The sequence below is a fragment of the Bacillus sp. JHAA genome (assembly GCF_036961585.1).
In the GTDB taxonomy this organism is placed as follows: domain Bacteria; phylum Bacillota; class Bacilli; order Bacillales; family Bacillaceae; genus Bacillus; species Bacillus velezensis.
Window position 1 is genome coordinate 172,505 of sequence record NZ_JBAMDE010000004.1, and the last position, 57,671, is coordinate 230,175.

The 57,671-nt window shown below is 49.6% G+C and carries 39 protein-coding genes (2 of these 39 running past the window's edge); 25 read left to right on the plus strand and 14 right to left on the minus strand.

Annotation, left to right across the window (positions count from 1 at the left end; all coding sequences use genetic code 11):
* The 4 genes from V7728_RS11025 to V7728_RS11040 all read left to right on the plus strand — a co-directional run.
* On the plus strand, positions 1–771 hold the 3' portion of the coding sequence (locus tag V7728_RS11025) for a zinc-dependent alcohol dehydrogenase (protein ID WP_099566385.1). The gene continues 366 nt to the left of window position 1, outside the view; the window shows 771 of its 1,137 coding nt (coding positions 367–1,137); the start codon falls outside the window, past its left edge; it ends in the stop codon at positions 769–771.
* A 14-nt stretch (positions 772–785) separates the two neighbouring features.
* Entirely contained in the window at positions 786–1,220 is a 435-nt protein-coding gene (locus V7728_RS11030; RefSeq protein ID WP_007409358.1) for an RDD family protein, read from the plus strand.
* 117 nt (positions 1,221–1,337) lie between these two features.
* The gene (locus V7728_RS11035) at positions 1,338–1,616 is read left to right on the plus strand and encodes a YckD family protein (RefSeq protein ID WP_372691166.1); all 279 of its coding nucleotides are present in this window, start codon (positions 1,338–1,340) and stop codon (positions 1,614–1,616) included.
* Between the two features lie 103 nt (positions 1,617–1,719).
* Positions 1,720–3,156: a glycoside hydrolase family 1 protein gene (locus V7728_RS11040; RefSeq protein WP_099566386.1), complete on the plus strand. Its 1,437-nt coding sequence runs from the start codon at positions 1,720–1,722 to the stop codon at positions 3,154–3,156.
* A 40-nt stretch (positions 3,157–3,196) separates the two neighbouring features.
* Here V7728_RS11040 and comJ read toward each other — a convergent pair whose 3' ends face one another.
* The 4 genes from comJ to hxlA all read right to left on the minus strand — a co-directional run bounded on the left by comJ (position 3,197) and on the right by hxlA (position 5,600).
* Entirely contained in the window at positions 3,197–3,595 is a 399-nt protein-coding gene (comJ, locus tag V7728_RS11045) for a competence protein ComJ (RefSeq protein WP_039252825.1), read from the minus strand.
* A gap of 21 nt (positions 3,596–3,616) precedes the next feature.
* Positions 3,617–4,054 carry a NucA/NucB deoxyribonuclease domain-containing protein gene (locus V7728_RS11050; RefSeq protein ID WP_003156588.1) on the minus strand — a complete coding sequence of 146 codons (438 nt, stop codon included), beginning with the start codon at positions 4,052–4,054 and terminating at the stop codon, positions 3,617–3,619.
* Between the two features lie 356 nt (positions 4,055–4,410).
* On the minus strand, positions 4,411–4,968 hold the full coding sequence (gene hxlB / locus V7728_RS11055) for a 6-phospho-3-hexuloisomerase (protein WP_007409354.1): 558 nt from the start codon (positions 4,966–4,968) through the stop codon (positions 4,411–4,413).
* A complete protein-coding gene (gene hxlA, locus V7728_RS11060; protein ID WP_015239130.1) occupies positions 4,965–5,600 on the minus strand; it encodes a 3-hexulose-6-phosphate synthase in 636 nt (211 codons plus the stop codon). The genes hxlB and hxlA overlap by 4 nt, the downstream gene beginning before the upstream one ends.
* A 231-nt stretch (positions 5,601–5,831) precedes the next feature.
* On the opposite strand from hxlA, the gene V7728_RS11065 reads away from it, so the two are divergent.
* The 6 genes from V7728_RS11065 to V7728_RS11100 all read left to right on the plus strand — a co-directional run bounded on the left by V7728_RS11065 (position 5,832) and on the right by V7728_RS11100 (position 34,376).
* The gene (locus tag V7728_RS11065; RefSeq protein ID WP_007409352.1) at positions 5,832–6,194 is read left to right on the plus strand and encodes a winged helix-turn-helix transcriptional regulator; all 363 of its coding nucleotides are present in this window, start codon (positions 5,832–5,834) and stop codon (positions 6,192–6,194) included.
* Positions 6,195–6,785: 591 nt separating this feature from the next.
* Positions 6,786–17,540, plus strand: a complete 10,755-nt coding sequence (gene srfAA / locus V7728_RS11070) for a surfactin non-ribosomal peptide synthetase SrfAA (protein ID WP_099566387.1) — start codon at positions 6,786–6,788, stop codon at positions 17,538–17,540.
* A 21-nt stretch (positions 17,541–17,561) separates the two neighbouring features.
* Positions 17,562–28,322, plus strand: a complete 10,761-nt coding sequence (gene srfAB / locus V7728_RS11085; RefSeq protein WP_099566388.1) for a surfactin non-ribosomal peptide synthetase SrfAB — start codon at positions 17,562–17,564, stop codon at positions 28,320–28,322.
* 34 nt (positions 28,323–28,356) lie between these two features.
* On the plus strand, positions 28,357–32,193 hold the full coding sequence (gene srfAC / locus V7728_RS11090; protein WP_099566389.1) for a surfactin non-ribosomal peptide synthetase SrfAC: 3,837 nt from the start codon (positions 28,357–28,359) through the stop codon (positions 32,191–32,193).
* 19 nt (positions 32,194–32,212) lie between these two features.
* Complete coding sequence (gene srfAD, locus V7728_RS11095) at positions 32,213–32,944, plus strand: surfactin biosynthesis thioesterase SrfAD (protein WP_012116775.1); 732 nt, start codon at positions 32,213–32,215, stop codon at positions 32,942–32,944.
* 121 nt (positions 32,945–33,065) lie between these two features.
* Positions 33,066–34,376, plus strand: a complete 1,311-nt coding sequence (locus V7728_RS11100; RefSeq protein ID WP_052827033.1) for an aminotransferase class I/II-fold pyridoxal phosphate-dependent enzyme — start codon at positions 33,066–33,068, stop codon at positions 34,374–34,376.
* Between the two features lie 34 nt (positions 34,377–34,410).
* Here V7728_RS11100 and V7728_RS11105 read toward each other — a convergent pair whose 3' ends face one another.
* Both V7728_RS11105 and V7728_RS11110 read right to left on the minus strand, forming a co-directional pair.
* Positions 34,411–34,806 carry a YcxB family protein gene (locus tag V7728_RS11105; protein WP_335371365.1) on the minus strand — a complete coding sequence of 132 codons (396 nt, stop codon included), beginning with the start codon at positions 34,804–34,806 and terminating at the stop codon, positions 34,411–34,413.
* Between the two features lie 139 nt (positions 34,807–34,945).
* Positions 34,946–35,908 (minus strand): DMT family transporter, encoded by a 963-nt coding sequence (locus tag V7728_RS11110; RefSeq protein ID WP_079891480.1) that lies wholly within the window; start codon positions 35,906–35,908, stop codon positions 34,946–34,948.
* A 118-nt stretch (positions 35,909–36,026) separates the two neighbouring features.
* Between V7728_RS11110 and V7728_RS11115 the strand changes: the two genes are divergently transcribed.
* A complete protein-coding gene (locus V7728_RS11115) occupies positions 36,027–37,337 on the plus strand; it encodes an aminotransferase-like domain-containing protein (RefSeq protein WP_099566390.1) in 1,311 nt (436 codons plus the stop codon).
* Here the strand turns inward: V7728_RS11115 and V7728_RS11120 are convergent.
* The 6 genes from V7728_RS11120 to V7728_RS11145 form a co-directional block, all read right to left on the minus strand.
* A complete protein-coding gene (locus V7728_RS11120) occupies positions 37,332–38,006 on the minus strand; it encodes a 4'-phosphopantetheinyl transferase family protein (RefSeq protein ID WP_099566391.1) in 675 nt (224 codons plus the stop codon). The two genes, V7728_RS11115 and V7728_RS11120, sit on opposite strands and share 6 nt — an antisense overlap.
* 98 nt (positions 38,007–38,104) lie before the next feature.
* On the minus strand, positions 38,105–38,716 hold the full coding sequence (locus tag V7728_RS11125) for a YczE/YyaS/YitT family protein (protein ID WP_023356699.1): 612 nt from the start codon (positions 38,714–38,716) through the stop codon (positions 38,105–38,107).
* Between the two features lie 117 nt (positions 38,717–38,833).
* A complete protein-coding gene (gene tcyC, locus V7728_RS11130; protein ID WP_012116781.1) occupies positions 38,834–39,577 on the minus strand; it encodes a cystine ABC transporter ATP-binding protein TcyC in 744 nt (247 codons plus the stop codon).
* Positions 39,578–39,589: 12 nt separating this feature from the next.
* Positions 39,590–40,294 (minus strand): amino acid ABC transporter permease, encoded by a 705-nt coding sequence (locus tag V7728_RS11135; protein WP_003156375.1) that lies wholly within the window; start codon positions 40,292–40,294, stop codon positions 39,590–39,592.
* Positions 40,281–41,078 (minus strand): cystine ABC transporter substrate-binding lipoprotein TcyA, encoded by a 798-nt coding sequence (gene tcyA, locus V7728_RS11140; RefSeq protein WP_003156373.1) that lies wholly within the window; start codon positions 41,076–41,078, stop codon positions 40,281–40,283. The genes V7728_RS11135 and tcyA overlap by 14 nt, the downstream gene beginning before the upstream one ends.
* Positions 41,079–41,206: 128 nt before the next feature.
* Positions 41,207–42,079, minus strand: a complete 873-nt coding sequence (locus V7728_RS11145) for a LysR family transcriptional regulator (RefSeq protein ID WP_072588787.1) — start codon at positions 42,077–42,079, stop codon at positions 41,207–41,209.
* A gap of 91 nt (positions 42,080–42,170) precedes the next feature.
* Here V7728_RS11145 and V7728_RS11150 point away from each other — a divergent pair, with 91 nt between their 5' ends.
* From V7728_RS11150 to V7728_RS11165, 4 genes are read left to right on the plus strand one after another with little or no spacing between them, the layout of a single operon-like run.
* A complete protein-coding gene (locus V7728_RS11150; RefSeq protein ID WP_088005476.1) occupies positions 42,171–42,785 on the plus strand; it encodes a non-oxidative hydroxyarylic acid decarboxylases subunit B in 615 nt (204 codons plus the stop codon).
* A 2-nt stretch (positions 42,786–42,787) separates the two neighbouring features.
* Positions 42,788–44,209, plus strand: a complete 1,422-nt coding sequence (gene bsdC / locus V7728_RS11155; RefSeq protein WP_082998962.1) for a phenolic acid decarboxylase BsdC — start codon at positions 42,788–42,790, stop codon at positions 44,207–44,209.
* Positions 44,210–44,226: 17 nt separating this feature from the next.
* Positions 44,227–44,454 carry a non-oxidative hydroxyarylic acid decarboxylases subunit D gene (locus V7728_RS11160; RefSeq protein ID WP_007410250.1) on the plus strand — a complete coding sequence of 76 codons (228 nt, stop codon included), beginning with the start codon at positions 44,227–44,229 and terminating at the stop codon, positions 44,452–44,454.
* Positions 44,454–44,915, plus strand: coding sequence for a hypothetical protein (locus V7728_RS11165; protein ID WP_082998963.1), 462 nt, complete (start codon positions 44,454–44,456; stop codon positions 44,913–44,915). Before V7728_RS11160 ends, V7728_RS11165 begins: the two co-directional genes overlap by 1 nt.
* Before the next feature lie 48 nt (positions 44,916–44,963).
* Here the strand turns inward: V7728_RS11165 and V7728_RS11170 are convergent, their stop codons facing one another.
* Positions 44,964–46,442 carry a peptide MFS transporter gene (locus V7728_RS11170; RefSeq protein ID WP_012116786.1) on the minus strand — a complete coding sequence of 493 codons (1,479 nt, stop codon included), beginning with the start codon at positions 46,440–46,442 and terminating at the stop codon, positions 44,964–44,966.
* Positions 46,443–46,720: 278 nt separating this feature from the next.
* Here V7728_RS11170 and V7728_RS11175 point away from each other — a divergent pair, with 278 nt between their 5' ends.
* A complete protein-coding gene (locus V7728_RS11175) occupies positions 46,721–48,466 on the plus strand; it encodes a right-handed parallel beta-helix repeat-containing protein (protein ID WP_082998964.1) in 1,746 nt (581 codons plus the stop codon).
* 92 nt (positions 48,467–48,558) lie between these two features.
* Here the strand turns inward: V7728_RS11175 and V7728_RS11180 are convergent, their stop codons facing one another.
* The gene (locus tag V7728_RS11180; RefSeq protein WP_007410254.1) at positions 48,559–48,780 is read right to left on the minus strand and encodes a hypothetical protein; all 222 of its coding nucleotides are present in this window, start codon (positions 48,778–48,780) and stop codon (positions 48,559–48,561) included.
* 121 nt (positions 48,781–48,901) lie between these two features.
* Here V7728_RS11180 and gerKA point away from each other — a divergent pair, with 121 nt between their 5' ends.
* The 9 genes from gerKA to V7728_RS11225 all read left to right on the plus strand — a co-directional run.
* The gene (gene gerKA / locus V7728_RS11185) at positions 48,902–50,542 is read left to right on the plus strand and encodes a spore germination protein GerKA (RefSeq protein WP_039252803.1); all 1,641 of its coding nucleotides are present in this window, start codon (positions 48,902–48,904) and stop codon (positions 50,540–50,542) included.
* Positions 50,529–51,755, plus strand: coding sequence for a Ger(x)C family spore germination protein (locus V7728_RS11190; protein ID WP_059366577.1), 1,227 nt, complete (start codon positions 50,529–50,531; stop codon positions 51,753–51,755). The genes gerKA and V7728_RS11190 overlap by 14 nt, the downstream gene beginning before the upstream one ends.
* A gap of 24 nt (positions 51,756–51,779) precedes the next feature.
* Positions 51,780–52,898: a GerAB/ArcD/ProY family transporter gene (locus V7728_RS11195; RefSeq protein WP_059366578.1), complete on the plus strand. Its 1,119-nt coding sequence runs from the start codon at positions 51,780–51,782 to the stop codon at positions 52,896–52,898.
* 169 nt (positions 52,899–53,067) lie between these two features.
* Positions 53,068–54,393 carry an LLM class flavin-dependent oxidoreductase gene (locus V7728_RS11200; protein ID WP_029326230.1) on the plus strand — a complete coding sequence of 442 codons (1,326 nt, stop codon included), beginning with the start codon at positions 53,068–53,070 and terminating at the stop codon, positions 54,391–54,393.
* A 13-nt stretch (positions 54,394–54,406) separates the two neighbouring features.
* Positions 54,407–54,898: a GNAT family N-acetyltransferase gene (locus tag V7728_RS11205; protein WP_003156352.1), complete on the plus strand. Its 492-nt coding sequence runs from the start codon at positions 54,407–54,409 to the stop codon at positions 54,896–54,898.
* Positions 54,899–54,926: 28 nt separating this feature from the next.
* Entirely contained in the window at positions 54,927–55,718 is a 792-nt protein-coding gene (locus V7728_RS11210) for an amino acid ABC transporter substrate-binding protein (RefSeq protein ID WP_020955317.1), read from the plus strand.
* A 22-nt stretch (positions 55,719–55,740) separates the two neighbouring features.
* Entirely contained in the window at positions 55,741–56,415 is a 675-nt protein-coding gene (locus V7728_RS11215; protein ID WP_007410261.1) for an amino acid ABC transporter permease, read from the plus strand.
* Between the two features lie 13 nt (positions 56,416–56,428).
* On the plus strand, positions 56,429–57,178 hold the full coding sequence (locus tag V7728_RS11220) for an amino acid ABC transporter ATP-binding protein (protein WP_003156349.1): 750 nt from the start codon (positions 56,429–56,431) through the stop codon (positions 57,176–57,178).
* Positions 57,179–57,195: 17 nt separating this feature from the next.
* Positions 57,196–57,671, plus strand: partial view of a M20 peptidase aminoacylase family protein gene (locus V7728_RS11225; protein WP_007410263.1) — the 5' end (the start) only. The gene runs 676 nt beyond the window's last position; the window shows 476 of its 1,152 coding nt (coding positions 1–476); it begins with the start codon at positions 57,196–57,198; its stop codon lies beyond the right edge, outside the window.

Here is a 57,671-nt window from a genome sequence, read left to right on the forward strand (position 1 = left end):
TTTAACGGTAATTATCCCGGCGGGCAGGCTGAATATTTACGTGTTCCTTATGCTGATTTCTCTTCTTTTCTGGTTCCGGCAGACAGTGAGCTTGAAGATGAGCAGGTGCTGCTTCTGTCAGATGTCATGCCGACCGCCTTTTGGAGCGTCCAGCACAGCGGAGTGAAAAAAGGAGATACAGTCGTTATTCTGGGATCAGGTCCGATCGGTTTAATGGCGCAAAAATTCGCGTGGAAAAAAGGAGCTAAACGGGTTATCGCAGTTGATCAAGTCCCGCACCGCCTTGAACATGCGAGACGCATAAACGGAGCAGAGACCTTCAATTTTTCAGAACATGATGAGATCGGGAAACTGCTGCATGAACATACGTCAGGGGGCGCGGATGTAGTGATTGATTGTGTCGGAATGGACGGCACGCCGCTTTCAAAAGAAAAAGCAGAGCAAAAACCGAATCAGTTCGGAACGATCAGTCCGATTCTTACAGCATCAGAAGCCGTTAAGAAGTTCGGAACCGTGCAGCTCACGGGCGCATACATTTCTGAAGCGGACGGCTTTCCGCTCGGTGATTTTTTCACACGCAACGTTTCTTTGAAAATGGGCCAGGCACCCGTTATTCATCTGATGCCGATGCTGTATCAAATGATCGAACAAAATGAAATTGATCCGACGGATATCATTACACACAAAATGAGTCTTGCGGAAGCTCCTGCTGCATATGATATATTTGACAAAAAAGAAGATGGCAACATTAAAGTGATTTTAAAGCCATAGCGAGGAGAAACACGATGAATATTTACAGACCGGCGGGATTTTGGATCAGATTGGGAGCCGTGGTACTCGACTATTTAATTACTTCAGTGCCTTTGGCGATTATTTTTATGCTGGCAACAGGAAAAGATCCGAATGAGAGCACAATGATCAGCATCATTTTGACTCTTTATGCTATTTTGCTCCCTGTATACTGGAACGGTTATGTTATCGGCAAAAAGATCTGCGGTATCCGCATCGTCAAAAAAGACGGCACTCAGGTAGGCTTTCTCACTATGATTTTGAGAGTGCTTGTGGGCGGCCTGATATATGGCGTGACGTTTGGAATCGGCGTGATCGTGAGCGCATTCATGGTCGGAATGAGAGAAGACAGACGGTCAATCCACGATTTTGTAGCGGGAACGTATGTCACATACGCGCTGCCGGACGAATCGATTGAAAAGAGCGAATAATTTCGCTCTTTTTTTTGCATAAAAAATGGATGAGGGAGCAACATATAACAAACGTTAAAGGAGGAAAGAGTCATGAAAAAAGCTGCATTGTCTTTAGCTGCGTTTTTCATTACAGCAATGGTTTTCACAATGCCGGTAAACGCCGCCGGAACAAAAATGCCTTCAACAATGTCACTCACGGAACAGCAGAAAAAAGAAATTGAATCACTTGAAAAAGAAGTGCTCGAAAAACGAAAACATGTTATATCCAAATATGTTGAGTACGGGGTCCTGCCGAAAGAAAAAGCAGAACATATTAAACAGCATATGGACAGGCGCTTTAACATGATGAAACAAAATGGGTTTGTCCCGAAGCCTCCGCCTCATAAATTGGAAAAGCGGCATCATCATTCTTAAGCATCCGGCAAGCCGGATGCTTTTTTGTTTTTATCGGGATTGCTCTGAAACGCGTTTCATAACGTATGATATCAATATCATACGCATCAGGAGGATGAAACACATGATACATAAAAAACAGGGCCTGTTCCCTGATACATTTCTATGGGGGTCAGCCTCGGCTGCCTATCAGGTTGAAGGAGCCTGGAATAAAGACGGTAAAGGACCTTCAGTATGGGACTTATTCACGAAAATACCGGGTAAAACGTTTAAAGGCTCAAATGGCGATACAGCAGTCGGCCATTATGAGCGTTATAAAGAAGATATCGCCTTGATGGCAGAAATGGGTTTGAAAGCTTACCGCTTTTCTGTCAGCTGGCCGAGAATTTTTCCGAATGGCAGAGGGGAAATCAACGAATCAGGGATCGCATTTTACGAAGACCTGATCGATGAATTGATTTCTAACGATATTGAGCCGGTGCTGACTCTTTATCATTGGGACTTGCCTCAGGCGCTGATGGATGAATACGGCGGCTTTGAATCAAGAAAAATTATTGATGATTTTAATGATTACTGCATTGCGTTATACAAAAGATTTGCCGGCAAGGTGAAATACTGGGTCACGTTAAACGAGCAGAATTATAATTTTCATAACGGGTTTATTACAGCTGCACATCCGCCCGGCGTAAAGGACAGAAAACGATTTTATGAAGCGAATCATATCGCATTTTTAGCTAATGCCAAAGCGATTGAATCCTTCAGACAATATGTTCCTGACGGCATGATCGGCCCGAGCTTCGCTTATTCACCGGCTTATCCGCTTACAAGTCATCCTGAAGACATAACTGCATTTGAAAACGCAGAGGAATTTATGAATCATTGGTGGCTTGATATGTATTGCCGGGGGACTTATCCGCAAATTCCTTTCAATTATTTAAAGGAAAAGGGCTGGGCGCCCGCCATTGAAGCCGGGGATATGGAATTGCTTGCAAAAGGCAAGCCGGATTTTATCGGTGTTAATTATTATCAGACGATTACGTACGAAAGAAATCCTCTTGACGGTGTATCGGAGGGGAAAATGAACACGACTGGTCAGAAAGGGACAAACCAGGATACCGGTATACCGGGTCTGTTTAAAACGAAAAAGAATTCGAACCTCGTGACGAGTAATTGGGATTGGACGATTGACCCGATAGGTCTGCGCATCGGCCTCCGGCGTATAACGAGCCGCTATGAGCTGCCGGTTTTTATAACAGAAAACGGGCTGGGGGAATTCGATAAAATAGAAGAAGACGGCTCAATTCAGGATGACTACAGAATTGACTATTTACGCTCCCATCTTGAACAGTGCAGAGAGGCCATTAGTGACGGAGTTCATCTCATCGGCTACTGCAGCTGGTCATTCACGGATCTGTTAAGCTGGCTGAACGGCTATCAAAAACGCTACGGTTTTGTCTATATCAATCGAGATGAAGAAGATGAAAAGGATTTGAAACGGATCAGGAAAAAAAGTTTTTATTGGTACCAGAATGTAATTGAAACAAACGGTAAAAGTTTATAAAAGTTCCCTGAGAGAAATAAGATTCTCTCAGGGCTTTCTTTTACATTGAGGCTGCATCAATAATATACGTATCCGCATGAAGATCGGATATTTCGGCAGGCACTGAATAACAGGTAAGGCTGTATCGGCCTTTCGGAATATGAAAGAAAAGCCGCTTTGACATCACGCTTTCAATCTCAATTCCATCTTTTACAGCCTCAAAGGGAACAGTCGCTTTTTTCTCATAGGATGGTACCGGTTCACTTGTGTTAAGCCTGAGGACGATAAATGCCCTCGTATTTCTCCTTGCTTCAAATGAAACAGCTCCGTCAGCTTCCGCATATCCTTTTTCAATGGCTTCATCGGTCCAATCGATAACAGGCGGTTCTGAATCTTTTTGGAAGATTGTAAATTGATGATAAGAAATGGCCAGTTCTTGCGGTTTCCATGATTTATTCAATGCGCTGTTCCTCCTGTTTTTTTACTTGATTTTAAATAATACTCTCGTTCCGTCGGGATCATTGGTAAGCTGGTGTCCGACCCAAGAGCCGGCTCCGCGGTTGTCTGCCGGAGAAATATATTCTACGGAGGCGTTATTTCCGCCCTGTTTACAAACCGCCATCGGCCATTCATCCCTATCGTATCCCGTTTTGACAGGCACATGTTTAAGAGATTGCTCACGCCGCTTATGTACTCCGTCTCTGTCAATGGTGCATATGCTGGAATGTCCTTCTTTTATCGCGTCCTTAATATGCTTTGCTGTTTCCGGATATCGATCGGACGGAAATAAGATTACTTTGTCGTAATCACTCTTCTGAACGGTCTGCTCGTTATCTGAGAAAAGATCACCCTTGATCAGGGCCGCGACTGCTCCGGCAATGATGATAAGAACAAGCAGCAGTGCTTTTAATGTTTTCAAGAGTATCAATCACCTCCAGTTTTAATTGCTGTAAAGCTGGTCCAAGAATAAAGCAGAATCGGCCGGCTGTAAAGCTGTTAAAATATATTTCTCAGCCGCAATTCAGCTGAATATCTGTAAAACCATCCGCACAAATCAACTTTATTCATTAAAAATTCGATCAGAAAGTGTTTTTTGCCGTTTCCCTATTCAGAAATGAATGGTTGCGGCCGTATCGTCAATTGACTTATTATAGCGATAAGCTCACCGGCAGGATATTTTCGTTGCGAGTGTCCGACCCGAAAACCTTGGCCTGCATGACCGGGCGCAACAAGACGATAAAAAGACGGCCATCTGATAAGAAGGCCGTCAGCAAATCATTCCAGATTCGCATGCTTTGTAAACATGTCTGCTGAATTCAATTCTTTTTTCTCCATGATTTTTAGAATAACCGCATCGTAAAACAGCAGAAGAGTTTGTTCGAATAAAGAACCCATCGGCTGAATCGTCTTTCTGTCTCCGCCGGTCTCTTCCTTAGGAGAGCCGGGAATCGTTATTGTAAGATCCGCAAGTTTGCCGAGACTTGAGTCGGGGTTAATCGTTAATGCAGTGATGATGCCGTTAAGGCTTTTGGCTTTTTCAGCCGTATGAAGCAGACTTTTTGTTTCGCCTGAGCCTGAGCCGATGATGACGAGACCGCCTTCTTGGAGGGGAGGGGTAAGCGTCTCACCGACGATGTAAGCGTTCAGACCGATGTGCATCATCCTCATGGCGAACGCTTTAGCCATAAAGCCGGAACGTCCCGCTCCGGACGTGAAGATTTGATCTGCCGATAAAATCTGATCCGCAAGCTTGTCAGCTTCACTGTCGGATATTAATGCTGCGGTGCGGGATATTTCATTTAGTATTTCATGTAAGTATTCAGTCGTTTTCATGATCCTTGTGTAATCAGCTGTTTCATTTTAGCAGCAGCATCCGCTTTATTGTCAGCTCCCGTAATGCCTCCGCCGACAATGATTAAATCTGGGTTTTGTTTGATGGCTTCAGGAAGCGTATCAAGTTTAATGCCTCCGGCAATTGCGGTTTTAGCGCTCTTGACCGCTTTTTTAATCGCCGTCAGCTCCTCGAATGAATTTTTTCCTTCTGCTTGAAGATCATAACCCGTGTGAACACAAATATAATCAACACCGAGTTGGTCAATTTCTTTTGCCCGTGTTTCAAGGTTTTTTACGTTAATCATGTCGACGAGGATTTTTTTCTGCTGTTTTTTTGCTTCGGCAACCGCCCCTTTGATCGTTGAGTCGTCTGTCGCTCCTAAAACGGTGATGATGTCGGCTCCCGCTTCTGCCGCTTTCATAATCTCGTAACCGCCTGCATCCATGATTTTAAGATCGGCAAGCACTTTCAAGTGAGGAAAGGCTGTTTTCATTTCCTGCACGGCTTTCAGTCCTTCATTAATGACAACGGGAGTGCCGATTTCCACAACATCTATATATGGTTCGACCTCTTTCACAAGTTCAATTGCTTCCGGGATATTCACTAAGTCTAATGCCAGCTGTAATTCCACTTTATATCCACTCCTCTTTTTTATGTATTTTCATTCTATAGAGTGCCCCGCATGTTGAGAAGTACGCACTTTGAAGTCTAATAGTTACTTTGAGGATACTGTCCCCGCAGGCAATGCGCTTTGTTTCAGCAAAACTGCGTGGTAGTATAAACTGATGAAAGTTGTGTGAAAAAGTAAGCGTGTATGAATAGATGATGACCGTACAAAAAGTAAGAGGAAGGAGCATTGTCCGTGAGCCGAATGGATGAGAAAACGTTTAATTGCGAAAAGGAATTGACGCTTGCCGTGATAGGCGGGAAGTGGAAAATGCTGATTATGTGGCACTTGGGAAAAGAAGGGACGAAGCGGTTTAATGAGCTGAAAGCTTTAATTCCGGATATTACGCACAAAATTCTTGTGAATCAGCTCAGGGAGCTGGAGCAGGATCTGATCGTTCACAGGGAAGTTTACCCTGTCGTCCCTCCGAAAGTGGAGTATTCTTTAACGGCGCAAGGAGAAAGCCTTATGCCGATTCTGGACGCCATGTATAAGTGGGGAAAAGATTATATGGAATTAATCAACATTGATAAAACTGCAATAAAGGAATCTTTTTGAAGTGCTCTATGTAAAATAGAGTGCTTTTTTTGCGGTTTAATGAAATCATATTGCGAACATTCGGACCGTCTGTTTCGGTTCTTGCGCTGTTTTTTCCGGGTCAGCTTACGTACGTAAATTTTTTTCATTCTGCCATAACTGGATATTCGACAGGTTTTCATTATAGTTTAAAGATTTTTAATTTTACGTAAATAATATTTTTGAAAATAAATTGCGGGATGCCGCAAAATACCCTCTGGATTTGTCGGAATTTTTTTCGGTGTGCCGCATGAAACTTTTCACCCATTTTTCGGTGATAAAAACAATATTTTCATATAAAGTGAACGTAAGTAGATATATAGAAATACATGCAGAAATAGGTAAACCTTTCGTGCTTACAATCAATGGCTTTTTGTCTTGATTTCTCATAAATTTGATGCCGCATTTCGGACTGCGCGGGTGAACGGATGACGGATTTCGGCGGTGATTGAATCGGGATCGTTTTTGGAGGTAAGTGGTTCTTTTGGCTTGAGAATGAGTTAGGGACATAGAGGGAGGCTGTTTCTAAGGGAGAATTGACATCTTTATCTTAAAAAGGGGAGGCGCACACATATGGAAATAACTTTTTATCCTTTAACAAATGCTCAAAAACGTATCTGGTATACAGAAAAATTCTATCCGAACACAAGTATTTCAAATCTTGCCGGGTTCGGGAAACTCATTTCTGAAGACCGCGTACAGGCTCATTACGTTGAGAAAGCGATACAGGAATTCGTTCGGCGGTATGAGTCGATGAGAATCCGTCTGCGGCTTGATGATGAGGGGGAGCCCGTTCAATATGTGAGCGAATACCGTCCGCTCTCTATCGGGCACACAGATATCAGGCAAGCCGGCTGCTCTGCGGACGAGCTGTCCAAATGGGGGCGTGAAGAAGCTGGCAAGCCTCTGGCGTTATATGATCAGGATTTATTCCGTTTTTCCGTGCACACGATCAGTGAAAATGAGGTCTGGTTTTACGCTAATGTGCATCACATTATTTCAGACGGGATTTCCATGACGATTCTGGGCAATGCGATTACTGATATTTATTTGGAGCTTTCAGGCGGGACAAGTGAGGAACAGACGGAGATTCCTTCTTTTATCGAGCACGTGCTGACAGAGCAGGAATATGTGCAATCGAAGCGGTTTAAAAAGGATCGGGATTTTTGGAACGGGCAGTTTGAGACCGTGCCGGAGCTTGTGTCCCTGAAACGGAGCCAGGCAGATGCGGGTCTTGGTGCGAAACGGTTTTCTCAAGAAATTCCTCACGACTTATATGGCCGCATTCATTCATTCTGCGAGGAGCATAAAGTCAGCGTACTATCTCTGTTCCAGTCAGCTCTGATCACTTATCTCTACAAAGTGACCGGCCGGGATGACGTTGTCACGGGTACGTTTATGGGAAACCGGACGAATGCGAAAGAAAAGCAGATGCTCGGGATGTTCGTATCTACGGTGCCTGTGCGGACAAGCGTTGACGGAGGACAGTCGTTCTTGGAATTCGTTAAAGGCCGGATGAAGGATCTGATGAAAATTCTCCGCCACCAAAAGTATCCGTATAACCTGCTTGTCAATGATTTGCGCGCTTCGAAAAGTTCGCTGAGCAGATTGTTTACGGTGGCTCTGGAGTACCAGGTGATGCAGTGGCAGAAAAAAGAGAATCTGTCCTTCCTGACAGACCCTATTTTCAGCGGAAGCGGTACAAATGATATTTCAATTCATGTGAAGGAACGATGGGACACCGGGAAATTGACAATTGATTTTGACTATCGCAGCGACATTTTCAAGGGGGAAGAGATTGAATCTGTTTCTGAACGTTTGATCACGCTGATAGAAGATGCGATTTCATCTCCTGATCGCATAATTGATGAACTTACTCTTCTTTCTGAATCCGAGAAAGAGCGGCTGTTGAAACGGGCCTCCGGCAATCCGGTGAATTACCGCGGAGAGATGACGATACCGGGGCTGTTTGAAGAGAAAGTGAAGTCACTGTCTGACAAACCCGCGGTTGTGTATGAAGGCCGAACATTGTCCTATCGCACATTGCATGAACAGTCAGGCCGTATCGCCGGACGCCTTCTTCAAGCCGGGATATCAGCCGATTCTCCTGTCGCGGTGCTGCTTGGCCGTTCTGAGCGTGTCATTGCCGCAATATTGGGAATTTTGAAAGCGGGCGGCGCCTATGTGCCGATAGATCCTGACTTTCCGGCGGATCGGATTCAGTACATTTTGGAGGACAGCGGAGCGAAGGCTGTTCTGACGGAGGCCGGAATACAGGCGCCCGCAGCGGATGCCGAACGGATTGATTTTGACGAGGCTGTTCAGTATGAGACGGCTGCGGACGGTGTCAGCACACAATCAGACCGGCTGGCTTACATCATCTACACATCAGGTACAACGGGGCGGCCGAAAGGCGTGATGATTGAGCACCGGCAAGTTCATCATCTGGTGCAATCACTGCAGCAGGAGATTTATCAATGCGGTGAGCAGACATTAAGAATGGCGCTTTTGGCTCCGTTTCATTTTGATGCGTCCGTCAAACAGATTTTTGCCTCGCTTCTTTTGGGACAGACGCTTTATATCGTGCCGAAAACGACTGTAACGAATGGCTCGGCACTGCTGGACTATTATCGTCAAAACCGGATTGAAGCCACTGACGGAACGCCTGCGCATCTGCAGATGATGGTTGCGGCGGGAGATGTCAGCGGAATTGAATTGCGCCACATGCTCATTGGGGGAGAGGGCCTGTCCGCCGCTGTTGCTGAACAGCTGATGGCGCTCTTTCATCAATCGGGCAGGACGCCGCGTCTGACGAATGTCTACGGGCCGACAGAAACGTGCGTAGATGCGTCCGTGCATCAGGTGTCAGCGGATAACGGAATGAATCAACAGGCGGCGTACGTTCCGATCGGAAAACCGCTCGGCAACGCCCGTCTGTATATATTGGATAAGCACCAGCGGCTTCAGCCCGACGGCACGGCCGGTGAGCTGTATATCGCGGGTGACGGTGTAGGCCGCGGCTATTTAAATCTTCCGGATTTGACCGCAGAGAAGTTTTTGCAGGACCCGTTTAACGGAAGCGGCCGCATGTACCGCACGGGTGATATGGCGCGTTGGCTGCCGGACGGGACGATCGAATATATCGGCCGTGAAGATGATCAGGTGAAAGTCCGCGGCTACCGCATTGAGCTGGGAGAAATTGAAACGGTGCTCAGAAAAGCTCCGGGCGCGGCGCAGGCCGTCGTGCTGGCACGGCCGGATCAGCAGGGCAGCTTAGATGTCTGCGCATATATCGTTCAGGAAAAAGGAACCGAGTTTCACCCTGCCGAGTACAGGGAGTATGTGTCCAAGCACCTTCCTGATTACATGGTGCCCGCTTACTTTACAAAAACGGACGAAATTCCGCTCACGCCGAGCGGAAAGGCGGACCGCAAAAAGCTGTTTGCGCTTGATGTGCAGGCTGTCAGCTCATCTGAATATGCCGCGCCGAGAAATGAAACGGAGGAAACACTTGCCGTCATCTGGCAGGAAGTTCTCGGAATGGACAAGGCGGGCATTTATGATCATTTCTTCGAGTCAGGCGGTCATTCATTAAAGGCAATGACGCTTCTGACGAAAATTCATAAGCAAATGGGCGTTGAAATTCCGCTGCAATATTTGTTTGAGCATCCGACGATTGCGGCGCTTGCCGATTATGCGGAAAACCGAAACGAAGGACCGGCATTCAGTGCAATTGAGCCGGCTGAGAAGCAGGCGAGCTATCCGCTTTCGCTCGCTCAGCAGCGGACTTATATCGCAAGCCAATTTGAAGACGCGGGAGTCGGATATAACATGCCGGCTGCGGCCATGATTGAGGGCGCTTTAGACCGTGAAAAGCTTGAGCGTGCATTTTCTGCCTTAATCAGCAGGCATGAAGCGCTCAGAACATCGTTTCAATCAGAGGACGGCACGCCGAGACAAGTGATTGGCGAGCATGTTCCGTTTCATATTGAAATGATCGAAGCGCGCGGAAGAACGAATGAACAGGTCATGAAGGACTTTGTGCGCCGTTTTGATTTATCTGAGGCGCCGCTGTTCAGAATCGGCCTGCAAACGCTCGGTCACAATCGCCATATGCTGCTGTTTGATATGCATCACCTGATTTCTGACGGGGTGTCTATTTCCATCATGCTGAAGGAACTGGCTGACATCTACGGCGGAAATCAGCTGCCTGAATTGCGCATTCAATATAAAGATTATGCCGTATGGCAGGCGGAACGGGCGAAAGCAGGCTACAAGAAGGAGCGGGCGTACTGGAAAGAAGTCTTCAGCGGCGAACTGCCGGTGCTTCAGCTGCTCCCTGATTATCCGCGGCCGCAGGTGCAAAGCTTTGAAGGTGACCGCGTGTCCGCCAAGCTGCCGAAAATGCTGCGGGAACGGCTGCAGAAGCTTGCCGAGAAAAACGGAGCCACCCTTTACATGGTGCTGTTATCAGCATACTATACGCTGCTTTCTAAGTATTCGGGACAGGAAGACATCATCGTGGGAACACCGTCAGCGGGAAGAAATCACTCCGATACCGAGGGGCTTATCGGGATGTTTGTCAACACGCTTGCGCTGCGAAGCTCCGTGAAGCAGGATCAGACATTTGCCGGCTTGTTAGGTCATGTGCGCAAGCAGGTGCTGGATGCGTTTTCTCATCAGGATTATCCGTTTGAGTGGCTGACCGAGGAGCTGAACGTGCCCCGGGACATGAGCAGGCATCCGATATTTGACACGATGTTCAGTCTGCAAAATGCTTCGGACGGAATTGCGGAGATCGGTAATCTGACGCTGTCTCTTCATGAAACAAACTTCAATATCGCCAAATTCGACCTGACCATGCAGGCTCGGGAAACAGCGGAAGGCATTGCGCTTGATTTGGATTATTGCACGAAGCTGTTTAAGCGCTCAACTGCGGATCGCATGCTTGCGCACTATGTCCGTCTGCTGGAGAGCGCGGCAGCTCAGCCGGATGCGAAAATCAGCGAATATGATCTGCTTTCTGAACGGGAGGCTTTGAATCAATTACAGCGGTTCAACCCGGAACGCACGGTATACCCGAAAGATCAAACGATCGTGCAGATCTTTGAAGAACAAGCCCGAAAGAACCCTGACCGGACGGCTCTACAGTTCGAAGGGGAAACCCTGTCGTATCAGCAGCTGAATGAACGCGCCAACAGGCTTGCGCGGCATATTCTTTCGGTCGGAGGCGGCGGAAAAACCGCGGCTGTTCTGTGTGAACGGTCAATGGATATGATTGTTTCCATTATGGCTGTGTTAAAAGCGGGGTCCGCCTATGTGCCGATTGATCCTGAGCATCCGGTTCAGCGGATTCAGCATTTCTTCTGCGACAGCGGGGCGAATGTGCTCCTGACTCAGCAAAGCCTCAAGCCGCTTGCGGAAAAGGCCGGTTTTCAAGGCGTCATTGTGCTTGCTGATGATGAGGCGAGCTATGAAAAGGACTCTCGCAATCCAGCATTGCCGTTTGATTCCAAAACGATTGCCAATCTCACTTATACATCAGGCACGACGGGAACGCCGAAAGGAAACATCGTCACACATGCCAACATTTTGCGGACGGTAAAAAACACGAACTATTTGACTGTTTCTGAAGAGGACACAGTGCTCGGTCTGTCAAACTACGTTTTTGACGCTTTTATGTTTGATATGTTCGGTTCGCTGTTAAACGGTGCAAAGCTTGTGATCGTCCCGAAAGATACGGTGCTGGATATGTCACGCCTGTCCCGTGTGATCAAACGGGAGAACGTCAGCATTCTGATGATTACGACGGCCCTGTTCCACCTGCTTGTTGATATGGAGCCGTCCTGTCTGACGACGCTTCGGAAAATCATGTTCGGGGGCGAAAGAGCGTCTGTAGAACATGTCAAAAAGGCGCTTGCGGCAGTCGGAAAAGGAAGACTGCTTCATATGTACGGCCCGTCGGAAAGCACGGTGTTTGCGACATACCATCCGGTGGATGTCATTGAAGAGGATACGCTCTCCGTTCCGATCGGGAAACCGGTCAGCAATACGGAAGTCTTTATCATGAACTCAGCCGGACGCATTCAGCCGGCGGGTATCGCGGGAGAGCTGTGCGTCAGCGGGGAAGGACTCGTAGAAGGCTACTACAACCGTCCTGAACTGACGGAAGAAAAATTTGTAAAGCATCCGTTTAAGGAAGGTGAACGGATGTATAAAACGGGCGACTTGGCCAGATGGCTTCCGAATGGCGATATCGAGTTTATCGGACGTATCGACCATCAGGTGAAAATCCGCGGTCAGCGGATTGAGCTTGGCGAAATTGAGCATCAGCTCCAAAGTCATGACCAGATTCAGGAATGTATTGTGCTCGCTGTAGATCAGGGTGCGGGTGACAAACTTCTTTGCGCGTATGTTGTCGGCCTCAGGGAAATCTCTTCCCGGGAGCTGAGGGAGCATACGGCGAAGGATCTTCCGGCTTATATGATTCCGTCCGTCTTTATTCAATTGGATGAACTGCCTCTTACAGGGAACGGAAAAATCGACAGGCGGGCGCTGCCGATGCCGGATGTGACCGCAGCGAATGCCGTGTCATATACGGCGCCGCGCAATGAAACAGAACAAAAACTGGCGGATATTTGGGCTGAGGTGCTGCAAATGGAGCGGGTCGGCGTCCATGACCAGTTCTTTGAGATCGGGGGCCACTCGTTAGCGGGGATGAAACTGCTGGCCCTTATCCAGAAGACATTCGGCGTGCAGCTTACCTTAAAGGATCTGTTCACTTCTCCGACGGCTGCGGGGCTGGCGCAGCTGATTGAAGGGACTGAGCGGAAGGCGGCTGAGAGCATCGCACCGGCGGCCGAGCGGGAAACGTATCCGGTTTCTTCACCGCAGAAGCGGATGTTCGTGCTTCAGCAGCTGGAAGGCGCTGAAACAAGCTATAACATGCCGTCTGTGCTCCGCTTAAAAGGAAAGCTTGATGCAGAAAAGCTGAAATCCGTCATGAAACAGCTGACAGAACGCCATGAAGCCTTCAGAACGACATTTGACATAAAGGATGGGGAAACGGTTCAGCGCATATGGACGGAAGCTGATATCGACATGGAATATTATGAAGCCTCTGAAGAAGATGCTGAACGGATTATTCAGAGCTTTATCCGGCCGTTCCGCCTGGATCAGCTTCCTCTCGTCAGAACGGGACTGGTCAAGCTGGCTGAACATGACCACCTGCTGCTGTTTGACATGCACCATATCATTTCGGACGGCGCTTCAGTCGGCGTGCTGATAGATGAACTGTCCCGCTTGTATGGCGGCGAAACGCTTGAGCCGCTGCGGATTCATTATAAAGACTATGCGGTATGGCAGCAGAAATTTATTCAATCAGAGCAGTACCGCAAGCAGGAGGAGCATTGGCTTCGGGAGCTTGACGGCGAGCTTCCGGTATTGACGCTGCCGGCTGATTACAGCCGTCCGGCCGTGCAAACCTTTGAAGGAGACAAGCTGGTCTTTTCTCTGACTGAGGAACAGACGTCGGCTCTTCGCAGTCTTGCGAAACAAACGGATTCTACCATGTACATGGTGCTGCTGGCGACATACAGCGCCTTTCTATCAAAACTGAGCGGACAGCATGACATCATTGTCGGCTCGCCGGTTGCGGGACGGTCACATGCGGATCTCGCAAACGTCATCGGTGTTTTTGTGAATACACTCGCGCTTCGTACGTATCCGGAAGCGGACAAAACGTTCACGGACTATCTTAAAGAAGTAAAACAAACCGCTTTACATGCATTTGACGCGCAGGATTATCCGCTTGAAGACCTTCTGCAAAAGGTTGAGGTGCAGCGTGATACGAGCAGAAATCCGCTGTTTGATGCGGTATTCTCGATGCAAAATGCAAATGCGGAAGATCTGGTCATGGAAGGAATTGAGCTGAAGCACCATCCGTTTGACAGAAAAACAGCCAAGTTTGACCTGACAATGACGGCTGAGGACACAGACGAAGCTTTAACGTTTGTGCTTGAATATAACACCGCGCTGTTTAAACCGGAAACGGCAGAGACATGGAAGCATTACTGGCTTCAACTGTTAGAAGCCGCAGCGGAAAATCCGGCTGCGAAGCTTTCTGAGCTTTCATTGGTGAATAAAACAGAAAAACAAGCTCTCCTCAACGCATGGAAGGGAAAAACACTTTCTGTGCCGCGGGACAAAACGGTTCACCGTCTCTTTGAAGATACGGCCGCCCGCTACGCGAACCGGCCGGCCGCGGCATACAACGGCGCGAAATGGACGTACGGCGAGCTGAACGCAAGGGCGAACCGGATCGCGCGCATTCTCATGGACTGCGGCGTCACGGCTGACGAACGTGTCGGCATTTTGACGAAACCGTCCTTGGAAATGGCCGCGGGCGTACTCGGCGTCCTGAAAGCAGGCGCGGCATTTGTGCCGATTGATCCCGACTACCCGGAAGAGCGCATCAGCTACATTCTGCAGGACAGCGGCGCCAAGCTTCTTCTCACACAGGAAGCGCTGGGCGTGCCGGAAAGCTACAAAGGAGAAACGATTCTGCTTGACGGCGGACGCTCCATTCTGAGCCTGCCGCTTGATGAAAACGATGAAGCGAACCCGCAGACGGAAACAACGGCGGATCATCTCGCTTATATGATTTACACGTCAGGAACGACCGGACAGCCGAAGGGTGTCATGGTCGAACACCATGCGCTGGTGAACCTGTGCTTCTGGCATCACGACGCATTCGCCATGACGGCGGATGATAAAAGCGCCAAATACGCGGGCTTCGGTTTTGACGCCTCCATCTGGGAGATGTTCCCGACATGGACCATCGGCGCGGAGCTTCATGTCATTGACGAAGCGATCCGGCTGGATATCACCCGCTTAAATCACTATTTCGAAGAGCACGGCGTGACCATCACCTTCCTGCCGACGCAGCTGGCCGAACAATTTATGGAGCTGGAAAATACCTCTCTCCGCATGCTTCTCGTCGGCGGCGACAAGCTGAAGCGGGCGGTGAAACAGCCGTACACGATCGTCAACAACTACGGCCCGACGGAAAACACCGTCGTCGCGACAAGCGGCGTCATCAATCCGGAGGAAGGATCGCTTTCGATCGGACGGGCGATTGCCAATACGAGAGTTTATATTCTCGGCGACGGCGATCAGGTGCAGCCGGAAGGCATTGCCGGTGAATTGTGTGTGGCCGGCCGCGGTCTGGCGCGCGGATACCTGAACCGTGAAGAAGAAACGGCGAAGCGGTTTACCGCAGATCCGTTCGTGCCGGGCGAGCGCATGTACCGGACCGGCGACCTCGTCAAATGGAACGCGCAGTGCGGCATCGAATACATCGGCCGTATTGACCAGCAGGTCAAAGTGCGGGGCTACCGGATCGAGCTTTCAGAAATCGAAGTCCGCCTCGCCCAGCTTGCGGACGTTCATGACGCAGCGGTGACGGCCGTGGAAGACAAAGCGGGCAATACCGCGCTTTGCGCCTATGTCGCGCCTCAGCAGGACGATATCGAAACGCTCAAATCCGCGCTGAAAGACACGCTGCCTGACTACATGGTGCCGGCTTTCTGGGTGGAGATGGACGAGCTTCCGGTCACCGCGAACGGAAAGATTGACAAAAAAGCCCTGCCGGAACCGGATATTGAAGCGGGAAGCGCCGCGTACAAAGCGCCGGAAACGGAGATGGAGACGCTGCTTTCCGACATTTGGCAGGAAGTGCTCGGTCTTGACCAGATCGGCGTAAGCGATAATTTCTTCACACTCGGCGGGGACTCGATCAAAGGCATCCAAATGGCGAGCCGTCTGAACCAGCACGGCTACAAGCTGGAGATGAAAGACCTCTTCCAGCATCCGACCATCGAAGAGCTCGTCTCCTACGTGGAGCGGACGGAAGGCAAGCAGGCCGACCAAGGCCCTGTCGAAGGCGAAGCGGACTTAACGCCGATCCAGCGCTGGTTCTTTGAACGAAACTTTACCGACAAACATCACTGGAACCAATCCGTCATGCTTCACGCGAAAGACGGCTTTGATCCGGAGATAACAGAAAAAACATTACATGTCCTGACGGTTCACCATGATGCGCTCCGGATGATTTATCGTGAACAAAAACCGTATTACAGAGGGCTTGAGGATGCGTCTGTTGAACTGAACGTCTTTGAGCTGAACGGACCTGCTGAAGACCATGAGGACCGTATCGAAAGGGAAGCAGACCGTCTTCAAAGCAGTATTTCACTGGAAACAGGACATCTCTTGAAAGCCGGGCTCTTCCGGGCTGAAGATGGAGACCACCTTCTTCTCGCAATCCATCACTTAGTCGTGGATGGTGTATCTTGGCGGATTTTACTGGAGGACTTTACGTCCGTTTATACGCAGCTGAAGCAAGGCAATGAACCCGCGCTGCCGCCGAAAACACATTCATTCGCCGAATTTGCCGAGAGAATCAAAGAATACGCAAATACGAAGGCGTTTCTGAAAGAAGCGGATTACTGGAGAGAGCTTGAGGAAAAAGAGGTATGCACTCAGCTTCCGAAAGACAGGCAGTCTGGTGATCAGCGCATGAGACATACGAGAACGGTCAGCTTCTCTCTGACGCCTGAACAAACTGAACAGCTGACGACAAACGTACATGAAGCCTATCACACCGAAATGAACGACATCCTGCTCACGGCGCTCGGACTGGCGCTGAAAGAGTGGACGGGTGAAGACACGATCGGCGTTCATTTGGAAGGCCACGGGCGCGAAGACATTCTTGACGGCCTGAATATCACCCGGACGGTCGGATGGTTTACGAGCATGTATCCGATGATCCTTGAGATGAAGCACGCCGACGATCTTTCATATCAGCTGAAACAAATGAAAGAAGACATCAGACACATCCCGAACAAAGGAGTCGGCTACGGCATTCTGCGTTATGTAACGGCGCCTGAGCATAAAGAGAATCTTTCATTTGAGATTGATCCGGATATCAGCTTTAACTACTTAGGCCAGTTTAATGAGATGTCGGATTCCGGCTTATTTACAAGATCCGGGATGCCGTCAGGACAATCGCTGAGCCCTGACACAGAGAAGCCGAATGCGCTTGATATTGTCGGATTTATAGAAAATGGGCAGATGACGATGACGTTTGCCTATCATTCTCTCGAATTTCATGAAAAAACCATTCAATCGTTCAGTGACAGTTTTAAAGGGCACCTCTTGAAAATCATAGATCACTGCCTGGCCCAAGACGGACCTGAGCTTACGCCTAGCGATCTTGGCGATGATGATCTGACGCTTGATGAACTTGATAAATTAATGGAAATTCTCTAACAGAAAAGACAGAGGTGACATATGAGCAAAAAATCGATTCAAAAGGTGTATGCACTCACACCGATGCAGGAGGGAATGCTGTATCATGCGCTGCTTGATCCGCATTCTTCCTCCTACTTCACACAATTAGAGCTTAGGATTCACGGAAGCTTTCAGCTGGAGCTTTTTGAAAAAAGCGTCAATGAGCTGATCCGGACATATGACATTTTGCGTACGGTATTCGTGCACCAGCAGCTTCAAAAACCGCGCCAAGTCGTATTGGCGGAGCGGAAGACGAAGGTGCACTATGAAGATATCAGTCAATTAGATGAATCGCGCCAAACCGAATATATTGAACGCTATAAACGCGGCGTGCAGCAGCAGGGCTTTCATCTGGCGAAAGATATTCTCTTTAAAGCGGCGGTGTTCAGACTCAGTGAGAAGGAGCTGTATCTCGTCTGGAGCAATCATCATATCGTCATGGACGGCTGGAGTATGGGCGTTTTGATGAAAAGCCTGTTCCAAAACTATGAAGCGCTTCGTGCCGGCCGGCCCGCCGGGGGAAGCCAGGGCAAACCTTACTCTGACTATATCAAATGGCTCGGAGGCCGGGATTATGAGGAGGCGGAACAATATTGGAGCAGCCGCCTGGCGGATTTCGAACAGCCGAGCCTGCTCCCGGGCCGTCTGGCAGCAGAAAAGAAAGACTACCAAAATGAAGAATATTCTTTTGTCTGGGATGAAGAGCTGGTCGCGCAGATTCAGCAGACCGCCAACCGGCATCAAGTCACGGGGCCTAACCTGTTTCAGGCCGTTTGGGGTGCGGTGCTCAGCAAATACAACTATACAGACGATGTGGTGTTCGGCACCGTCGTATCAGGCCGTCCTTCAGAAATCAACGGCATAGAAACGATGGCGGGGCTGTTCATCAATACAATTCCCGTCAGAATCAAGATTGACAAAGATGCAGCCTTTTCGGACGTGATGGCGGCAGTTCAGAAAAACGCCGTGGAAGCCGAGCGCTATGATTATGTGCCGCTCTATGACATTCAAAAGCGCTCCGCCCTGGACGGCAGCCTCTTAAATCATTTGGTCGCGTTTGAAAACTATCCGCTGGACAAAGAGCTGGAAAACGGGGGCATGGAGGAAAGACTCGGCTTTTCCATTAAAGTTGAACATGCTTTTGAGCAGACGAGCTTTGATTTCAATCTCATCGTGTATCCGGGAAAAACGTGGACTGTCAAAATCAAATACAACGGAGCGGCTTTCGCTCATGATGCCATCGAACGAACGGCGCACCATCTGACCCGCATGATGAAAGCCGCGGTCGGAACGCCTGACGCGCCCGTGCGGGAACTCGGCCTTGTTTCAGGCGAAGAAGAGCGGCAGATTGTTGAGATATTCAATGATACGAAAACGGTGCTTCCGGAAGAGGAGGCCGTTCACCGTTTGTTTGAAGCACAGGCAAACCGGACGCCTGCAAGCATCGCGATAAAAGAAGCGGGACGCGAATGGACCTACCGTGAAGTGAACGAAGCGGCCAACCGCCTGGCGAGACACCTTGTGAAGAGCGGGCTGGAAAAAGGCCGGACCGCTGCTATTATGAACGACCGGTCTGCGGAAACCGTTGTCGGAATGCTTGCCGTCCTAAAAGCAGGCGGCGCATATGTGCCGATTGATCCGTCTTTTCCGGAGGACCGTCTCCGCTTTATGGCGGAAGACAGCTCGATTCGGCTCGTGCTGACAGTTCAGGACTATCAAGAACAAGCGGGTGCATTGCAAGTCCCGGTCGTCATGCTGGATGAAAGCGCGGATGAAACGGTAAGCGGAACAGACTTGAATCTTCCGGCCGGTGGCAACGACTTGGCGTATATCATGTATACATCCGGATCGACCGGCAAACCGAAAGGCGTCATGATTGAACACAGAAATATCATCAGGCTCGTCAAACATTCGAATTACGTGCCGGTTCATGAAGAAGACCGGATGGCGCAAACGGGAGCCGTCAGCTTTGATGCCGGAACCTTCGAAGTCTTCGGCGCATTGCTGAACGGAGCGTCATTGCACCCGGTGAAAAAAGAGACGCTGCTTGACGCCGGACAATTCGCCCAATTTCTGAAAGAGCAGCGGATCACGACCATGTGGCTGACGTCTCCGCTGTTTAATCAGCTTGCCCAAAAGGATGCCGGCATGTTTAACACGCTCCGGCACCTCATCATCGGCGGTGATGCGCTTGTGCCGCATATTGTCAGCAAAGTGAGAAAGGCATCACCGGAGCTGTCGCTTTGGAACGGATACGGGCCGACGGAGAATACGACGTTTTCGACGAGTTTTCTCATTGATCAGGATTATGACGGTTCGGTCCCGATCGGGAAGCCGATCGGAAATTCCACTGCGTACATTATGGATGAAAACCGCAACCTCCAGCCGATCGGCGCGCCCGGTGAGCTGTGCGTCGGCGGAAGCGGAGTGGCAAGAGGCTATGTGAACCTGCCTGAATTAACGGAGAAGCAGTTTGTCCGCGATCCGTTCAGACCGGATGAAATGATATACCGGACGGGGGATTTGGCGAAGTGGCTTCCGGACGGCACGATCGAGTTTCTCGGCAGAATTGACAACCAAGTAAAGGTCCGCGGTTTCAGAATCGAGCTCGGCGAAATCGAGGCGAAAATCAGCCAGGCGGAGAATGTGACGGAATCTGCGGCTGTGATCCGGAAAAATAAAGCGGATGAAAATGAAATCTGCGCTTACTTTACGGCAGACCAAGCTCTTTCGCCGGAAGACCTGCGCAAAACGCTTTCGGAATCACTTCCGGAATATATGATTCCCGCGCACTTCATCCAGATGAATCAGTTTCCGCTGACGGCGAACGGAAAAATTGATAAAAAAGCGCTACCTGAGCCTCAGGCTGAAGCCGTTCAAAAAGAATACGTAGCGCCGAAAACGGAAGCGGAGCAGAAACTCGCTGACATTTGGGAAGGCATTCTCGGTGTAAAAGCGGGTGTGACTGACAATTTCTTCACGATTGGCGGACATTCTTTAAAAGCCATGATGATGACCGCTAAAATCCAGGAGCACTTTCAAAAAGAAGTACCGATTAAAGTGTTATTTGAAAAGCCGACCATTCAGGAGCTTGCGCATTATTTGCAGCATGAGAGCGAGGAGGAGCAGCAGTTTGAACCGATCCGACAAGCGCCTTATCAGAAGCATTATCCTGTTTCCTCAGCACAGCGCAGGATGTATATCCTTAATCAGCTCGGACAGGCCAGCACGAGCTACAACGTCCCTGCTGTACTTTTGCTGGAAGGGTCAGTAGACAAAAAGCGTCTTGAGGAGGCCATGCAGGCTTTAATCAACCGTCATGAGACCTTGCGTACGTCGTTTGACATGGCAGATGGAGAAGTCGTGCAGACCATTCACAAAAATGTGTCGTTTGAGCTTGAAACCGCCGAGGGCCGGGAAGAAGATGCAGAAGAGCTGACAAAAGCCTTTATCAGGCCGTTTGCGCTCAACCGCGCGCCGCTTGTCCGTTCGAAGCTGATCCGGCTTGAAGAAGACCGGCATCTTCTGCTGATTGACATGCACCACATTATTACGGACGGAAGCTCAATGGGCATTTTCATCGGTGATCTTGCGAAGCTTTATCAAGGCACGGAGCTTGCGCTGCCAAAGATTCATTATAAGGATTTTTCAGTCTGGCAGCGTGAAAAAGCAAATCTCGACCAGCACGAAGCCTACTGGCTTGATACGTTCAAAGGCGATCTGCCGGTGCTGGATCTGCCGCTTGATTTCCCGCGTCCTGCCGAGCGCAGTTTTGAAGGGGAACGCGTCATCTTCGGGCTTGATAAACAGGTGACGGCGCAGATTAAGAAGCTGCTGGCTGATACAGATACGACGATGTACATGTTCTTGTTAGCCGCTTTTCAAGTGCTGCTGTCCAAATATTCGGGGCAGGAAGACATCATAGTCGGGTCTCCGGCGGCCGGAAGACAGCATCCTGATCTCCAAGACGTGCCGGGCATGTTTGTCAACACAGTTGCGCTTCGGTCGCATCCTGCCGGCAAAAAAACGTTCAAACAATTTCTGGATGAGGTGAAAACAGCGAGCCTTCAAGCTTTTGAGCATCAAAGCTATCCGCTTGAAGAATTAATTGAAAAACTGCCGTTAACGAGGGACACAAGCCGGAGTCCGCTGTTCAGCGTGTTATTTAATATGCAGAACATGGAGATCCCGGCTCTGCGGCTCGGAGATTTGGAGATTTCTTCTTACTCCATGCATCATCATGTCGCTAAATTTGATCTTTCCTTAGAAGCGGCTGAACGCGGAGAAGAGGTCGGATTGAGCTTTGATTACGCGAAAGCCTTATTTGCGGATGAAACCATCCGCCGCTGGAGCGCTCATTTTGTCAATCTGATTAAAGCCTGCGCTGACAATCCGGATATTCAGCTGGCCGACGCAAGCCTGCTGTCCGCTCCTGAACGGGAAGCGCTCCTTTCTGATGAAAAACGTACGGAAGCGGATCTGCCTGAGGGCACTTTTGTTTCGCTGTTTGAACGGCAAGCGCAAAAAACGCCTGATCTCACGGCGGTTGCGGGCGGAATAAGTCTGACATATCGTGAGCTTGATGAACGCTCGAACCGGTTTGCCCGCCACCTTCAGGCTTGCGGAACGGGCAGTGAGGACATCGTAGCCATTATGATGGATCGTTCGGCCGACTTGATTACCGCGATTCTCGGCGTCATGAAAGCCGGAGCGGCATTTCTCCCGATTGATCCGGAGACTCCTGAAGAGAGAATCCGCTACTCTCTTGAAGACAGCGGAACGAAGCTTCTGGTCGTCAATGAAAGAAACATGACCGCGGCCGCCGTTTATAAAGGAAAAACGGTCGTAATGGAAGACGGAGAATGGCAGAACGAAAGCGCCGGCCGGCTTGAAACGGAGCCCGGCGCCGACCAGCTTGCATATATCATTTATACCTCGGGAACAACGGGCAAACCGAAAGGCGTCCAGCTGGAGCACCGCAATCTAATCAATTATGTCACATGGTTCAGCCGTGAAGCCGGTTTGACCGAAGCTGACAAATCTGTGCTGCTGTCTTCTTACGCATTTGATCTCGGCTATACGGCCATATTCCCGATTCTTCAGGCGGGCGGCGAGCTGCACATTGTGCCGAAAGAGACGTACACCGCGCCTGATCAGCTTGGTGAGTATATACAGAAAAACGGCATTACGTATATGAAACTGACGCCGTCATTGTTCCATATGATCGTCAATACAGCCCGTTTTACGTCAGAACGCCGTTTCAGCCCGCTTCGTTTAGTGGTGCTCGGCGGAGAAAAGATCATCACGTCCGATGTCCGCAAGTTTCATGACGTATACGCCCATACCGACTTCATCAATCACTACGGGCCGACGGAAACGACGATCGGCGCCATTGCCGGACGGATCAATATGGAGCGCCTTGATCAATATGAACAGCGTCCCGTCATCGGCCGCCCGATCGCAAATACCGGCGCGCTTGTATTGGACGGAGCAATGCAGCTCGTTCCTCCGGGCGCAAGCGGCGAGCTTTATATTGCCGGGAAGGGGCTTGCAAGGGGATATCTTCACCGTCCGCAGCTGACGGCGGAGAAATTTCTCTCAAATCCTTTTTCACCGGACAGCCTGATGTACAAAACGGGAGATGTCGTCCGCAGGCTTCCTGACGGGCCGATTGAATTTATTGGCCGTGCGGATGATCAGGTGAAAATCCGGGGCTACCGCATTGAATTAAAAGAGGTTGAAACTGTGCTGTTAAGCGTAAACGGCATTCAGGAGGCGGTCGTTCTCGCAGTCAGCGAAGGCGGGCTGCCGGAACTGTGCGCGTATTATAAAGCCGACAGCGAGCTGAAAGGCTCTGAGCTTCGCAAACGGCTTTCCGAAACACTGCCGTCTCATATGCTTCCGGCTTATTTCATGCAAGTAGACCGCATTCCGCTCACAGCCAACGGAAAAACCGATAAAAACGCCCTTCCGAAACCGGGCGTCAGCCAAACGGCGCAAACAGTTTCAGCCTTGCCGGAAACGGAATTGGAGGAAAAGCTGTGCCGCATTTGGAAACAGACACTCGGTACGGATACGCTCGGCATCGACGATAATTTCTTCGATTACGGCGGGCACTCTTTAAAAGGCATGATGCTCCTCGCCAATATTCAGGCTGAACTGGACAAAACGGTTCCGTTAAAAGCGCTGTTCGAACAGCCGACTGTCCGCCTGCTTGCCGCATATATCGAAAAATCAGCGGTATCTGAGGGATATCGGATGATCTCACCGGCCGACAGTGCAGACGCGTACCCGTTATCATCCGCCCAAAAACGGATGTACGTCCTGAACCAGCTTGACCGGGAGACAATCAGTTATAATATGCCGTCCGTTCTTCTGATGGAAGGAGAAGTCAATATTTCAAGGCTTCAGGAAGCGCTCAATCAGATGATCAATCGCCACGAGTCTTTGCGGACGTCCTTTATCGATCAAAACGGCCGCCCGATGCAGCAGATCGCAGAACAGGCTGACATCGACCTGCACATCTTTGAAGCAGCAGACGAGGAGAAAGCGGATCTTATCATTCAGGCATTCATTAAGCCGTTCGATCTGAGTGCGGCTCCGCTCATTCGGGCCGCTCTTGTCAGACTGAATGAAAAGAAACACCTGCTGCTGCTGGATATGCATCATATTATTGCCGACGGCGTGTCCAGAAGCATGCTGGTCAAAGAGCTCGCTCATCTTTACAAAGGCGGAAGCCTGCCGTCGCCGAACCTGCACTATAAAGACTTCGCCGTCTGGCAGAATGAACCCGAGCAGGCCGAACGGATGAAAGACCATGAGCGTTATTGGCTCTCCGCATTTTCCGGCGAGCTTCCTGAATTGAATCTGCCGACCGATTTCCCCCGTCCGCCGGTTCAAAGTTTTAAAGGACAATCCGTCCGTTTCAGAGCGGGGCGTGAAACGGAAAAAGCGGTGCGTGAATTAATGGAATCATCGGGAGCGACTCTTCATATGGTGCTTCACGCCGCGTTCCATGTCTTTTTGAGCAAAATCACGGGGCAGCGCGATATCATTATCGGCTCGGTGACCGCCGGAAGAACGAGCGCCGAAGTTCAGGAAATGCCGGGGATGTTTGTCAATACGCTTGCGCTTCGCAATGAAACGCGAAAAGAGCAGACCTTCGCCGGGTTGCTCGAACGGGTGAAACAAACCAATCTCGACGCGCTGGCGCATCAGGATTATCCGTTTGAAGATCTGATCGGAAAGCTTGACCTGCCGAGAGATATGAGCCGTAACCCATTGTTCCAGGTGATGGTGACGACAGAAGATCCGGATAAAGAAACACTGGAACTGGAGAACCTGCGCATCACTCCGTATGAGTCAAACCAAGGCACGGCGAAATTCGATCTGACACTCGGCGGCTTTACGGATCAAGAAGGTCTCGGCCTTCAGTTTGAATATGCGACTGATCTGTTTAAAAAAGAAACAATTGAAAAGTGGAGCGCCGGGTTCCTGCGGATTCTGAAGCAAGCGGCAGAAAGTCCGGACAGAAAGCTGCCTGAGATTTCACTGATCAGCGATGCTGAAAAACAAGCCCTCCTCAACGCATGGAAAGGAAAAACAATTTCTGTGCCGCGGGACAAAACGGTTCACCGTCTCTTTGAAGAAACGGCCGCCCGCTACGCGAACCGGCCGGCCGCGGCATACAACGGCGCGAAATGGACGTACGGCGAGCTGAACGCAAGGGCGAACCGGATCGCGCGCATTCTCATGGACTGCGGCGTCACGGCTGACGAACGTGTCGGCATTTTGACGAAACCGTCCTTGGAAATGGCCGCGGGCGTACTCGGCGTCCTGAAAGCAGGCGCGGCATTTGTGCCGATTGACCCCGACTACCCGGAAGAGCGCATCAGCTACATTCTGCAGGACAGCGGCGCCAAGCTTCTTCTCACACAGGAAGCGCTCGACGTGCCGGAAAGCTACAACGGAGAAACGATTCTGCTTGACGGCAGCCGCTCCATTCTGAGCCTGCCGCTTGATGAAAACGATGAAGCGAACCCGCAGACGGAAACAACGGCGGATCATCTCGCTTATATGATTTACACGTCAGGAACGACCGGACAGCCGAAGGGTGTCATGGTCGAACACCATGCGCTGGTGAACCTGTGCTTCTGGCATCACGACGCATTCGCCATGACGGCGGATGATAAAAGCGCCAAATACGCGGGCTTCGGTTTTGACGCCTCCATCTGGGAGATGTTCCCGACATGGACCATCGGCGCGGAGCTTCATGTCATTGACGAAGCGATCCGGCTGGATATCACCCGCTTAAATCACTATTTCGAAGAGCACGGCGTGACCATCACCTTCCTGCCGACGCAGCTGGCCGAACAATTTATGGAGCTGGAAAATACCTCTCTCCGCATGCTTCTCGTCGGCGGCGACAAGCTGAAGCGGGCGGTGAAACAGCCGTACACGATCGTCAACAACTACGGCCCGACGGAAAACACCGTCGTCGCGACAAGCGGCGTCATCAATCCGGAGGAAGGATCGCTTTCGATCGGACGGGCGATTGCCAATACGAGAGTTTATATTCTCGGCGACGGCGATCAGGTGCAGCCGGAAGGCATTGCCGGTGAATTGTGCGTGGCCGGCCGCGGTCTGGCGCGCGGATACCTGAACCGTGAAGAAGAAACGGCGAAGCGGTTTACCGCAGATCCGTTCGTGCCTGGCGAGCACATGTACCGGACCGGCGACCTCGTCAAGTGGAACGCGCAGTGCGGCATCGAATACATCGGCCGTATCGACCAGCAGGTCAAAGTGCGGGGCTACCGGATCGAGCTTTCAGAAATCGAAGTCCGCCTCGCCCAGCTTGCGGATGTTCATGACGCAGCGGTGACGGCCGTGGAAGACAAAGCGGGCAATACCGCGCTTTGCGCCTATGTCGCGCCTCAGCAGGACGATATTGAAGCGCTCAAAGCCGCGCTGAAAGACACGCTGCCTGACTACATGGTGCCGGCGTTCTGGGTGGAGATGGACGAGCTTCCGGTCACCGCAAACGGAAAGATTGACAAAAAAGCCCTGCCGGCGCCTGACATTGAAGCGGGAAGCGCCGCGTACAAAGCGCCGGAAACGGAGATGGAGACGCTGCTTTCCGACATTTGGCAGGAAGTGCTCGGTCTTGACCGGATCGGCGTAAGCGATAATTTCTTCACGCTCGGCGGGGACTCGATCAAAGGCATCCAAATGGCGAGCCGCCTGAACCAACACGGCTACAAGCTGGAGATGAAAGATCTCTTCCAGCACCCGACCATCGAAGAGCTCGTCTCGTATGTGGAGCGGACGGAAGGCAAGCAGGCCGACCAAGGCCCTGTCGAAGGCGAAGCGGACTTAACGCCGATCCAGCGCTGGTTCTTTGAACGAAACTTTACCGACAAACACCACTGGAACCAATCCGTCATGCTTCACGCGAAAGACGGCTTTGATCCGGACCTGGTGGAAAAAACCCTGCAAGCATTGATTGAACACCATGATGCGCTCCGCATGGTTTACTGTGAAGAAAGGGAAGGCATCATTCAGACATACCTCCCTGTCACAGAATGCAAGGCAAGCTTTGAAATCGTTGATCTGTACGGAACTGACGAGGATATGCTGAAAAGCCAGATTCAGCGGCTTGCCGATCATCTTCAGGGAAGTCTGGATCTGGAGAACGGCCCGCTGTTAAAAGCGGAGCAATACCGGACAGAACAAGGCGATCATCTGTTAATCGCGATTCACCATCTCGTCGTGGACGGGGTTTCATGGAGAATTCTGCTTGAGGATTTCGCTTCAGGTTATAAACAGGCGCAGCAGCAAAACAGCATCGTCCTCCCGCAGAAAACCCACTCCTTTAAAGATTGGGCGGAGGCGCTGAACACATTTGCGCAATCAGAAGAGCTGAAAAAGCAGGCGGCTTATTGGGCGCAGGCAGATACGGAAGAACTCCGGCCGCTGCCGAAAGACCATGATCCGAACAAACGGCTCGTCAAACATACGGCGGCCGTGAAATGTGAATTGACTGAGGAAGAAACGGCACAGCTGCTCACAGATGTTCATCATCCGTACGGAACGGAAATCAACGACATTCTGCTCAGCGCGCTCGGCTTAACGATCGGTGAATGGACGGAAAACGGCAAAGTCGGCATCAACTTAGAAGGACACGGTCGGGAAGAAATCATACCGAATGTCAATATTTCACGGACGGTCGGCTGGTTTACGGCCCAATATCCTTTGATTCTGCAGATCAGCAAGGAAGACGGCGTCTCTTCCGTCATTAAAACGGTAAAAGAGACGGTGCGGCGAGTTCCTGATAAAGGCGTCGGTTACGGGATTCTCCGGTATCTGTCATCCGATGAAACAGAAAAAGGCGCCGCGCCTGAAATCAGTTTTAACTACTTGGGGCAGTTTGACAATGAAGTGAAAACGGAATGGTTTGAGCCGTCTCCATATGATATGGGACGTCAAGTCAGCGAAGAGTCAGAGGCGTTATACGCACTGAGCTTCAGCGGGATGGTTACAGGCGGCCGCTTCGTCATTTCCTGCTCATACAATCAGGAAGAATATGAAAGAAGCACCGTCGAAACACAGATGCAGCGGTTTAAAGACAATCTCTTAATGATCATCCGCCATTGCACGGCCAAAGAGGAGAAAGAATTTACGCCGAGCGATTTCAGCGCGCAGGATCTTGAGATGGATGAAATGGGAGACATCTTTGACATGCTTGAGGAGAATTTAACGTGACAAAAACAGATAACAGAAGGGGGGAGCGGAGCAGATGAGCCAATTCAGCAAAGATCAGGTTCAGGACATGTATTATTTGTCGCCGATGCAGGAGGGAATGCTGTTTCATACTCTCCTGAATCCCGGCCAAAGTTTTTACATCGAACAAATGACAATGAAAGTAAAAGGCAGCTTGAATATCAAAAGCCTTGAAGAAAGCATGAATGTGATCATGGACCGGTACGATGTATTTCGTACCGTGTTCATTCACGAAAAAGTAAAAAGGCCGGTCCAAGTCGTATTGAAAAAACGGCAGTTTCAGATAGAAGAAATCGATCTGACACATGTAACGGACAGCGAGCAAACAGCCAAAATCAATGAATACAAAGAACAGGATAAGATCAAGGGCTTTGATTTGACGCGGGATATTCCGATGCGGGCAGCCATTTTTAAAAAATCGGAAGAAAGCTTTGAATGGGTGTGGAGCTACCACCACATCATTTTGGACGGCTGGTGCTTCGGCATCGTCGTGCAGGATCTGTTTAAGGTATACAATGCCCTGCGTGAACAAAAGCCGTACAGCCTGCCGCCGGTCAAACCGTATAAAGACTATATCAAGTGGCTTGAAAAGCAGGATAAACAAGCATCACTGCATTACTGGCGCGGGTACTTAGAAGGTTTTGAAGGACAAACGACATTTGCGGAGCAAAAAAAGAAACAAAAGGACGGCTATGAGCCGAAAGAGCTGCTCTTCTCACTGCCGGAGGCGGAAACAAAAGCATTTACCGAGCTTGCAAAATCGCAGCATACCACTTTGAGTACGGCGCTGCAGGCGGTTTGGAGTGTATTAATCAGCCGCTATCAGCAGTCCGGCGATTTGATCTTCGGCACAGTCGTTTCCGGGCGTCCCGCAGAAATCAAAGGCGTTGAACATATGGTCGGGCTGTTTATCAATGCTGTCCCGAGGCGGGTGAAGCTGTCTGAGGATACCACATTTAACGGCTTGCTCAAGCAGCTGCAGGAGCAATCGCTGCAGTCTGAGCCGCATCAATATGTACCGCTCTATGACATCCAAAGCCAGGCCGATCAGCCAAAGCTGATTGACCACATCATTGTGTTTGAAAATTATCCGCTTCAGGATGCAAAAAATGAAGAGAACAGTGAAAACGGCTTTGATATGGAGGATGTACACGTTTTTGAGAAATCGAATTATGATCTCAACCTGATGGCTTCTCCAGGTGATGAGATGCTGATTAAGCTTGCCTATAACGGGAATGTGTTTGATGAGGCGTTTATCCTGCGCTTAAAATCTCAGCTTCTCACAGCGATTCAGCAGCTCATCCAGAAGCCGGATCAGCCTGTCAATACGATCAGACTTGTTGATGAAAAGGAAAGAGAGCTTCTGCTTACCGGCTTAAACCCGCCGGCTCAGACTCATCAGGCGAAGCCTCTGACAGATTGGTTCAAGGAAGCGGTGAATGTAAATCCAGATGCACCGGCGCTTACGTATTCCGGCCAGACTCTTTCCTATCGTGAATTAGATGAGGAAGCGAACCGTCTTGCGCGCCGTTTGCAAAAGCAAGGTGCGGGTAAGGACACTGTTGTCGCGTTGTACACGAAGCGCTCGCTTGAGCTGGTGATCGGCATTCTCGGCGTATTAAAAGCGGGAGCGGCTTATCTGCCGGTTGATCCGAAGCTGCCGGAGGACCGAATCTCGTACATGCTGGCTGACAGTGCGGCAGCCTGTCTGCTGACACATCAGGAGATGAAAGAAAAAGCGGCTCAGCTGCCGTATACAGGAACAACACTCATCATCGATGATCAAGCACGGTTTGAGGAACAGGCAAGCGATCCTGCAGCCGCAATTGATCCCGATGATCCGGCGTATATTATGTATACGTCCGGCACAACCGGAAAGCCGAAGGGCAATATCACCACTCATGCCAATATTCAAGGATTGGTCAAGCATGTAGACTACATGGCATTTTCAGAAAAAGATACGTTCTTATCTGTTTCCAATTACGCCTTTGACGCATTTACCTTTGATTTCTACGCATCAATACTGAATGCGGCACGGCTCATTATCGCAGATGAACATACACTGCTTGATACAGAACGGCTCACTGATCTGATCCGGCAGGAGAATGTCAATGTCATGTTTGCGACAACCGCACTTTTTAATCTTCTCATCGATGCGGGAGAGGAGTGGCTGAAGGGGCTTCGCTGTGTGTTATTCGGGGGTGAGCGCGCGTCAGTGCCTCACGTCAGAAAGGCGCTTGAGATCATGGGGCCCGGCAAGCTGATTAATTGCTACGGGCCGACTGAGGGAACGGTGTTTGCGACAGCTCACGTCGTGCATGATATACCGGATTCCCTTTCCTCATTGCCGATCGGAAAGCCGATCAGCAATGCCAGTGTTTATATTCTTAACGGGCAAAATCAGCTTCAGCCGTTTGGAGCTGTCGGTGAACTGTGCATCAGCGGAATGGGTGTATCAAAAGGGTATCTGAACCGTCATGACCTGACGAAGCAAACGTTTATCCCAAATCCGTTCAAGCCGGGAGAAACGCTTTACCGCACAGGGGATTTAGCACGCTGGCTGCCGGATGGAACAATTGAATACGCCGGGCGTATTGACGACCAGGTCAAAATACGCGGACACCGGATTGAGCTTGAAGAAATCGAAAAGCAGCTGCAGGAATACCCGGGTGTGAAAGATGCGGTCGTTGTTGCAGACCGCCATGAGTCTGGAGATGCATCAATCAACGCCTACCTCGTGAACCGGACGCCGCTTTCAGCTGAAGACGTAAAGAGGCACCTGAAAAAACAGCTTCCTGCTTACATGGTGCCGCAAACCTTTACTTTCTTAGAGGAGCTTCCTTTAACGACAAACGGGAAGGTCAATAAACGGCAGCTGCCGAAACCGGATCAGGCTCAGGCGGCCAAAGAATGGATCGGGCCTCGAAACGCGACGGAAGAAACGATTGCACACATCTGGTCCGACATCCTCGGCAGACAGCAGATCGGGATTCATGATGATTTCTTCGCGCTCGGAGGCCATTCCTTAAAAGCGATGACGGCAGCGTCGCGCATTAAAAAAGAGCTCGGTACGGACATTCCGGTGCAGCTGTTATTCGAAGCGACGACAATTGCAGACATTGCCGGTTATCTGCTTCACGGTGAAGAAAAAGGAATGAAAGATCTCACCATCATGAATAAAAATCAGTCTGACACACTGTTTGCGTTCCCGCCGGTTCTCGGTTACGGGCTGATGTACCAGCCGCTGGCAAAACAGCTGTCCGGCTATAAAATCTGTGCGTTTGATTTTATTGAGGAAGACAACCGCATCGAACGCTACACAGAGCTGATCAATCAGCTCCAGCCGGAAGGACCGGTCAAGCTGTTCGGATACTCGGCAGGCTGCACGCTCGCCTTTGAAACGGCCAAACGCCTTGAAGCAGGGGGCCGTAAAGTGGAGCGGCTGATCATGGTTGATTCCTATAAAAAACAAGGCGTCAGCGACTTGGAAGGCCGCACCGTAGAAAGTGATGTCCAGGCGCTGATGAAGGTAAACCGGGACAATGAAGCGCTGAATGACGAAGCTGTCAAAGAAGGTCTCGCCAAAAAAACAAACGCGTTTTATTCTTATTTCGTGCATACCGTCAGCACCGGCACGGTCAATGCGGATATAGATCTTTTAACGTCAGAACCGGACTTTGCGATGCCGCCGTGGCTCGCTTCGTGGGAAGAAGCCACGACAGGTGAATACCGTGTGAAAAAAGGCTGCGGCACGCACGCAGAAATGCTTCAGGGAGAATGTCTCGAAAGGAATGCGGCATATTTGCTCGAATTCCTAAAGAAGGAACATCTGAAGCTGACAACTTCACGATAGAAAAGGAGGAAGCCCGCCAATGGTCCAGCTCTTTAAATCGTTCGATACCACAGAAAAAACGCAGCTCATCTGTTTTCCGTTCGCAGGAGGCTATTCCGCATCATTCCGCCCGCTCCACACCTATCTTCAAGGTGAGTGTGAGATGCTTGCCGCGGAACCGCCGGGACACGGAACAAATCAAATGTCCGCCGTTGAGGATTTTGAACAGCTTGTCAGTTTATACAAGCAGGAGTTGAATCTCCATCCCGACCGCCCGTTTGTGCTGTTCGGCCACAGTATGGGAGGCATGGTCGCTTTCAGGCTGGCGCAAAAGCTGGAGCGGGAGGGCATTTACCCGCAGGCCGTGATCATCTCAGCCATTCAGCCGCCGCATGTGGAAAGGAAAAAAGTGTCTCATCTTGATGATGAAAAATTTCTCGCCCATATTATCGAGCTTGGCGGAATGCCGCAGGAGTTAGTGGAGAATAAGGAGGTCATGTCATTTTTCCTGCCTTCTTTCAGATCCGACTACCGCGCGCTTGAAAGCTTCCGTCCGTCTGATTCTCACATCATTCAATCACCCGTCCATATATTTAACGGGCGGAAAGATAAAAAATGTATCAAAGATGCGGACGGATGGAAAAAATGGGCCGACAATCCCGTATTTCATGAGTTTTCGGACGGCCACATGTTCATATTAAGTGAAACTGAAAAAGTGGCGGAACGAATCTATGAGATTATTAACAGGAGCACTGCAGGCCAATTGTTATAGGATATGACAGACAGCATTCGCTGTCTGTTTTTTGTAACAAAATCTGCCCGCGAGTTTTCTCATTTATCAAAAATTTTATGTTATGATTTGATGGAATATAATTTTGAAGGGATTGTCGTACATGAATGATGCAGCAAAAGAGCTGAACAGAACATTATCTGAAGAAAACCCGCACGTGCTTCAAATGCTTTCTGATTTGGGCAGAGAGTTGTTTTATCCGAAAGGGGTGCTGACACAATCGGCGGAAGCGAAAGCCAAGGCCGGAAAGTATAATGCCACGATCGGGATTGCCACCTCACAGGGCGAGTCCATGCACTTTTCTCATATTCAAGAGACACTGTCCGCCTATAACCCCGATGATATCTACGATTATGCTCCGCCGCAGGGAAAAGAGCCGCTCAGACAGGAATGGCTGAAAAAAATGCGTCTCGAAAATCCTTCATTAGCCGGCAAAGACATCAGCACGCCGATCGTGACAAACGCTTTAACACACGGGCTGAGCATCGCCGCCGACTTGTTCGTCAATGAAGGGGATACGCTGCTTCTGCCTGATAAATATTGGGGAAATTACAATTTCATTTTCGGTGTCCGGCGCAAGGCATCCATTGAGACGTACCCGCTTTTTCAGCAGGATGGGCGTTTTAATGCGGCGGGGCTGTCCGAGCTGCTGAAAAAGCAGGAAGAAAAGGCGATTGTCGTGCTGAATTTCCCGAATAATCCGACAGGCTACACGCCGGGAGAAGAGGAAGCGGCAGAAATCGTCAGCGTGATCCTGGAAGCGGCGGAGGCTGGCAAAGAGATTGTCGTGCTCGTAGACGATGCGTATTACAATCTGTTTTACGATGAAACGGCCATTCAGGAATCCATCTTCAGCAAACTCGCCCAAGTGCACGACCGGGTGCTTTGCGTAAAAATAGACGGCGCGACGAAGGAAAATTACGCGTGGGGTTTCCGCGTCGGTTTTATTACGTACAGCACAAAAAGCGAAAAAGCGCTGCGCGTGCTTGAGGAAAAAACAAAAGGGATTATCAGGGGAACGATTTCAAGCGCCCCGCACCCGTCCCAAACGTTTATGCTGCGGGCGATGCAGTCACCGGAATACGAGAAAGAAAAATCGCTGAAGTATAACATCATGAAAAAACGGGCTGACAAAGTGAAAGCCGTTCTTGCAGAAAACAAGCACTATGAAGACGTATGGACGCCTTATCCGTTTAACTCGGGTTATTTCATGTGTGTCCGGCTGAAAGACATAAACGCCGGCGAATTGAGAGTATCGTTGCTTGAAAAGAGAGGAATCGGGACGATATCCATTAATGAAACCGATTTGCGAATCGCATTTTCATGTGTTGAAGAAGAACACATCGCGGATCTGTTCGAAGAAATTTATCAAGAAGCAAAGCAGCTGCAGAAACAGGCGGAAATATCAGGCTGATAAAAAAGGAGGGGGGCACCCTCCTTTTTGTCTTTTATTCTGTTACATTTACTTTCTCATTCACATTTTCCCGGAGCATTTGCCTGAAAACGGCGATATCTTTTTGCGAATAGAAAAGTCGTTTCGGCAGCAGAAGTGTTCCGTAACCCGATGTTTGTAATCGAAACATATCTTTGTGCTCCCTAGCCGAGAGCAGTTCATCCCATTCAAAAAGAATGCTTGCGTTTTTTTGTTTTTGGCTGATTCCGAGCTGATGAATCGTAATACTTCTGGCAGATTTCAGCCCCTGATTCGTTTTGTATGTTCTGTAAAGACGGAAGAATGAGATTGCCGTTGCGATCACCGTGACTGCCAAAGAGAGAATCACAGCTGCAAGGAAATTCAGGAGAGCTCTGACGCCCCATGTGCCGCCTGTAACCGGGCCGTTCATTCAAAACAGATGGCAGAAGCCAGCAGCATAATCAAAAAACAGACAGCCGCGGATTTTCCTTGATGATAAGCAAAGTGTTTTCTTACATCGGCAAATGTTAAGCAGCCCGCGAGATAGATATTTTCATTTCGTGTGTTGATCATATTCCGTCTACGTTTCCTTTCATTTTTTCCCTATGTCGTAATATGCTTTTTTTCCTCCGTCCTGAAGCATTGCTTCCCAAGACTCCGATGACGATACAGACGGCGCCGGCGATATGATACCAGCGGAGTGACTCATGGAGAACGAGGACACCCGCAAGCATCGTCACGATGACGGACAAATTGTTAAAGGCGCTCATCTTAAACGCTTCAATCTTGGACAGCGCGTAGTTTGACATCAATGATGTAATGAGAGAAGACAAAATGCCTAAATACAGAATCGCTGCGATAAAACCGGGATCGCGGAAGGGCAGAAAATACTGCCCGATCGTTCCTTCCGCTCCGTGCCGGAAGAGAGCGATGCAGTTGAAGGAAGCAAAGCCGATCGCAGACATGCACCAGGTCAGCTCACCCAATGAAAAACGCTGGGTCGTGCGTCTCGCTGCCGTATTGTAAAGGGCGGAGGACAGCGCGGACAACAGGATCAGGAAAGCACCTTTAAAACTCGCCGATTCCGCGGACACCCCTTTCATTGTGAAAATAAATACCACCCCGGCCACTGACAGGCATGTGAATCCCTTTTGCGCCCATGTCGGACGTTCCTTTAAAAAGTAAGACGAAAACAGCATCGTAAAAATCGGGATGGCGGCTTGAATGATACCGGCTTCCGATGATGAAGAATACAAAAGGCCGAACGCCTGAAAACTGAAAAACAAAGCCGGATATAAAAGGGCCAAAGGCAAGATCGCCAGCACATTCTTCCAGCTGACGGACAGTTTGATCCAGCCGAATAAAACAGGAAGCATTGCACAGATGAAGGCCGCTGTGAACCGATGAGCCAATATATCAAACGGATTGGCGGATTGAAGCGCAATCTTGACAAATATAAAGGAAAAACCGATAATCAGCGCATTTAAAATGGCAGCGAGGTAAGCAGCAGCCAAACGGTTTTGATTAATCATCTTTACGAACTCCTTTAATGAGATCGAGCGCCGGCCGCTCCCTTTTATTGTATGGGAAGGGAAGAAGCAGTACAATGAGAATAATGATAAACTGTACCGGTACAGATGGAGGTTCAGCATGGAAAAGTATATGAACGTGATGATAGAAGTGGAGAGTCTCATTGAAGGCGGCACTTTTCAGGAAGGGGCGCGGCTGCCTTCTATCAGGCAGCTGGCCGAGCGTTTTCACGTCAGTAAAAGCACCGTCATCCGTGCGCTTCAGGAGCTTGAAAAACGGCACATTATTTATGCCGTGCCGAAAAGCGGCTACTATCTTATTAAAAATGACAAAAAGCAGGAGCGAGAACAAACAGGTATCATTGATTTTGCAGCCTCGGCGCCGGACCCTGATATTTTTCCGTACCGCGACTTTCAGCATTGCATCAACAAAGCCATTGATATGTATAAAAATGATTTGTTCATTTACGGCACGCCGCAGGGGCTTCCGTCTTTAATCCGGGTGCTTCAGACGCTGTTATCCGATTATCAGGTATTTGCAAAAAAGCGGAACATTTTTATCACCTCGGGTGTGCAGCAGGCGTTATCCCTGCTGTCTCTGATGCCGTTTCCGAACGGAAAAAAGAAGATTTTAATCGAACAGCCGGGCTATCATCTGATGGTGGAGCAGCTTGAAGCGCTGCGCCTTCCCGCCTGCGGCATTAAACGGACGGCTGAGGGGCTTGATATGGCGGAAGTCGAGCGGCTGTTTCAGACGGAGGAAATTAAGTTTTTTTACACGATGCCCCGATTTCATAATCCGCTCGGCAGCTCTCTGACAGAATGGCAAAAACGAGAGCTTGTCCGATTAGCGGAGGCGTATGACGTTTATTTGGTTGAGGATGATTTCCTAGGAGATTTAGAGGACAATCAGAAGGCAGACCCGCTGTACGCCTACGATCTGTCTTCCCGCGTGATTTATTTGAAAAGCTTTTCGAAAATGATTTTTCCGGGGCTGCGTGTTGGAGCGGCTGTGCTCCCGGATTCGCTGGCCCCGGTTTTCCATACGTATAAAAAGCTGAGCGATATCGACTGTTCGATGATATCCCAAGCGGCCCTTGAAGTGTATATCAAAAGCGGCATGTTCAAAAGGCATAAAGAAAAAATCCGGGCCTCTTACAGAGCACGTTCCGAGCTGCTCCAAAACGCGCTGCAGGAGTACGACGGTTTTTCTGTAAAGCAAACGTCGATCCATACCCATCTCGTGCTGGAGAAAAGCCTTTCCGCTTCAAGAGTTGTGCAGCGTCTGAAAGCGCAAGGCGTGCTGGTGGAGCCGATTGACAGCCATTACCTATCGGATTTTCCGAAAGAAAATATCATCAAACTCAACGTGTCCAACGTCAAGACAGGGGATATCACGCGAGGCATCAAAATGCTGACGGATTGCTTATAACAGCTCTTCATACGTTTTCATCTCAATCCCGTCACAAAAATCGGGATGCGCCGCACAAACGGCCAGCTTATACTCCTCGTCCGCATCATATGTGCGGATGAAACAAGGTTCATGCCCGTCCGGAAGCTCAATGGACACATGGCCGTCGTCTTTGAGGCGGACGCTGAATGAATCAAGCGGCAGGGAAAGCCCTTTTCCGGCCTGTTTGATAAAGCTTTCTTTCATCGACCACAGGTGGTAAAAATAATCGGTCTGCTGATCGGGGTGTTTCGCTTGCAGATCACTGTATTCCGTCGGCGAAAAAAACCGTTTGGCGATATCAATCGTGCCGGGCTTCATTTTTTCAATATCAATGCCGATCGGTTTTGAATCAACGGCGCACACGATCCAGCGACCGGAGTGGGAAATGTTAAAGTGCATGTCCGGAAGCGCGGGGATGTACGGCTTTCCGTATTCCTGAACGCTGAATGAAATCCCGGCCGGATCAAGTCCGTAAGCCTTCGCCGCAGCGGTGCGGATCAGCATGTCGCCGATCAAGGTGCGGTGAGCATCCTCCTTATGGTAAAAGCGCCGGCATTTTTCCCGCTTTTCGGCGGACACGGCCGCCATCATCCGATCCTCTTCCCCTGCAGAAAGCGGGCGGTCCATATATACTCCGTAAATATTCATGTCCAGATCCTCCGTCTGAAAATATTGTCAAAACCATCCTATCATATCAGACGAAAGCTGTCCGAAAAGAAAAAAACAAAACCGTTTCGGCTTTGTTTTTAATGAACGGACGTTGCCCGCCCGGAGATCGCGTATGTTAACAGTTTAGAGGACTGCGGCAAAGAAAAACGCAGAATCAGCCCCGTCAAAACAGCCGTAATAATGGTTCCGGCGCCGATCGGTCCGCCCATCATCCAGGCTGCGGCAAGAATCGTCAGCTCAATGCCGTTCCGCACCCATTGCACGTTCCAGCCCGTTTTTTCAGATATCAGCATCATCAGAGAGTCCCGGGGGCCCGCGCCGAGCCCTGCTGATACGTAAATACCGACGCCGCAGCCGATCAGCAGCAATCCGATAGAAAAACACACGGCCGCTAAGGAAAAAGCGTGCGTCTCAGGAAGCAGAAACGAAAAGAAATCAATAAACATTCCCATCAGCACCATGTTTAAGATAGCGCCGATTTTCGGGAGTGTCCTCGTGAACAGGCAGGTTAAAGCCACAATGACCGCGCCGACCACGATGGACCATTGGCCGACAGAAAGCCCGAAATGCTGAAAAAGCCCATAATGAAAGGCATCCCAAGGGCTGATGCCGAGAGCTTTTCCTTTAATGGTTAACGATACCCCGAAAGACAAAATCAACAGACCGGCAAAATAAAACGTCCAGCGCATCAAGAATTCCCGCTTCAAAGAGGTCCCTTCTTTCATAAAATTTCATTAATTGTCATTGTAGCATAACCGCCAAAAAAAAGAAGAAGCGAAATCAGTGTTTCGCTTCTTCTCCCGCTCCTACAAAGGATTCAGTATACGATTTAAAAACCGCTGCGTGCGTTCTTCTTTCGGCGCGGAGAAAATTTGCTCCGGCGGTCCTTGTTCCACAATGACGCCGCCGTCAATGAAGATGACTTCATCGGCCACTTCCTGCGCGAATTTGATTTCATGGGTGACGACGACCATCGTCCAGCCTTCGTTCGCCAGATCCTTAATCACTTTGAGCACCTCGCCGACCAGCTCCGGATCAAGCGCTGACGTCGGTTCGTCAAACAGCATCAGCTCGGGCTGAATCGCAAGCGCGCGGGCGATGCCGACACGCTGCTGCTGACCGCCGGAAAGCTGGAACGGATATAAATCCATTTTGTCTTTCAGTCCGACTTTTTCCAGAAGCTCCATCGCTTCTTTTCTGACTTGCTCCTTGTCGCGCTTTTGCACTTGAACGGGTCCTTCCATGACGTTTTCAAGCGCCGTGCGGTGAGGAAACAGATGATACGCCTGAAAGACCATGCCTGATTTGCGGCGGAGGCGAAGAATATCAGCCTGCTTCACTTTTTTGGAGAAATCTATTGAAAAATCGGAGAATGCCAGCTCGCCGCGATTGGGGATCTCAAGCGCGTTCAGACAGCGCAGAAGCGTCGTTTTTCCTGAACCGGACGGTCCCAGAACGGCGATGACTTTCCCTTTTTCTATCTCCATATCTATCTTTTTTAAAATTTCATTCTGTCCGAATGATTTATTTAATCCTTTGACGGAAAGCATATCGAAACCTCCTTATTTGGCCACATAACGGTCGAGACGCCGTTCGATCACGTGCTGTACGATTGACAGCAAGAAGCAGATGATCCAATAAATAAAGGCGGCTTCAATATAGATGACCAAGATTTGATCAAGGTTTTGCGCGCCGATTTCCTGCGCTTTTCTGAACAGCTCCGCGACGAGAATCTGTGACGCGAGAGATGTATCCTTGATCAGGCTGATAAATGTATTTGATAATGGCGGAATGGACACGCGAAACGCCTGCGGCAGGATCACGCGGAACAATGTCTTGCGATAGGTCATGCCGATCGTATAACCGGCTTCCCATTGCCCTTTCGGCACGGATGAAATAGATGCCCGGATGATTTCAGAAGCGTAGGCGCCCACGTTTAACGAAAACGCGATGACTGCGCTTGGGAAAGGGTCCAGCGTAATATTAAATGTCGGGAACAGATAAAAAATGATGAACAATTGAACGAGAAGAGGAGTGCCGCGCACCGCTGATACGTATACGCTGAACACCCATCTCAATGGTTTCATATTTGACATTCTGGCGAGCGCCGTAATCAGCGCGATGATCATTCCGAAAATAAAGGAAAGAATGGTAAGGGGAATCGAGTAATAGATTCCCCCGGAAAGAATCGGCCAGAATGACTGCTGCACCAGATCCCAAGGAATGGCTGTTGCAATCACGGGTTCCGGCATGTTACTTAGAAACATCTTCGCCGAACCATTTTTTCGCTATTTTAGAAAGAGTCCCGTCCTCTTTCATTTCTTTTAACGCTTTGTTGACGTGAGTCACAAGTTCGCCGCTTCCTTTTCGGAATGCGAAATACGTCTGCTGCGGCTGGCCTGCTTCAAACGCGATTTTCACGTTTTTATTGCCGGACGTTTTTAAGTAGTTCAGTACGGCAAGCTTATCGTTGTAAGTCAGATCAGCGCGGCCCTGCTGAATGAGCTGAAGGGATTGCGCCATGCCTTCAACGCCTTCAATTTTCGCGCCGGCTTCTTTCGCTAATTTATTGTAATTGCTTGTTAATGACTGAGCCGCTGTTTTTCCTTTGACATCAGCCTCTTTCGCAATCGTGCTGTCTTTTTTCGTCACGACGACTGCATTTGACGTTGTGTATTTATCCGAAAAATCATATTGGTTCTCACGGCCTGTTTTGCCGACTTGGTTGGCAACGACGTCAAACCGTTTCGCGTTTAATCCGGCAAACATGCTGTCCCATTGCGTTTCTTTGAAGTCAGCTTTCAGACCGAGGCGTTTCGCGACTTCTTGAATCACTTCAACATCATATCCGGTCAGTTTGTCAGTCTTTTTATCATGGAAGGTAAACGGTTCGTACGTTCCTTCTGTGCCGACGGTCAGTACGCCTTTTTTCTTGACAGAAGCCCAAAGATCGCCGTCTTTTGACTTAGATCCGCTGTCCTGTGAGTTTCCGCAGGCTGCAAGCATTGCGATGCTGACCATCATGAACAAAGCGAATAATGCTTTTTTCATCTTCTTTATTCCCCACTTTTCTGAGTAGTTTTATTGAGAAAAAATAGCTCCCAATTGTAAAGGATAACTTTTTTTTAGTATGAGTCAAGTAATTGGTTTTCATAAGCGGGAATTCTTCGTGTTCCGGATCAAAATAATGCCAAAAACTGTCTGACCGGCTTCGGCAGATAGCTGTCTTTTCTCCAGATGACGGCCGGTGTCATGACAAACGGGTTGTCTTCGATGATAACCGTTTTGACATGCGAACGCATATGGACGGGAATCATCGTCAAAGGCAGAATTGTGGCGCCGAACCCTGATGATACGAGGCTCAAGAGCGTCGCGGAGTCATGGCATTCACAGACAACCTGAAGGTCGAGACCGTACTGTTCACAAACTTGGAGGACTTGGTCATACACACCTCTTCCATTGACGGTCCGCAAAAGGATCAAAGGCAAAGAGGCGATGTCATTCAGTTTAATCGTTTCACCGCACAGTCGTTTTGAATGCTCGGACAGCACCAATACACACGGAATGTCTTCAAGCTCCTTCGATTCAATGCCGTCGTTTTTAATCAAGGTGGTGGTGACGGCGGCGTCAATCTGCCGGGTTTCCAGAAGCTCGAGCAGTGAGACGGGCTCATCTTCCCAAATGTTAAAAGTGAGATGCGGAAACCGCTCTTTCATCTGTGACACTTTCTCAAGCATGAGCGCGGCGCAGTAAATGGTTGACCCGACGGCAAGTGTCCCGGCCACCTCCTCCTTCAGCTCTTGTACCTCGATTATAGCGTCCTCAAACTTATGAAGAATCTCTTTCGCTCTTTTCAAAAAGACATTTCCTTCATATGTAAGGGTCATTTGTTTCTTTTTATTGCGGTCAAACAGAATGACGCCCAATTCTTCTTCGAGCTGTTTCAGCTGTCTGCTTAAAGGCGGCTGTGCCATATGAAGCTTTTTGGCGGCCGTCGTGATCTTCTGCTCTTGGGCAATGGTGATGAAATAACGCAATTGCCGGATATCCATGAGAACGCGCTCCTTTCTGTTATACCTTTAAGGTATGATACATAGATTTAACGAATATTTTTCATATGGATATATCAGGAGTATGATGGTTTTGACACCACATTTCAAGCGTAAAGGAGGGGTCAATATGAAGCTTGTCATCGGAATGACCGGGGCAACAGGAGCCATATTCGGGATCAGGCTTTTAGAATATTTAAAAGCCGCGGAGATCGAAACCCATCTTGTCGTGTCTCCTTGGGCAAATGTCACCATTACACATGAAACCGATTATACGTTAAAAGATGTCGAGAAACTCGCATCCTATACGTATTCTCACAAAGACCAAGCGGCGGCGATTTCAAGCGGCTCGTTTGAAACGGACGGGATGATCATCGCTCCGTGCAGCATGAAATCACTGGCAAGCATCCGCACCGGAATGGCTGACAACCTGCTGACAAGGGCGGCTGACGTCATCTTGAAGGAGCGGAAAAAACTTGTGCTGCTGACAAGAGAAACGCCGCTCAGCCAAATTCATTTAGAAAATATGCTAGCGCTTACAAAAATGGGTTCCGTCATTCTTCCGCCGATGCCGGCATTTTATAACAAGCCGGCTGACATGGATGAATTGATCGACCATATTGTGTTCCGGACGCTCGATCAGTTCGGCATTCGTCTGCCGGAAGCGAAACGGTGGTACGGAATTGAAAAACAAAAAGGAGGAATCTGATAATGGCCTATCAGGATTTTAGGGAGTTTCTCGCCGCTCTTGAAAAAGAAGGGCAGCTCTTAACAGTCAACGAAGAGGTGAAACCGGAGCCGGATCTGGGCGCCGCTGCGCGTGCAGCCAGCAATCTCGGGGATAAAACCCCTGCGCTTTTGTTTAACAATATTTACGGACATCACCATGCGCAGGTGGCTCTGAATGTCATCGGCTCGTGGCCGAATCACGCGATGATGCTCGGCATGCCGAAAGATACGCCTGTTAAAGAACAATTCTTTGAGTTCGCCAAACGGTACGATGCATTTCCGGTGCCGGTCAAACGGGAAGAAACCGCGCCGTTTCATGAAAATGAAATAACGGAAGATATCAATCTATTTGACATCCTTCCGCTATTCAGAATCAACCAGGGGGACGGCGGCTACTATTTGGATAAAGCGTGTGTCATTTCCCGCGATCTTGAAGATCCGGACAATTTCGGCAAGCAGAATGTCGGCATTTACAGAATGCAGGTAAAGGGAAAAGACCGCCTCGGCATTCAGCCCGTGCCTCAGCATGATATTGCGATTCATCTTCGCCAAGCTGAAGAACGCGGCGTGAATCTTCCCGTTACGATCGCGCTCGGCTGTGAGCCGGTGATTACGACAGCTGCGTCAACTCCGCTGTTATACGATCAATCCGAGTATGAAATGGCCGGCGCGATTCAAGGGGAGCCCTACAGAATCGTCAAATCTAAACTGTCTGATTTAGACATCCCTTGGGGCACTGAAGTCGTTCTGGAAGGAGAGATCCTTGCGGGAGAACGGGAATACGAAGGACCTTTCGGTGAGTTCACGGGCCATTATTCAGGCGGCCGCAGCATGCCGGTGATCAAAATCAAACGGGTATATCATAGAAACAATCCGATTTTTGAACATTTATACTTAGGCATGCCGTGGACGGAGTGCGATTATATGATTGGCATTAATACGTGCGTGCCGCTTTACCAGCAGCTCAAGGAAGCTTATCCGAACGAAATTGTCGCCGTGAACGCGATGTATACGCACGGCCTGATCGCCATTATTTCCACGAAAACGCGCTACGGCGGATTTGCCAAGGCGGTCGGCATGCGCGCCCTGACGACGCCGCACGGACTCGGCTACTGCAAAATGGTCATTGTTGTGGATGAGGATGTCGATCCGTTTAACCTGCCGCAAGTCATGTGGGCGCTCTCAACGAAAATGCATCCAAAACACGATGCAGTCATCATTCCTGACCTGTCCGTCCTTCCGCTTGACCCGGGGTCTGATCCGGCAGGGATGACACACAAAATGATTCTTGACGCCACGACGCCTGTCGCGCCGGAAACAAGAGGCCATTATTCTCAGCCGCTTGATTCTCCGCTGACAACGAAAGAATGGGAACAAAAACTGATGGACTTAATGAATCAATAAGAAAGGATGAGGTTGCAATGAAAACTTGCCCGCGCTGTGAATCGAAAAAAGGAGAAACCGTCAGCCAATCGCCGGTCAAAGGCGCTTGGGAAATTTACCAATGCCAAACCTGCTTTTTCACATGGAGATCCTGTGAACCGGAAAGCATCACGAATCCGGCGGCATTCAACCCGGCATTTAAAATTGATCCGAAAGAAACGGAGACGGCCGCACATGTTCCCGCTGTTCCGGAAAGAAAAGCGTAATGATGACGGAGCACTTGCCGGAGGCGCTTTACACGCTTTTAGACGGGACGGAGCTTGAAAAAAAGCAGCACGACGCATTTGTGCTCCAATCCGTGACAAAAGAAGGCCGCCCGCACGCGGCCATGATCAGCGCCGGTGAAATCGTGGCCGTGAGCAGAACAAATCTCCGGATCGCCTTATGGAAAAACACGACGACCGTAAGAAGCCTTCTGCATTCGGGACAAGCTCTTTTCATCGCCTGGCACGGAGGAGCCGCATATTACGTCACATTGGAATGTGAGGCGCTTCCGCCGCTGAAAGAGGCGAAACACGAGCGGGAACGGTTCAGCTGCCGCGTGATCACCGTCAAGGAAGATCGGGCGAAATACGCGGATCTGACATCCGGACCGGCCATCCAGCTCCACGAACCGGAAGATGTCTTGAAGAGATGGAGAGAAACGCTTGAGGAGTTAAAACAATAGACGCATCAAAAAAGCCTGCGGACGATTCCGCAGGCTTTTCTTTATCTGTTATTGTACGCCTTTCATCGCCCGTTTAATGACGGGAGACAGAAGAATCAAAATAATACCGAGAATGATCGAAACAAGACCGATTGAGCCGAAGTAGGCCGCTTCAGAAATCTTATCAAACAAACCGACTACTTTTGCGTTCAGGGCTTGACCGCAGGCGTTTGTTAAAAACCACATGCTCATCGTCTGCGCTGAGAAAGCGGCAGGCGCAAGTTTTGTTGTGACGGATAAACCGACCGGTGAAAGGCAAAGCTCACCAAGCACAACCAAAAGGAAGCTGAGCACAAGCCAAAGCGGGCTCACAAGCTCACCGCTCCCGCCCATAACCGGAAGCACCATGACTAAAAATGATAATCCGGCAAGGATAATGCCGATGGCGAATTTAATCGGTGTTGAAGGCTGGCGTTTGCCAAGCTTCATCCAGATCCAGGCGAACACCGGCGCGAAAATAACGATGAATAACGGGTTCAGAGACTGGAACCATGAAGACTCAAGATGCATGCCCGCAAAGGAAAGTCTCGTGCGCTGATCCGCATATAAAGCAAGAATCGTCGCGCCCTGCTCCTGAATCGCCCAGAACATTGCCGCTGCAACAAACAGCGGAACATAAGCCGCAAGCCGTGATTTTTCCGTTTTCGTCGCTTTTTTGCTCGTGAACATCACGATAAAGTAAATAACCGGAATGACAATGCCGAGGATACTGACGGTATCAATCACACGCTGGATCGTCAGCCAGCCGGTTTGAATCAGAACGATGATAACTGCTGCTGCGATGACCACTCCGATTCCCGTGCCGATCACTGATGATTTAGAAATCGGATTCGGTACATTGGAGCCTGCTTTGCCGAGGTATTTCTTTCTCGTAAGAGCGAAAACAATCAGTCCGAGGAACATACCGGCCGCGGCGCATCCGAAGCCTAAGTGGTAGTTGTACTTCTGTCCGAGTGTTCCGACAATTAGCGGCGCAAGCAATCCGCCGAGGTTGATCCCCATGTAAAAGATGCTGAAACCTGAGTCGCGGCGCTCGTCTTCCTTCGTATATAAATCTCCGACAACGCTGGATACGTTTGGTTTAAGCAGGCCGGTTCCGATAATAATCAGAGCCATGCTGGTAAAAAACGCCGCCGTGCTGCCAGGGAAGGCAAGAGCGATGTGCCCGAACATAATTAAAATTCCGCCGTAAAATACGGTGTTTGCCGTGCCGAATACCCGGTCGGCCAGCCATCCGCCGATGACGCTCGACATGTATACGAGAGACCCGTATATGGACATGATGGCAACTGCGGTCGTTTTATCAAAGCCGAGACCGCCATGAGCGACTTCCGTGTATAAATAGTAAAGCAATATGGCTCTCATACCATAGTAGGAGAAACGCTCCCAAAATTCGGTGAAAAACAGTGTAAACAAGCCGCGGGGATGACCGAAAAAGCCTCGTTGCGGCACAGTTTCTGTTATAGAGTCCTTATCAATAGATGCCACCTGAGCCAACCCTTTCTTAAAAAAGTGTATTACAAAAATCATATTCTTATATAATACTTGTGTCAATATAATTTATACTGAATTCAAAAAATTCCAGAATGAAAAGATATTAAAACGTTGAATATAGACGAATTTTCCTAATTCCAATGACTTATTTTGTTATATTATCTGACTAAACTATCTTTATAAACTTTTTTAATAAAATTTAAAGTATGTACAGGCGGAGCGGGATATGGCGGAATAAGATGACAATAAGAGAGGAAGGAGGAGATTATCACTTGCCGAATCGTATATTGGATATTACGGATTGCGGTGTGGCGGCAGACGGAAAAACCGATGTGACGGGCGCCATCAACCAATGCTTGGCCAAGGCCGTCAGCGAAGGCTGTCATACGGTGTTTTTTCCGCCGGGAACCTATAAAATCAACGGCACGCTTGGCGGGGACAGCAGCCAGCCGTTTCGGAACGCCGGGATTAACGTGCCGAGCCATCTCACCATCGTTTTAGATCCGGAATGCACGATTAAAGTGGCGCCGAACAGCTCCTGGGGCTACTCGGCTTTCTATATAGGCAGGCGGGAAAATGTCACCATCACCGGCGGCCGGATCATCGGCGAACGGGATGAACACACGTATACCAATGTCCCTTTGCGTTCGACCCATGAATGGGGGTTTGGAATCTGTATTGAAGGCAGCAGCAATGTGCTGATCGAAAATGTGAAGATTTCGGATTTTACGGGAGACGGCATTATTGTCAGCCCGCTCGGGTTAAAAACAAACAGTGATTACGAAACTTCAGAACAGGTGACCATCCGCCGCTGTGAGATCAGGCAGTCAAGGCGAAACAACATTTCAATCACCGGCTGCAATACCGTTACGGTGGAAGAATGCGTGATTGAAGACGCCGGGCAAGGGAACGGAACGGCTCCGAAATTCGGAATCGATATTGAATCGTACGGAGAAGGCGATATTGATTATGAAGAAGCTCTTCATATTACGGTCCGCAACAACTTCTTTTCCGGAAACGCCGCAAGCTCAGTCACCAATTTTAACGGATATCATGTGTTAATTGAAGGAAATCATTCCGATAACACAATCAGCTACGGGTATGGGGCACATACCGTCATTTCGGGGAATGTCTTCTTTCGGTCAGACGGCGGCTCAAGGACCGCAGTCGCCGGACAAGGTGTGTCACAAGGACAGGACAGCAGCAATGCCGTCATTTCCAACAATCTGATTACCGGTTTTTCCACCGGAATAGATGTAAGGGGAAAAAGCGTCCTCGTCACCCATAACAAAATCAGTCAATTTGAAAATACGGGCATTTCCGTCTATCAGGCAGAAGATGTGACCGTTGACGGCAATGTCATTGAAAACGGACGTTCCGAAACGAGACGAAGCACTGGGATGCGGGCGACGCTGTCGGAAAACGCCGTCTTTATGAATAATACTCTGAATCAGGTAACGGACGGAATCAGCATGTCGGCCGGCAATATCACCGTAAAACAAAATGTGCTGACATCGTTCAGCCGGGGCATATGGGTCACAGGCGGAAATGCCGTTATTGAAGGAAATACGCTGATTCCGAATGCGTATCAGGGCGCCGCGGAGTCCTATGCCGTATCTGTGACAAATGACGCCAGGGCTGTCATCAAGGGAAATCTCTTCAAAAGCTACAAAAACTATCCCATTTTCAGTTCAACATCCTCGGGAACCTCTGTCATCAGCAACCGCTTTGAATCATCACCGCTTATCGTTACCGTGTATCTGAATTCAGGCACGCATGAAGTCATAGACAATACGCTCACGATCAACCGAACGGCGGGCAGCCCGATCGGCATCTATCTGAACGGAGCCTCAAATTCCCTCGTGTCGGGCAATACCATCAACAACCTTTCCGCCGCTTCTGCTTCCGCCATACAAACCAATTCTTCCGCAAGTACTAAAATCATCGGCAACCGCATTATCAAAGGCGTCATTGTGAAACACGCGACAGATACGGACAGCGGAAATATCGTCATCTGAAAACAATCTGCATCGGAAAAATAAAAAGAACACATGAACTCCGAAAGAAGGAGGGATGTGTTCTTTTTTGAAACAATACAGCCGTGCGCCTGTCAGGCATCTTTTTTACCTGATTTATATAAAACGATCATTTCTCTGATTAAAAAGAGGGCGAATAAAAACAGCATCAGCCATTCTGAGAAGGTGGTCAATTTAAAAGCGGACAGGTTGTTTTGGACCGCTCCATAGAAACTGAAACCTTGCAGCATATCTATCGTTACTGAAATGATCAGACAGGCAGCCAGCAAAAAAAATGAAACCCCCAATATTTTCATGCGCATCACTCTCCCTTTTTATCCTTTTCGATTACGCAGAACTTATACAGACTTTCCGCCGTGCATAATCTTTTGCCGTACAGGAAGAATATGAAAAAAACGAGGAAAGGTTTTTTGCGATATGCCGCCATTTTTTAAGCAGAAGAAACAAAAAAAAGCCGATCAAAACGACCGTGACAATGAAGGCAGAAAAGAAGCGGACAGCCAGCCGGACAAAGAGCGGGATGAGCCGATCTCCCTCAGCTTAAAGCAAAATATGAAGAAGCTGTCTGAGAGGTTCGGCAACAGTGCCGATGTCGTCATCCGCCGGCTTAAAATCGGAAAAGAAGAGCTTCCGGCCGCAATTGTGTATATCGCCGGTTTGGTAGACGAACAGCTCGTCAGCCAATCCCTTCTGGAGGATTTAATCGACATCCCGTCCGTTCAGCCGGAACAAGCGGTCTGCCTGATATACGATAAAACGCTTGCGATCGGCGGGGTGAAAGAGGCAGAAAAATGGAAAAGTCTTTATGCCGGGCTGGTGGCGGGCAGCACGCTCATTTTTGTCGACGGGGCTGACAAGGCGCTGATCGCCAGCACGGAAGGGGGAGAGCACCGGTCCATTCAAGAGCCGAGCACTCAGGTCTCTTTCCGCGGCCCGCGGCAGGGATTCACTGAATCTCTGCAAACCAATATTTCCATGATCCGCAGGTATGTAAAAACGCCTGATGTATGGGTTGAAAAAATGGAGATCGGACACGAAACGAATACGGATGTCGCGCTGATGTATATTAACGGAATTTGCGATAAAAAGCTGATTAAGGAAGTCCGCAAGCGGCTGAAGCACATTGACATCGACAGCATTCTGGAATCCGGCTACATTGAACAGCTCATTGAAGACGCGCCGTTTTCTGTGTTTCCCACCGTATATCATACGGAGCGGCCGGACGTTGTGGCGGGGAATCTGCTGGAAGGACGATTTGCGATTATCGTGGACGGAACGCCGTTCGTTCTCATCGCGCCGGCCTTATTTATTCAATTTTTTCAATCTGTTGAGGATTATTATTCACGATTTGATATCGCCACAAGCATCAGGGTGCTGCGGGTTTTGATTTTCTTCATTTCACTGGTGGCGCCGGGGATTTATGTGGCGGCGACGACCTTTCACCAGGAAATGATTCCGACGCAGCTGCTGATTGTCATCGCGGCTCAGCGGGAGACGGTGCCGTTCCCGGCCGTGATTGAAGCGCTGACGATGGAAGTGGCCTTTGAGATTCTCAGGGAGGCGGGTGTCCGGCTTCCGAGAGTTGTCGGCTCCGCCGTTTCCATAGTCGGAGCGCTTGTCATCGGCCAGGCCGCCGTACAGGCCGGCATTGTTTCCCCAGCCATGGTTATCGTCGTCGCCCTGACGGCGATTGCCAGCTTTGCGACCCCGGCTTTTGACATGGCGATATCTGCGCGGCTGATCCGGTTTCTTTTTATTCTGTCGGCGGCGGTCATGGGATTTTACGGGCTGATTCTGGGCATTATCATGATGTTTGTCCATCTGTGCGGCCTGCGTTCATTCGGATTTCCGTATATGTCCCCGCTCGCTCCTTTAACCCCGGGCGGGCTGAAGGATTCCCTTCTTCGAGCTCCGTTATGGGCGGATGAAAAAAGGCCGGGACTGCTCGTGCAGGAAAACAACAGGCGCCAAGGGGAACATCAAAGACCGAAACCGGAGACATCCAGAGGAATGGTTAATAAAGATGTAGAAGAGGGCGACGGTAATGAAAAGACGTAAATGGATGCTTATCCTTTGTACGATGGTTTCCCTTATGTTTGTATCCGGATGCTGGGATAAAAGGGAGCTGACCGATCTAGCGGTGATCTCCGCCATCGGTATTGACCGGACCGAAACGGGAAAATACGTCCTTCACTTGCAAATTATCAATCCGGGAAACGTGGCCGGCGGTCTGCAGGGCGGCGGAGCGGGAGACCGGCCTCCGGTTTCCGTCTATTCGGTGTCCGGAGACAATATGACGGAAGCTTTGAGAAAAGGCTCGATGAAAGTGTCCAGAAGGCTCTATTTTGCGCATACGAATCTCGTGGTGTTCAGTGAAAAACTGGCGAAAGAGGAAGGGCTCAGTTTTATTCTGGACAATCTTGACCGCGACACCGAATTCAGGACGACCGCAACCGTTGTGATCGCGCATAATTGCAAGGCTGAAGACATTATTAAAGTGCTGACGCCGATTGATAAAATCCCTTCCAATAAAGTGAACAAGACGCTCAGCTTCACGCAGGAACAATACGGCAGAGTCATTAAAACCAACCTTCAGGACGTTCTGATTGATCTCGCTTCTCCGACCGGGTCGCCGTTTATTCCGGGTTATGAAATGCACGGAGACGATAAAGCCGGTCCTACGATGGAAAATACGCAGACAACTGAACCGAAAGCAGTGCTGTCAGCGGACGGACTGGCGGTGTTCAAAAAGGATGGGAGGCTGGATTACTGGATTGAGGATGACGACAGTGTGGGGGCTGTATGGCTGCTCAATAGGATCAAGCATACGTTCATCAATGCGGATTGGAAGAACGTGAAGCATGCAATCAGTCTGCAGGTCACCCGCCAGAATACAAAGGTGACGGCCACTTTTCCGAACGGAAAACCGCATATTCACGTGCATGCTCAGGTCGAGGGGCTGGTGGACGCTGTCAGATACCCTTTCCATCTGTCTGATCCGCAAGTGCTGATGACGATGCAAAAGGCGCTCAGCGTGCAGCTTGAGAAAGATATCACCAAATCGATTGAAGATATAAAAGCCCATAAGAATGACTTCGTCGGCTTCGGAGACCTGATCTATCGGAAGCATCCGGACAAATGGAAAAAGTTCAAAAGGAAGTGGGATGAAGAATATTTCCCCAATCTCCCCGTAGATGTCAAAACGGAAGTCATTATCAGAAGAACGGGCTTGCGGAATAATCCTCTCTCAGACAAGCTTGAGCATGATTGATTTGAGGAGAAAGGAGCGAAGCGTATGGAAAATGCGAAAATCGGCACGCGTCAGCTGTTTATTATGATCATTTTGTTTGAATTGGGCAGTTCGTTATTGATCCCGCCGGGCACGATGGCCGGGCGGGATGCGTGGCTGTCCGTGCTTCTCGGGTGCGTTATCGGTCTCGGACTTTTCTACGTTTATCAGGCGCTGTATCAATTTTTTCCTGAGTCTTCTCCGAGAGATTACATGAACGAACTGATCGGCAGACATCTGAGCTGGGCGGTCTCCCTTCTTTATATTCTCTATTTTGCTTATATCGCCGCCCGCGTATTGCGGGATTTTGGCGAAATGCTTGTCACCTTCGCCTACCAGGACACGCCGCTTTTAATTGTGAATGCCATGCTGATGATCGCCGCAATATTTGCGGTCAGAAAGGGAATTGAAGTGATAGCGAGAGCCGGCGAGCTGCTGTTTGGCATTATGTATTTCCTGACAGCCGTCGGGCTGATCCTCATTATCAGCTCAGGCACGATAAACCTCAGATTTCTCCAGCCCGTTTTAGCGGAGGGTGCAGGAACGGTCATTTATTCCGTGTTTAAACAGACGATGTTCATCCCGTTCGGTGAATTAATCGTGTTTGTCATGATTTTCCCTTATTTAAAAGATCGGAAAAAGGTGAAGAAAACCGGATTTCTGGCGATTATCATCAGCGGGCTGTTTTTGGCAATGTCAGTGGCGATTAATATTTGTGTGCTGGACGTCAACTTAATGCTCCGCTCTCAATTTCCGCTGCTGAGCACCATACAGACAATTAAAGTGGAAGAGTTTTTAGACCGGCTGGATGTCTTTTTCATGCTCGTGCTCGTCATCGGCGGTTTTTTCAAAGTCAGCCTTTTTACATATGCGGTTGTCGTGGGCGTGTCCACGCTGTTTAAAGAAAAAAATCCGTCCCAGCTGGCCTTCCCGGTCGGATTAGGGGTGCTGATTCTCTCCATCAGCATCGCAAGCAATTTTTCGGAACACATGAATGAAGGCTTAAACATTGTGCCGATCTATATTCATCTTCCGTTTCAAGTGCTGTTCCCCGTTTTGCTGCTTATCATTGCCGTTATTAAGAAAAAGCTCAAAGGGACCGTCTATACAGTTTCGAAGAAATAACCCGGCCGGTGCGCCGGGTTTTTTAAAAAATCATGATTTTTGTCTTAATGCATTGACAAACTTGCCTGACAATTGTACATTTTGATTTATTCTTATAAAATTACTAGGAAATATAGGTTTAGTGGTGTTAATATGTTCCGAAACCGTATTTCAGAATAGAAGGAGATCCATCATGACAAAGAAAAAAGAAATCAAACTAGGTGTGTTTCTCGCGGGCACCGGCCATCATGTCGCTTCTTGGAGACATCCTCAGGCACCGGCGGACGCGAGCATGAATTTGGATTATTTCAAAGAACTGGCGAAAACAGCGGAGCGGGGGAAATTGGACATGCTGTTCTTGGCGGACAGTTTATCAATAGACGGCAAATCACATCCGAATGTGCTGACGCGCTTTGAGCCGTTTACGCTGCTGTCGGCGCTCGCTCAGGTCACATCCCGCATCGGTCTGACGGCGACCGCGTCTACCACATACAGCGAACCGTTCCATATCGCGAGACAATTTGCATCGCTTGACCATCTTTCCAACGGCCGCGCGGGCTGGAATGTCGTCACATCTTCGATTGAATCGACCGCGCTTAATTTCAGCGGCGAAAAGCATCTTGAGCACCATCTCAGATATCAGCGCGCGGAAGAATTCGTTGAAGTCGTCAAAGGATTATGGGATTCGTGGGAGGAAGACGCCTTTATCCGTGACAAAGAATCAGGAGCATTTTTCGATAAAGACAAAATGCATGAATTGAACCATAAAGGAACATATTTCTCCGTGAGAGGGCCGTTAAATGTCGCCCGCACACCTCAAGGGCGCCCGGTCATTATTCAGGCCGGATCATCAGGAGACGGAAAAGCGCTGGCCGCCAAAACGGCGGAGGTCATTTTCACCGCGCAAAATCATTTGGAGTCCGCGCAGGAATTCTATCAATCTATTAAAGAACAAGCGGCTTCTTTCGGCCGTGATCCTGAAAAAATCGCGATCATGCCGGGAATTTTTCCCGTTATCGCCGATACCGAAGAAGAAGCGCAGGCAAAATATGAAGAGCTCCAAGACCTCATCATTCCGTCTGTCGGCCTGAACATTCTGCAAAACTATCTGGGCGGCGTCGATCTTTCCGCCTGCCCGCTTGACGGCCCGCTGCCTGAATTGGATGCGGATGCGTCGAATGCCGTTAAAAGCCGCTTCAAGCTCGTTCAGGAGATGGCCAAACGCGATAACATGACCATCCGCGAGCTGTACAAATATGTGGCGGGTTCAAGAGGCCATCATATCTTTGTCGGAACGCCAGAACAGCTTGCCGATAAGATGGAAGAATGGGTCGGAAAACAAGCTTGTGACGGTTTCAACATCATGCCGCCGCTTTTGCCTGAAGGTCTCACTCTTTTTGTAGACAAAGTGATTCCGATTTTACAAGAACGGGGCGTGTTCAGAAAAGAGTATGAAGGAACGACGCTGAGAGAACATTTCGGACTGGAAAAACCGGCAAACCGATATGCCGACTGAAGGAGGGCTTATCATGTCAAGACAATACCGGCTCGCAACGGAGGCAGACGCTGATGAGCTGCTTTCACTGACACTGCGGGCGTATGAACCGATCCGCAAGCTCGGCATCAACTTTGCCGCTGCCACGGCGGATAAAGAACTCGTTTTGAATAACATACAAAAAAACGCCTGTTACGTTTTGGAGGAAGACGGCCGGATTCTGGCGACGATTTCTCTGCGGATGCCGTGGGGGCCGAATCCCGGGCCGTACGGTGTTCCTCATATTTGGTGGTTTGCCGTCGATCCTGAAACCGGAAAAAAAGGGACGGGCTCAGACATGCTGGAGTGGCTGGAGAATACAGTGCTCCGCGACACATTAAAAGCGCCTTTCGTGTCACTGGGCACAGCGGATAAGCATCCGTGGCTGATCGGCATGTACGAGCGGAAAGGCTACGTCCGTGCAGGCGAAAAGGATCTAGGAAAAGGGCACATCACCATCTATTTAAAAAAACAATTGCAGGATTAACATATTAATAGGAAAAGGCGGGATTTTAATGAAGAAGAAAACATGGGCTTTGCTGCTGTCTGCCGCGCTTTTGGCGGTCTTATCAGCATGCGGAAACGGAAAAGAAAGCGAAGGCGGCGATAACGTACTGCATGTCGGCGCCACGGGACAAAGCTATCCGTTCGCATATAAAGAAAATGGCAAGCTGACCGGCTTTGACGTGGATGTCATGGAAGCCGTCGCGAAAAAAATCAACATGAAACTGGACTGGAAGCTGCTTGAATTCAGCGGACTGATGGGAGAGCTCCAGACCGGCAAACTCGACACCATCTCTAACCAGGTCGCTGTCACGGACGAACGCGAGAAAACGTATAACTTCACAGAACCGTATTCGTATGCGGGCACTCAAATCGTCGTCAAAAACGATAACAAAGACATCAAATCAGTCAACGATCTAAAAGGAAAAACAGTGGCGGCCGTTCTGGGCTCAAACCACGCGAAAAACCTTGAGAGCAAGGACCCGGATAAAAAAATCAACATGAAAACATATGAAACACAAGAAGGCACGCTGAAAGACGTGGCTTACGGACGGGTTGACGCTTATGTAAACAGCCGCAGCGTCCTGATCGCCCAGATCAAAAAGACCGGTCTGCCTCTGAAATTAGCAGGAGACCCGATTGTCTATGAAAAAGTCGCTTTCCCGTTTGCGAAAGATGCGGCTCACGATAAAATCCGCAAAAAAGTAAACAAAGCCATTGAAGACCTGCGAAAAGACGGCACGCTGAAAAAGCTGTCTGAAAAGTACTTTAAAGAAGATATCACAACAGAAGCAAAGCATTAAGAAACGGCGGTGAAAATCGAGAATGAACAGCATTGATTGGGGATTTATGTTTTCAGCTTTTCCCGCGTTAATCGAAGCCTTGCCGATCACATTACTAATGGCCGTCGCGGCCATGGTATTTGCCGTGATCGGCGGCCTTATATTAGCGCTTATCACAAAAAATCGTGTTCCTGTGCTTCACCAGCTGTCAAAGGTGTATATTTCATTTTTCCGGGGCGTGCCGACGCTCGTCCAGCTTTTCTTAATTTATTACGGCCTGCCTCAGCTGTTTCCCGGAATGAGCAAGATGACGGCGTTAACCGCGGCGATTATCGGGTTAAGCCTGAAGAATGCCGCCTACTTGGCTGAAATCTTCCGCGCGGCGCTCAACTCAGTCGATGAGGGGCAGCTTGAAGCCTGTCTGTCTGTCGGAATGACAAAATCCCAGGCGTACAGACGAATCATTTTCCCGCAAGCCGTCAGAAACGCGCTTCCCGCGACGGGAAATACGTTTATCGGCCTGTTAAAAGAAACATCGCTCGCCTTTACATTAGGAGTGATGGAAATGTTCGCCCAAGGAAAAATGTACGCATCAGGCAACCTCAAATATTTTGAGACGTATTTAGCCGTCGCGGTCATGTACTGGATTCTTACGATTATTTACAGTGTGCTGCAGGATCTGCTCGAACGGGCGATCAGCAAGCCTTATCGCACATAGGAGGAGGCTCAGGATGATACAAGTCAGACATATTCGAAAAGCATTTAAAGACCTTACCGTACTTGACGGGATCGATCTTGAGATCAAAAGCGGCGAAGTCACGGCCATCATCGGCCCGTCAGGCTCGGGAAAATCAACGCTCCTCCGTTGTTTGAATCTGCTGGAGCGCCCGGATGACGGCATCATTGAAATCGGTGATGCAAAGCTGAATGCAGCGTCCTATTCGCGCAAAGACGTTCATAAGCTTCGCCAGCAGACGGCGATGGTGTTTCAGAATTACAACCTGTTCAAAAACAAAACCGCCCTGCAAAATGTGACAGAGGCGCTGATCACCGCGCAAAAGAAACCGAAAAAAGAAGCGGAACAGATCGGTATGGATCTGCTGCGGCAAGTCGGTTTAGAACACAAAGCGGACAGCTACCCGATTACGATGTCAGGCGGACAGCAGCAGCGGATCGGGATTGCGCGCGCCTTGGCCGTTGATCCTCACGCGATTTTACTGGATGAACCGACTTCGGCCCTTGACCCTGAGCTTGTAGCCGGGGTGCTCCAAGTCATCAAATCAATTGCCGAAAAACAGACAACCATGATCATCGTCACGCATGAGATGGCTTTTGCGCGTGAAGTGGCCGACAAAGTTATTTTTATGGCGGACGGACGCATCATCGAACAGGGAACGCCGGAAGAGCTGTTTGACAATCCGCAGAACGAACGGACGAAAAAATTTATTAAGCAAGTGGGAGAGCCCGCCGAACTTGTCTAAGAAGGGAAGAAGAAGAAATGGCAAATGAAACGTATGAATCATTAAACAAACGTTTAATCAATATCCGCCGCGACCTTCATGAACACCCTGAGCTGTCAGGCGAGGAATACGAAACGACGAATAAAATCCGCCGCTGGCTGGAGGAAGAAGGAATTACGGTTCTTGATATGCCGAAACTTCAAACCGGAGTGATCGCTGAAATCAAAGGAGACAAAAGCGGCCCCGTCATCGCCGTCAGAGCGGACATCGACGCATTGCCGATCGAAGAGAAAACAAACCTTCCGTTTGCTTCGCGCAACAGCGGCGTGATGCACGCCTGCGGCCATGATTTCCATACGGCATCTATCCTCGGCACGGCTTTTTTATTAAATGAGAGAAAGCATGAGCTGAAAGGAACGGTGCGGTTTATTTTTCAGCCCGCGGAAGAAATCGCCGCCGGAGCAAGACAGGTCATTGAAGCCGGCGCGCTTGACGGTGTATCGGCGATATTCGG

Excerpts from the sequence above, each read along its gene's own strand:
- V7728_RS11030 (WP_007409358.1), top strand. The coding sequence starts at position 786 with ATGAATATTTACAGACCGGCGGGATTTTGGATCAGATTGGGAGCCGTG.
- V7728_RS11035 (WP_372691166.1), top strand. The coding sequence starts at position 1,338 with ATGGTTTTCACAATGCCGGTAAACGCCGCCGGAACAAAAATGCCTTCA.
- V7728_RS11040 (WP_099566386.1), top strand. The coding sequence starts at position 1,720 with ATGATACATAAAAAACAGGGCCTGTTCCCTGATACATTTCTATGGGGG.
- hxlB (WP_007409354.1), bottom strand. The coding sequence starts at position 4,968 with ATGAAAACGACTGAATACTTACATGAAATACTAAATGAAATATCCCGC.
- srfAA (WP_099566387.1), top strand. The coding sequence starts at position 6,786 with ATGGAAATAACTTTTTATCCTTTAACAAATGCTCAAAAACGTATCTGG.
- srfAB (WP_099566388.1), top strand. The coding sequence starts at position 17,562 with ATGAGCAAAAAATCGATTCAAAAGGTGTATGCACTCACACCGATGCAG.
- srfAC (WP_099566389.1), top strand. The coding sequence starts at position 28,357 with ATGAGCCAATTCAGCAAAGATCAGGTTCAGGACATGTATTATTTGTCG.
- srfAD (WP_012116775.1), top strand. The coding sequence starts at position 32,213 with ATGGTCCAGCTCTTTAAATCGTTCGATACCACAGAAAAAACGCAGCTC.
- V7728_RS11100 (WP_052827033.1), top strand. The coding sequence starts at position 33,066 with ATGAATGATGCAGCAAAAGAGCTGAACAGAACATTATCTGAAGAAAAC.
- V7728_RS11105 (WP_335371365.1), bottom strand. The coding sequence starts at position 34,806 with ATGAACGGCCCGGTTACAGGCGGCACATGGGGCGTCAGAGCTCTCCTG.
- V7728_RS11110 (WP_079891480.1), bottom strand. The coding sequence starts at position 35,908 with ATGATTAATCAAAACCGTTTGGCTGCTGCTTACCTCGCTGCCATTTTA.
- V7728_RS11115 (WP_099566390.1), top strand. The coding sequence starts at position 36,027 with ATGGAAAAGTATATGAACGTGATGATAGAAGTGGAGAGTCTCATTGAA.
- V7728_RS11120 (WP_099566391.1), bottom strand. The coding sequence starts at position 38,006 with ATGAATATTTACGGAGTATATATGGACCGCCCGCTTTCTGCAGGGGAA.
- V7728_RS11125 (WP_023356699.1), bottom strand. The coding sequence starts at position 38,716 with ATGCGCTGGACGTTTTATTTTGCCGGTCTGTTGATTTTGTCTTTCGGG.
- tcyC (WP_012116781.1), bottom strand. The coding sequence starts at position 39,577 with ATGCTTTCCGTCAAAGGATTAAATAAATCATTCGGACAGAATGAAATT.
- V7728_RS11135 (WP_003156375.1), bottom strand. The coding sequence starts at position 40,294 with ATGTTTCTAAGTAACATGCCGGAACCCGTGATTGCAACAGCCATTCCT.
- tcyA (WP_003156373.1), bottom strand. The coding sequence starts at position 41,078 with ATGAAAAAAGCATTATTCGCTTTGTTCATGATGGTCAGCATCGCAATG.
- V7728_RS11145 (WP_072588787.1), bottom strand. The coding sequence starts at position 42,079 with ATGGATATCCGGCAATTGCGTTATTTCATCACCATTGCCCAAGAGCAG.
- bsdC (WP_082998962.1), top strand. The coding sequence starts at position 42,788 with ATGGCCTATCAGGATTTTAGGGAGTTTCTCGCCGCTCTTGAAAAAGAA.
- V7728_RS11160 (WP_007410250.1), top strand. The coding sequence starts at position 44,227 with ATGAAAACTTGCCCGCGCTGTGAATCGAAAAAAGGAGAAACCGTCAGC.
- V7728_RS11165 (WP_082998963.1), top strand. The coding sequence starts at position 44,454 with ATGATGACGGAGCACTTGCCGGAGGCGCTTTACACGCTTTTAGACGGG.
- V7728_RS11180 (WP_007410254.1), bottom strand. The coding sequence starts at position 48,780 with ATGAAAATATTGGGGGTTTCATTTTTTTTGCTGGCTGCCTGTCTGATC.
- gerKA (WP_039252803.1), top strand. The coding sequence starts at position 48,902 with ATGCCGCCATTTTTTAAGCAGAAGAAACAAAAAAAAGCCGATCAAAAC.
- V7728_RS11190 (WP_059366577.1), top strand. The coding sequence starts at position 50,529 with ATGAAAAGACGTAAATGGATGCTTATCCTTTGTACGATGGTTTCCCTT.
- V7728_RS11195 (WP_059366578.1), top strand. The coding sequence starts at position 51,780 with ATGGAAAATGCGAAAATCGGCACGCGTCAGCTGTTTATTATGATCATT.
- V7728_RS11205 (WP_003156352.1), top strand. The coding sequence starts at position 54,407 with ATGTCAAGACAATACCGGCTCGCAACGGAGGCAGACGCTGATGAGCTG.
- V7728_RS11210 (WP_020955317.1), top strand. The coding sequence starts at position 54,927 with ATGAAGAAGAAAACATGGGCTTTGCTGCTGTCTGCCGCGCTTTTGGCG.
- V7728_RS11215 (WP_007410261.1), top strand. The coding sequence starts at position 55,741 with ATGAACAGCATTGATTGGGGATTTATGTTTTCAGCTTTTCCCGCGTTA.
- V7728_RS11220 (WP_003156349.1), top strand. The coding sequence starts at position 56,429 with ATGATACAAGTCAGACATATTCGAAAAGCATTTAAAGACCTTACCGTA.